This is a genomic window from Nocardia sp. NPDC051911, assembly GCF_040681035.1.
Lineage (GTDB): Bacteria > Actinomycetota > Actinomycetes > Mycobacteriales > Mycobacteriaceae > Nocardia > Nocardia sichangensis.
In genome coordinates this window covers 1-56,675 of record NZ_JBFAXY010000009.1, presented here as the reverse complement: position 1 = coordinate 56,675, position 56,675 = coordinate 1, and the positions used below count along the sequence as shown (strand labels likewise).

At 69.0% G+C, this 56,675-nt stretch carries 54 protein-coding genes (1 of these 54 running past the window's edge); 31 read left to right on the top strand and 23 right to left on the bottom strand.

The genetic code is table 11. The features are described 5' to 3' along the window. The 3 genes from AB0L97_RS13425 to AB0L97_RS13415 all read right to left on the bottom strand — a co-directional run. Window positions 1-238, bottom strand: the 5' end (the start) of a protein-coding gene (locus AB0L97_RS13425; protein ID WP_364428743.1) for a potassium channel family protein. It extends 311 nt beyond the left edge of the window; 238 of the gene's 549 nt are visible here — the first part of the coding sequence; the start codon lies at window positions 236-238; its stop codon lies beyond the left edge, outside the window. A gap of 82 nt (window positions 239-320) precedes the next feature. Continuing rightward, window positions 321-1,037 carry a nucleoside/nucleotide kinase family protein gene (locus tag AB0L97_RS13420; protein WP_364428740.1) on the bottom strand — a complete coding sequence of 239 codons (717 nt, stop codon included), beginning with the start codon at window positions 1,035-1,037 and terminating at the stop codon, window positions 321-323. A 246-nt stretch (window positions 1,038-1,283) separates the two neighbouring features. After that, entirely contained in the window at window positions 1,284-2,195 is a 912-nt protein-coding gene (locus tag AB0L97_RS13415; RefSeq protein ID WP_364428737.1) for a LysR family transcriptional regulator, read from the bottom strand. Window positions 2,196-2,266: 71 nt separating this feature from the next. On the opposite strand from AB0L97_RS13415, the gene AB0L97_RS13410 reads away from it, so the two are divergent. Next, window positions 2,267-2,668 carry a nuclear transport factor 2 family protein gene (locus tag AB0L97_RS13410; protein WP_364428734.1) on the top strand — a complete coding sequence of 134 codons (402 nt, stop codon included), beginning with the start codon at window positions 2,267-2,269 and terminating at the stop codon, window positions 2,666-2,668. Between the two features lie 10 nt (window positions 2,669-2,678). Here the strand turns inward: AB0L97_RS13410 and AB0L97_RS13405 are convergent, their stop codons facing one another. Then, complete coding sequence (locus AB0L97_RS13405) at window positions 2,679-3,272, bottom strand: TetR/AcrR family transcriptional regulator (protein ID WP_364428731.1); 594 nt, start codon at window positions 3,270-3,272, stop codon at window positions 2,679-2,681. 111 nt (window positions 3,273-3,383) lie between these two features. Between AB0L97_RS13405 and AB0L97_RS13400 the strand changes: the two genes are divergently transcribed. Continuing rightward, window positions 3,384-4,541, top strand: coding sequence for an alpha/beta fold hydrolase (locus tag AB0L97_RS13400; RefSeq protein ID WP_355074679.1), 1,158 nt, complete (start codon window positions 3,384-3,386; stop codon window positions 4,539-4,541). A 90-nt stretch (window positions 4,542-4,631) separates the two neighbouring features. Here AB0L97_RS13400 and AB0L97_RS13395 read toward each other — a convergent pair whose 3' ends face one another. Together AB0L97_RS13395 and AB0L97_RS13390 are read right to left on the bottom strand one after the other, a co-directional pair. Then, window positions 4,632-6,251 (bottom strand): acyl-CoA dehydrogenase family protein, encoded by a 1,620-nt coding sequence (locus AB0L97_RS13395; protein WP_364428727.1) that lies wholly within the window; start codon window positions 6,249-6,251, stop codon window positions 4,632-4,634. Then, a complete protein-coding gene (locus tag AB0L97_RS13390) occupies window positions 6,238-6,888 on the bottom strand; it encodes a TetR/AcrR family transcriptional regulator (protein WP_356963809.1) in 651 nt (216 codons plus the stop codon). The genes AB0L97_RS13395 and AB0L97_RS13390 overlap by 14 nt, the downstream gene beginning before the upstream one ends. 65 nt (window positions 6,889-6,953) lie before the next feature. On the opposite strand from AB0L97_RS13390, the gene AB0L97_RS13385 reads away from it, so the two are divergent. From AB0L97_RS13385 to AB0L97_RS13375, 3 genes are all read left to right on the top strand, one after another. Further along, window positions 6,954-7,715 carry a crotonase/enoyl-CoA hydratase family protein gene (locus AB0L97_RS13385; protein WP_355074685.1) on the top strand — a complete coding sequence of 254 codons (762 nt, stop codon included), beginning with the start codon at window positions 6,954-6,956 and terminating at the stop codon, window positions 7,713-7,715. Between the two features lie 5 nt (window positions 7,716-7,720). After that, window positions 7,721-8,962 carry a hypothetical protein gene (locus AB0L97_RS13380; protein WP_364428722.1) on the top strand — a complete coding sequence of 414 codons (1,242 nt, stop codon included), beginning with the start codon at window positions 7,721-7,723 and terminating at the stop codon, window positions 8,960-8,962. 377 nt (window positions 8,963-9,339) lie between these two features. Then, window positions 9,340-10,104 (top strand): MspA family porin, encoded by a 765-nt coding sequence (locus AB0L97_RS13375; RefSeq protein WP_364428719.1) that lies wholly within the window; start codon window positions 9,340-9,342, stop codon window positions 10,102-10,104. Here AB0L97_RS13375 and AB0L97_RS13370 read toward each other — a convergent pair. Continuing rightward, complete coding sequence (locus AB0L97_RS13370) at window positions 10,080-10,799, bottom strand: TetR/AcrR family transcriptional regulator (protein WP_364428716.1); 720 nt, start codon at window positions 10,797-10,799, stop codon at window positions 10,080-10,082. The two genes, AB0L97_RS13375 and AB0L97_RS13370, sit on opposite strands and share 25 nt — an antisense overlap. A 58-nt stretch (window positions 10,800-10,857) precedes the next feature. On the opposite strand from AB0L97_RS13370, the gene AB0L97_RS13365 reads away from it, so the two are divergent. Then, window positions 10,858-11,577: a DUF4386 family protein gene (locus AB0L97_RS13365; protein WP_364428713.1), complete on the top strand. Its 720-nt coding sequence runs from the start codon at window positions 10,858-10,860 to the stop codon at window positions 11,575-11,577. A 92-nt stretch (window positions 11,578-11,669) separates the two neighbouring features. On the opposite strand, the gene AB0L97_RS13360 is transcribed toward AB0L97_RS13365, so the two are convergent. Then, window positions 11,670-12,350: a pyridoxamine 5'-phosphate oxidase family protein gene (locus AB0L97_RS13360; RefSeq protein ID WP_364428710.1), complete on the bottom strand. Its 681-nt coding sequence runs from the start codon at window positions 12,348-12,350 to the stop codon at window positions 11,670-11,672. 80 nt (window positions 12,351-12,430) lie between these two features. Between AB0L97_RS13360 and AB0L97_RS13355 the strand changes: the two genes are divergently transcribed. The 4 genes from AB0L97_RS13355 (at window position 12,431) to AB0L97_RS13340 (ending at window position 17,098) form a co-directional block, all read left to right on the top strand. Further along, complete coding sequence (locus AB0L97_RS13355) at window positions 12,431-13,801, top strand: PLP-dependent aminotransferase family protein (RefSeq protein WP_364428707.1); 1,371 nt, start codon at window positions 12,431-12,433, stop codon at window positions 13,799-13,801. 84 nt (window positions 13,802-13,885) lie between these two features. Then, on the top strand, window positions 13,886-14,131 hold the full coding sequence (locus AB0L97_RS13350) for a DUF2630 family protein (protein WP_355074698.1): 246 nt from the start codon (window positions 13,886-13,888) through the stop codon (window positions 14,129-14,131). An 8-nt stretch (window positions 14,132-14,139) separates the two neighbouring features. After that, window positions 14,140-15,576 carry an NAD(P)/FAD-dependent oxidoreductase gene (locus tag AB0L97_RS13345; protein WP_364428704.1) on the top strand — a complete coding sequence of 479 codons (1,437 nt, stop codon included), beginning with the start codon at window positions 14,140-14,142 and terminating at the stop codon, window positions 15,574-15,576. A 13-nt stretch (window positions 15,577-15,589) separates the two neighbouring features. After that, window positions 15,590-17,098: a carboxylesterase/lipase family protein gene (locus AB0L97_RS13340; RefSeq protein WP_364428701.1), complete on the top strand. Its 1,509-nt coding sequence runs from the start codon at window positions 15,590-15,592 to the stop codon at window positions 17,096-17,098. 9 nt (window positions 17,099-17,107) lie between these two features. Here AB0L97_RS13340 and AB0L97_RS13335 read toward each other — a convergent pair whose 3' ends face one another. Next, the gene (locus AB0L97_RS13335) at window positions 17,108-17,977 is read right to left on the bottom strand and encodes a DNA-formamidopyrimidine glycosylase family protein (protein ID WP_364428698.1); all 870 of its coding nucleotides are present in this window, start codon (window positions 17,975-17,977) and stop codon (window positions 17,108-17,110) included. Window positions 17,978-18,039: 62 nt separating this feature from the next. Beyond that, entirely contained in the window at window positions 18,040-18,783 is a 744-nt protein-coding gene (cobF, locus tag AB0L97_RS13330; RefSeq protein ID WP_356963799.1) for a precorrin-6A synthase (deacetylating), read from the bottom strand. 108 nt (window positions 18,784-18,891) lie between these two features. Between cobF and AB0L97_RS13325 the strand changes: the two genes are divergently transcribed. From AB0L97_RS13325 to AB0L97_RS13300, 6 genes are all read left to right on the top strand, one after another. Next, window positions 18,892-19,719, top strand: coding sequence for a thymidylate synthase (locus AB0L97_RS13325; RefSeq protein WP_364428694.1), 828 nt, complete (start codon window positions 18,892-18,894; stop codon window positions 19,717-19,719). Continuing rightward, window positions 19,716-20,216: a dihydrofolate reductase gene (locus AB0L97_RS13320; protein ID WP_355074710.1), complete on the top strand. Its 501-nt coding sequence runs from the start codon at window positions 19,716-19,718 to the stop codon at window positions 20,214-20,216. The genes AB0L97_RS13325 and AB0L97_RS13320 overlap by 4 nt, the downstream gene beginning before the upstream one ends. 185 nt (window positions 20,217-20,401) lie before the next feature. Continuing rightward, a complete protein-coding gene (locus AB0L97_RS13315; RefSeq protein WP_355074712.1) occupies window positions 20,402-20,728 on the top strand; it encodes a cupin domain-containing protein in 327 nt (108 codons plus the stop codon). A 57-nt stretch (window positions 20,729-20,785) separates the two neighbouring features. Continuing rightward, complete coding sequence (locus AB0L97_RS13310; protein WP_364428689.1) at window positions 20,786-21,844, top strand: Dyp-type peroxidase; 1,059 nt, start codon at window positions 20,786-20,788, stop codon at window positions 21,842-21,844. Beyond that, window positions 21,841-22,641, top strand: a complete 801-nt coding sequence (locus tag AB0L97_RS13305; protein ID WP_364428686.1) for a family 1 encapsulin nanocompartment shell protein — start codon at window positions 21,841-21,843, stop codon at window positions 22,639-22,641. The genes AB0L97_RS13310 and AB0L97_RS13305 overlap by 4 nt, the downstream gene beginning before the upstream one ends. A gap of 89 nt (window positions 22,642-22,730) precedes the next feature. Next, window positions 22,731-23,261: a hypothetical protein gene (locus AB0L97_RS13300; RefSeq protein WP_364428683.1), complete on the top strand. Its 531-nt coding sequence runs from the start codon at window positions 22,731-22,733 to the stop codon at window positions 23,259-23,261. Window positions 23,262-23,413: 152 nt separating this feature from the next. Here AB0L97_RS13300 and AB0L97_RS13295 read toward each other — a convergent pair whose 3' ends face one another. Continuing rightward, complete coding sequence (locus tag AB0L97_RS13295; RefSeq protein WP_364428680.1) at window positions 23,414-24,907, bottom strand: peptide deformylase; 1,494 nt, start codon at window positions 24,905-24,907, stop codon at window positions 23,414-23,416. Between the two features lie 178 nt (window positions 24,908-25,085). Here AB0L97_RS13295 and AB0L97_RS13290 point away from each other — a divergent pair, with 178 nt between their 5' ends. From AB0L97_RS13290 to AB0L97_RS13280, 3 genes are read left to right on the top strand one after another with little or no spacing between them, the layout of a single operon-like run. Then, window positions 25,086-26,072, top strand: a complete 987-nt coding sequence (locus AB0L97_RS13290; RefSeq protein WP_364428677.1) for a dTDP-glucose 4,6-dehydratase — start codon at window positions 25,086-25,088, stop codon at window positions 26,070-26,072. Beyond that, entirely contained in the window at window positions 26,069-27,049 is a 981-nt protein-coding gene (locus AB0L97_RS13285; RefSeq protein ID WP_364428674.1) for an ATP-grasp domain-containing protein, read from the top strand. Before AB0L97_RS13290 ends, AB0L97_RS13285 begins: the two co-directional genes overlap by 4 nt. Beyond that, window positions 27,033-28,148 (top strand): DegT/DnrJ/EryC1/StrS family aminotransferase, encoded by a 1,116-nt coding sequence (locus AB0L97_RS13280; protein WP_364428671.1) that lies wholly within the window; start codon window positions 27,033-27,035, stop codon window positions 28,146-28,148. The genes AB0L97_RS13285 and AB0L97_RS13280 overlap by 17 nt, the downstream gene beginning before the upstream one ends. A 7-nt stretch (window positions 28,149-28,155) precedes the next feature. Here the strand turns inward: AB0L97_RS13280 and AB0L97_RS13275 are convergent, their stop codons facing one another. The 3 genes from AB0L97_RS13275 to AB0L97_RS13265 form a co-directional block, all read right to left on the bottom strand. Then, entirely contained in the window at window positions 28,156-29,316 is a 1,161-nt protein-coding gene (locus AB0L97_RS13275; RefSeq protein WP_364428668.1) for a UDP-N-acetylglucosamine--N-acetylmuramyl-(pentapeptide) pyrophosphoryl-undecaprenol N-acetylglucosamine transferase, read from the bottom strand. Between the two features lie 207 nt (window positions 29,317-29,523). Further along, window positions 29,524-29,745, bottom strand: coding sequence for a DUF397 domain-containing protein (locus AB0L97_RS13270; RefSeq protein WP_364428665.1), 222 nt, complete (start codon window positions 29,743-29,745; stop codon window positions 29,524-29,526). Beyond that, the gene (locus tag AB0L97_RS13265) at window positions 29,729-30,637 is read right to left on the bottom strand and encodes a helix-turn-helix transcriptional regulator (RefSeq protein WP_364428662.1); all 909 of its coding nucleotides are present in this window, start codon (window positions 30,635-30,637) and stop codon (window positions 29,729-29,731) included. Before AB0L97_RS13265 ends, AB0L97_RS13270 begins: the two co-directional genes overlap by 17 nt. A 796-nt stretch (window positions 30,638-31,433) precedes the next feature. On the opposite strand from AB0L97_RS13265, the gene AB0L97_RS13260 reads away from it, so the two are divergent. Continuing rightward, window positions 31,434-31,643 carry a hypothetical protein gene (locus tag AB0L97_RS13260; RefSeq protein WP_355074723.1) on the top strand — a complete coding sequence of 70 codons (210 nt, stop codon included), beginning with the start codon at window positions 31,434-31,436 and terminating at the stop codon, window positions 31,641-31,643. Between the two features lie 12 nt (window positions 31,644-31,655). Further along, a complete protein-coding gene (locus AB0L97_RS13255) occupies window positions 31,656-32,234 on the top strand; it encodes a hypothetical protein (RefSeq protein WP_364428658.1) in 579 nt (192 codons plus the stop codon). A gap of 185 nt (window positions 32,235-32,419) precedes the next feature. Here the strand turns inward: AB0L97_RS13255 and AB0L97_RS13250 are convergent, their stop codons facing one another. The 3 genes from AB0L97_RS13250 to AB0L97_RS13240 all read right to left on the bottom strand — a co-directional run bounded on the left by AB0L97_RS13250 (window position 32,420) and on the right by AB0L97_RS13240 (window position 34,001). Further along, window positions 32,420-32,770: a hypothetical protein gene (locus AB0L97_RS13250; RefSeq protein ID WP_364428655.1), complete on the bottom strand. Its 351-nt coding sequence runs from the start codon at window positions 32,768-32,770 to the stop codon at window positions 32,420-32,422. 24 nt (window positions 32,771-32,794) lie between these two features. Continuing rightward, entirely contained in the window at window positions 32,795-33,205 is a 411-nt protein-coding gene (locus AB0L97_RS13245; protein ID WP_364428652.1) for a hypothetical protein, read from the bottom strand. A 121-nt stretch (window positions 33,206-33,326) separates the two neighbouring features. Beyond that, entirely contained in the window at window positions 33,327-34,001 is a 675-nt protein-coding gene (locus tag AB0L97_RS13240) for a TetR/AcrR family transcriptional regulator (RefSeq protein ID WP_364428649.1), read from the bottom strand. A 220-nt stretch (window positions 34,002-34,221) separates the two neighbouring features. Here AB0L97_RS13240 and AB0L97_RS13235 point away from each other — a divergent pair, with 220 nt between their 5' ends. From AB0L97_RS13235 to AB0L97_RS13220, 4 genes are all read left to right on the top strand, one after another. Beyond that, window positions 34,222-35,757, top strand: coding sequence for an amino acid permease (locus AB0L97_RS13235; protein WP_364428646.1), 1,536 nt, complete (start codon window positions 34,222-34,224; stop codon window positions 35,755-35,757). 72 nt (window positions 35,758-35,829) lie between these two features. Next, window positions 35,830-36,582, top strand: a complete 753-nt coding sequence (locus AB0L97_RS13230; protein ID WP_364428643.1) for a DUF1989 domain-containing protein — start codon at window positions 35,830-35,832, stop codon at window positions 36,580-36,582. Continuing rightward, window positions 36,579-37,193, top strand: coding sequence for an urea amidolyase associated protein UAAP2 (locus AB0L97_RS13225; RefSeq protein ID WP_356963787.1), 615 nt, complete (start codon window positions 36,579-36,581; stop codon window positions 37,191-37,193). Before AB0L97_RS13230 ends, AB0L97_RS13225 begins: the two co-directional genes overlap by 4 nt. Continuing rightward, entirely contained in the window at window positions 37,190-39,244 is a 2,055-nt protein-coding gene (locus AB0L97_RS13220; RefSeq protein WP_364428639.1) for a 5-oxoprolinase/urea amidolyase family protein, read from the top strand. The genes AB0L97_RS13225 and AB0L97_RS13220 overlap by 4 nt, the downstream gene beginning before the upstream one ends. Window positions 39,245-39,363: 119 nt before the next feature. On the opposite strand, the gene AB0L97_RS13215 is transcribed toward AB0L97_RS13220, so the two are convergent. Beyond that, window positions 39,364-40,515, bottom strand: a complete 1,152-nt coding sequence (locus AB0L97_RS13215) for an epoxide hydrolase family protein (protein WP_364428636.1) — start codon at window positions 40,513-40,515, stop codon at window positions 39,364-39,366. A 62-nt stretch (window positions 40,516-40,577) separates the two neighbouring features. Between AB0L97_RS13215 and AB0L97_RS13210 the strand changes: the two genes are divergently transcribed. The 3 genes from AB0L97_RS13210 to AB0L97_RS13200 all read left to right on the top strand — a co-directional run bounded on the left by AB0L97_RS13210 (window position 40,578) and on the right by AB0L97_RS13200 (window position 42,904). Beyond that, on the top strand, window positions 40,578-41,528 hold the full coding sequence (locus AB0L97_RS13210) for a YafY family protein (protein ID WP_364428633.1): 951 nt from the start codon (window positions 40,578-40,580) through the stop codon (window positions 41,526-41,528). A gap of 131 nt (window positions 41,529-41,659) precedes the next feature. Next, the gene (locus AB0L97_RS13205; RefSeq protein ID WP_364428630.1) at window positions 41,660-42,436 is read left to right on the top strand and encodes an NAD(P)H-binding protein; all 777 of its coding nucleotides are present in this window, start codon (window positions 41,660-41,662) and stop codon (window positions 42,434-42,436) included. Between the two features lie 27 nt (window positions 42,437-42,463). After that, window positions 42,464-42,904 (top strand): TetR/AcrR family transcriptional regulator C-terminal domain-containing protein, encoded by a 441-nt coding sequence (locus AB0L97_RS13200; protein ID WP_364428627.1) that lies wholly within the window; start codon window positions 42,464-42,466, stop codon window positions 42,902-42,904. 3 nt (window positions 42,905-42,907) lie between these two features. Here AB0L97_RS13200 and AB0L97_RS13195 read toward each other — a convergent pair whose 3' ends face one another. Then, window positions 42,908-43,381, bottom strand: coding sequence for a MarR family transcriptional regulator (locus AB0L97_RS13195; RefSeq protein WP_355074748.1), 474 nt, complete (start codon window positions 43,379-43,381; stop codon window positions 42,908-42,910). A 37-nt stretch (window positions 43,382-43,418) separates the two neighbouring features. Between AB0L97_RS13195 and AB0L97_RS13190 the strand changes: the two genes are divergently transcribed. Continuing rightward, a complete protein-coding gene (locus tag AB0L97_RS13190; RefSeq protein ID WP_364428623.1) occupies window positions 43,419-44,627 on the top strand; it encodes a GDSL-type esterase/lipase family protein in 1,209 nt (402 codons plus the stop codon). A 1-nt stretch (window position 44,628) separates the two neighbouring features. On the opposite strand, the gene AB0L97_RS13185 is transcribed toward AB0L97_RS13190, so the two are convergent. After that, window positions 44,629-45,240 (bottom strand): TetR/AcrR family transcriptional regulator C-terminal domain-containing protein, encoded by a 612-nt coding sequence (locus tag AB0L97_RS13185; RefSeq protein WP_355074752.1) that lies wholly within the window; start codon window positions 45,238-45,240, stop codon window positions 44,629-44,631. A gap of 72 nt (window positions 45,241-45,312) precedes the next feature. Between AB0L97_RS13185 and AB0L97_RS13180 the strand changes: the two genes are divergently transcribed. Then, on the top strand, window positions 45,313-45,870 hold the full coding sequence (locus tag AB0L97_RS13180; RefSeq protein WP_364428619.1) for a peroxiredoxin-like family protein: 558 nt from the start codon (window positions 45,313-45,315) through the stop codon (window positions 45,868-45,870). 20 nt (window positions 45,871-45,890) lie between these two features. Next, window positions 45,891-46,340: a DUF1772 domain-containing protein gene (locus AB0L97_RS13175; protein WP_355074755.1), complete on the top strand. Its 450-nt coding sequence runs from the start codon at window positions 45,891-45,893 to the stop codon at window positions 46,338-46,340. Window positions 46,341-46,414: 74 nt separating this feature from the next. On the opposite strand, the gene AB0L97_RS13170 is transcribed toward AB0L97_RS13175, so the two are convergent. From AB0L97_RS13170 to AB0L97_RS13160, 3 genes are all read right to left on the bottom strand, one after another. Next, window positions 46,415-48,007: an MFS transporter gene (locus AB0L97_RS13170; RefSeq protein ID WP_364428615.1), complete on the bottom strand. Its 1,593-nt coding sequence runs from the start codon at window positions 48,005-48,007 to the stop codon at window positions 46,415-46,417. A 613-nt stretch (window positions 48,008-48,620) separates the two neighbouring features. Next, window positions 48,621-49,211: a Uma2 family endonuclease gene (locus tag AB0L97_RS13165; protein ID WP_364428612.1), complete on the bottom strand. Its 591-nt coding sequence runs from the start codon at window positions 49,209-49,211 to the stop codon at window positions 48,621-48,623. 147 nt (window positions 49,212-49,358) lie between these two features. Beyond that, window positions 49,359-56,648 carry an amino acid adenylation domain-containing protein gene (locus tag AB0L97_RS13160; protein ID WP_364428609.1) on the bottom strand — a complete coding sequence of 2,430 codons (7,290 nt, stop codon included), beginning with the start codon at window positions 56,646-56,648 and terminating at the stop codon, window positions 49,359-49,361. Window positions 56,649-56,675 lie beyond the last annotated feature (27 nt).

Sequence of the window (56,675 nt, the reverse complement as noted above, 5' to 3'; positions counted from 1 at the left end):
CGTTGATGCGCCCGACGGTCGCGCGCGGATCCATGATGTACCGCCGGATGCGCCACCGGGCCAGCCAGATCAAGCCCGCGACGCCGACGACGAACGCGAGCAGCGCCGACACGCCGGACAACCGGCCCAGATGCAAAGCCTTCAGCGGCAGGAAGTAGTAGAACAGCAGAGCGCACACCACGGCCAGCAGGTTGTGCAAGGCACGCGACAACCTGCCGACTGCGCGATTCTCCGTCATTCCTCCATCATCGGCCCAGGTGGAGCGCAAGAGACGCCGCACGCGCCGGACGATGCGCGTTGCGATCCCAGGGATGCGTCGGCTACGAGATGCTCGGATCGACTGCTGATGCCCGGGGCGGACCGGCCACCGCATAGCCTCCCGCATGCCAGCGCAGCAAGAGGTCGGCGCGCTCGCGGGTGGTCGCGACCAGGTCAGCGTTGCGCAAGTCGCTGTGGTGCACTTTGTCGTGTGCCGCCGCGGGGGTGCGGCCACCGCGAATGTGCCGGTCCAGCAGGCGATTCGCGATCACGTCGCGCGCGGCGTCCAGGTACCAGCACTCGTCCAGCAATGGGCGAACCGCGGACCACCGCCGCGTCCCGAAGTCATCGAGCAGTAGGTAGTTGCCCTCGGTGAGGACGATGGACTGCCGGTCGAACACCACGCCACCGGGAACCGGGGCATCAATGGACCGGTCGAATGTGGGCCACGGCACCGGCTCGCCTACCGGCGTGGTGCGCAGGCGGCGCAGCTCCGAAACGTAACCGTCGACATCGAAAGTGTCCGGCTCACCCTTGCGCGCAGAGCTTCCTGCCGCCCGCAGGACGTCGTTGGACAGGTGGAACCCGTCCATGGGCGCGATTTCGGCGACCGCTCCGCCCGCCTCGGTATTGATCGCGTCGCGCAACGCGATCGACAAGGCGGATTTGCCCGCGCCGGGCGGCCCCGTGATGCCGAGCAGATACCTTCCCCGCGCGGCCCGATCCAGCACCCGCCGGACCAACCAGCTCAACGGTCTGTCGACGAACTGCCCTGCCACCGCCGCCACCCTACCGGCGGTCCACCGTTTCGGATCGCCACTTCCGCTGACCGGCGCTCGCGCCTCGCAAAGGTATCCACACTCGTCCACAGAGTGATGCCGCGCGCGCTTGCCCGGCTCCAGCTGGGCAAGGCGCGGATCACGCTCCAGGAGGGCGGGAGCGGAAGCGTATGCGGCGCGGGCTTGTCGCCGTGTCCGTTCGTGGCGCTGCCCCCGTGGTTCCGGTCCACGAGAACAACGCGGCGATCAGCGAAGGCGCTGGCGTACCTGGGCGGACAAGTCGGCCGCTCGGTCGCGCAGCGCTTCGGCGAACGCACCGCGCGAATCGGCGGCTCCGCGGTCGGCACGATGCGCGATGACCGTGCGCCGAACCGCGGCGGGGTGGTCGATGCGCAGCAGCGCGACGGTCGGCGGCAGCACGGGGACGGCGATGCCGGGGACCACCGTGATACCGAGTCCGGCCGCGACGAGACCGAGTTTGGCGAACCAATCACGCGCGACGAACGCGATGTCCGGCTCCCAGTCCGGGTCGCGCCAAGCACCGAGGAGGGTGGCGGACGGCTCCTGGCTGCCCGCGATCCATCGCTCATCGCGCAATACCTCGGGGGTCGCGCTGGTGGCGCCCGCGAGCGGATGCGTGGGCGGGACCGCGACCAGCAACGGATCGTCCACCAGGGGTTCGATCTCCACGCCGGAGGGCAAGGGGTCCGGCGCGGTCACCACGGCGAGGTCGAGGCGTCCGCGCGAGACGGCGGTGAGCAGTCTGGGACTGAGCCCCTCGCGCAGCGAGATCCGCACCTGCCGGTCACGGGTCGCGGAGATCGCCCCGGGCACCAAGGCGGCCATCGCGGTGGAGAACGCACCGACGCGCAGGCGGCCCGCCGGGCGCGCCGTGAGATGACGGATGTCGTGCCGGGCCTGCTCCAGTTCGCCGAGGATCACGTCCGCGTGCCGCAGCACGATCCGCCCCGCCTCGGTGGGCTGCACGCCGCGGGCGTGTCGCTCGAACAGCGCGCGGCCCGCCGCCCGCTCCATGAGCGCGATCTGCCTGGACACCGCGGACTGGGTGTAACCGAGGTTCTCCGCGGCCGTCGAGAAGGACCCGCAGGCGGCGGCTTCCCGCACCACGCGGAGACCAGAGACGGTGAAATCATCCATGCGTAATTCTCATACCACATATGCAAGACAGTCGCTTGTCGCATACCTTGGGCGGCCCTAGCGTCGTGGGCATGACCGCGCTCGACAACAAGAAGCTGCTCACCGACATCTTCGAGCAGATGTCCCTCGGCAACACCCGCGCACTCAGCGACGCCATGGCCGACGACTTCCGCTGGGTCTTCCCCGGCGACTGGTCCTGGAGCGGTACGTGGCAGCCGAAATCAGCTGTGCTGGAAGGACTCCTGCGTCCGCTGATGGCTCAGTTCACCGCATACCGCTCGGCCGCGGACACGATCGTCGCAGCCGACGACCGCGTCGTCGTGCAGGCCCGCGCCGAGGCCGTGACCACGCGCGGGGAGACCTACAACCAGACCTATTGCTTCGTCTTTCGGGTCGCCGACGGGAAGCTGCGCGAGGTGGTCGAGTACTGCGACACCGCGTTGGTCGAACGCGTGCTGACCCGCCCCGCCTGAGAGGCAGGACTCAGCCTCGCCAACCCGCGATGAGCAGGTCGGTGAGCCGGCCCAAATAGTCCGGCTCGATCGGAATTCCCACGATCATCAGCCGCCAATAAAGCGGTCCGGCGAGCATGTCCAGCGCCAGATCGAGGTTCAGATCCACGGGCAGCTCGCCACGGGCGATAGCCCGCCGCAGCATATCGGCGGCCCGCTCGCGCCGCGTGTCCCGCGCACCGACCAGAAGCGACTGCGCCAGTGTCGGATTGCGCGATGCCTCCGCCAACAGATCGGGAATGACCCTGGCCGCCAACGGATGGGACAGCATGCCCGCCGCCGACTCCAGATAGGCCCGGACATCACCGCGCAGGGTGCCGGTGTCCGGAGTCTCGGCGGCCGCGACCGCCAGAGTCGAGGCGAGAGCGGTCACCATCTTCTCCTTCGATCGCCAACGCCGGTAGACCGTCGGCTTGCTGACGCCGGCCCGCCGCGCCACCGCCTCCATCGAGAGCCGGCCGTAGCCGACCTCCGCCAATTCGGCGAGCACCGCTTCGGTGATGGCCTCCGTCACCTGCGGTTGCATTACGGCGGCCCCGGCGGGACGGCGTCGTTCGGCTGTCATGCCCCCATCATGCCACGACGATACGGTTGCGTTTACACGTAGTTGTAATCTACGGTTTCAACGTCGATACGCCATCGTGTTGACGTAGTCGGATAGACGTAGGAGATTCCGGTGAAGTTCCTGTTCGATGACGAGTCCTTTGCCTTCGAGGCGCTGCGGACCGCCTGCTTCGCCGAGTTCGGCGGCGCCGATCTCGGCGAGGTGCTGGCTGTCGCACGCGCCGTTCCCGACGGTGACGAGGAGGCATGGTGCACACAGTGGACCGTCGCGGGAGACCGGGCGCGCGCGCTCGGAGGTAGACAGGCGCTGCTGCGCGCCTCGAACTACTACCGCACCGCCGAGTTCTTCCGCCGCGACGATCCGTTCGACGATCCCGTCGCGAAGGACCTGTTCGCACGGGCCCAGGACACCTTCGCCGAAGCCGCCCAACTCATGGACACGCCCGTTGAGGCAGTCGAGATCCCTTACCAGGACACCCATCTGCCCGGCCTGCTGTTCCTGGCCGACGACTCCGGCGCACCCCGGCCGACCATCATTCTCACCAGCGGCTTCGATTCCCCGGCCGAGGAGGCGTACTTCGCCCTCGCGGCCGCGGCACTGCCGCGCGGCTACAACGTCCTCGCCTACGACGGCCCCGGCCAGGGTGCCGCGTTGCGGCATCAGCGATTGTTCTTCCGCCCCGACTGGGAAGCGGTCCTCACCCCGGTCGTGGACTACGCGTTGACGCGGGCAGAAGTGGACGCCGAGCACGTCTACCTGTACGGCTACAGCCTGGGCGGCTTCCTGACCCCGCGGGCCGCCGCCTTCGAACACCGCGTCGCCGGGCTGATTCTCGACGGCGGCATCTACAGCTACTACGACGTGAACTTCGCGAGCATCCCGGCCGTCGCCGCCGAGTGGGTCATGGCAGGCCGCGATGACGTCGCGGATCCGGTCGCGCATCTGATGATGGCCAACCACACCGGCACACGGTGGGCGCTGCGCAACGGCCCGTGGTCCTTCGGCACCGCCACCATTTCCGAATACCTGCGCCGCACAAGGGAATACACCCTCGACGGCCTCGCCGATCGCATCACGGCGCCCACCCTCATCTTCGCCCCGGACAACGACCACTTCTTCGCGGGCCAGCCCGAGCGCCTACACCGCGAATTGACCTGCCCCACAACGTTGGTTCCCCTGCATAGTGTCGATGGCGCCGGGGAGCACTGCGCCTATGGCGCCCGTTCCACCCTGCTCCACCACATGTTCACCTGGCTCGACGCCCTCTGAGATCTGCGGCGCGGGGTCTCCTGGGCCGATTCGGACACCTCGCTTCCGGGGACCGCTTCACCCGAACCGGTCCCCGGTTGCTCGGCAAGCTCAGACGAATGCCCGTTCGATGATCGCGCCGGTGTCGACGCCGGTGGGCAGCGTGCCGAACGCGATGCCCCAGTCGTCGCCGAGCCGGGTCGCGCAGAACGCGTCGGCGACGGCGGGATGACCGTGCCGGACCAGCTGCGCGCCTTGCAGCACCAGCGCCATCAGCTCGACGACGCGCCTCGCGCGGTACTCGATGTCGTTGAGATCCGACAACTCCTTGCCGACCCGGGCGATCGCGTCGTCCAGGCGCGGATTCTCGCCCTTGGCGAGCGACACTTCGTTGAAGTACGCCTCGACCGTCTCCGGCTGACGCCCCATGGCACGCAGCGCGTCCAGCGCGGCGACATTGCCCGACCCCTCCCAGATCGACATCAGCGGCGCCTCCCGGTATAGCCGTGGCATACCGGATTCCTCGGCATATCCGTTGCCGCCGAAGCATTCCAGCGCCTCGGCCGCATGCGCGGGCGCCCGCTTGCACACCCAGTACTTGGTGACCGCGAGCGCGATGCGCCGCAGTGCCGCCTCGGCCGGATCGCCGCCCGCCCGGTCGGTGGCCCCGGCCAGCCGCATCATGACGGTGGTCGCGGCGTCGGACTCGATCACCAGGTCGGCCAGCACGTTGCGCATGGCGGGCTGGTCGATCAGCTCGGCGCCGAATACTTTCCGGTGCCGCGCGTGGTGCACGGCGTACACCGCGCCCGCCCGCATACCGGTCGCGGAGCCGATCACGCAGTCCAGCCTGGTCATGTTCACCATCTCGATGATGGTCTTGACGCCCGCGCCCTCCGCGCCGACCAGCCAGCCCGAGGCGTTCTCGTACTCGATCTCCGAAGAGGCATTGGACTTGTTGCCCAGCTTGTCCTTCAGTCGCTGGATGCGGATCGGGTTGCGGGTGCCGTCCGGCAACACCCGGGGCAGCAGGAAGCAGGACAGGCCGCCGGGCGCCTGCGCCAGGGTGAGGAACATGTCCGACATCGGCGCGGAGGTGAACCACTTGTGGCCGACGATCCGGTAGGAGCCGTCCGGCTGCGGCGTCGCGGTGGTCGTGTTGGCGCGCACGTCCGAGCCGCCCTGCTTCTCGGTCATCGACATGCCCGCGATCAGCCCGGCCTTGGTGGACGGCTCGCGCAACCCGAATTCGTAGACGCGGGAGCCGAGCAGCGGCTCGTATTTCGCCGCCAGTTCCCGGTTGTGCCGCAACGCGGGGACCACCGCGTAGGTCATCGAGATCGGGCACATGTGGCCCGCGTCGGCGGTGCCCCAGGTGTAGAACTTCGCCGCACGCGCCACGTGCGCGCCCGGCCGGTCGTCCAGCCACGGGGCGCCGTGCAGGCCGTGCTCGACGGCCACGCGCATCAGGTCGTGCCAGTGCGGATGGAACTCGACCTCGTCGATGCGGTGCCCGTAACGGTCGTGCGTGCGCAGCACCGGCGGGTATTCGTTGGCCAGCCTGCCCCACTCCTGCGCCTGCGCGCCGCCTGCGAGCGCGCCCAGTTCTCGCACTTCGGCTTCCGCCCAGCCCGCCCCTTCCCGGTGCAGGCCCTCGAGCAGCGCCGGATTTCGCGACACGTCGAACGGCACGATGTCGGGCACCTGGTTGAAGACTTCATGCGTCTGCATCTGACACTCCTGTTTCCAGCCGGGCGCCACCCGCGCCCGGGTCGTCGCGCACGCCGAGTGCGCGCATCGCGAAAGCGGTGAGTTCGGGGACGACCGATTCGCCGTGCGGCGCGTCGGCGAGCGGCCCGACCAGCACCTCGCCGATCGCGCCGACCAACGCGGCCGCGCTGATCCTCGGGTCCTGCGGCGGGATCTCGCCCCGCGCGATGCCCTCGGCCACCGCCGATTCGAAGGTCTCGGCGAACGCCCGCCGGAAGTGCAGGCGTTCACTGTCCACGGCCGCGTCGACCGGCTCGGCGAGCAGCACGTAGGCCAGGTTCGGGTTCTTCAGCGCGCGGCCCGCGAAGGTCTCCACGGCCGCGGTGACCCGCTCGACGGCCGTTCCGAGCGCGCCCGCCGCGGCCACGGCGGCGACCTCGCGGGCGACCACCTTCCGGAACACCGCCCGCACCAACGCGGACTTGCCGTCGAAGTTCTTGTAGACGGTGCCGGTGGCCAAGCCCGCCTCGGTCGCGACCGCCGCCATGGACAGCGCGGCGTAGCCGCCGCGCGAAAGCACCTTCGTCGCGGCCTGCACGATCAGCCCCGCCTGAGCGTCCAGGCGGGCCTGCACAGCGGGAGTTCTGCGGTAGGCCACCCAAGAAGTGAAGCACGAATTCATTTCTTCACACAAGGGTGCTTTTACGGCGTATGGTCGAGCGCGTGACGGTACTCATCGAACGCAACGGCCCCGTGACGACCGTGATCCTGCACCGGCCCGAAGCACGCAACGCCGTGGACGGGCCGACCGCCGCGGCGCTGGCCGACGCCTTCCGCGAGTTCGACGCCGACCCCGATGCGGCGGTCGCGGTGCTATGGGGCGACGGCGGCACCTTCTGCGCGGGAGCCGACCTGAAGGCACTCGGTACCGAGCGCTCCAACCGGGCCGCCGAGGACGGTGACGGCCCGATGGGACCGACCAGGATGCGGCTGTCCAAGCCGGTGATCGCCGCGGTCTCCGGCTACGCGGTGGCGGGCGGGCTCGAGCTCGCGTTGTGGTGCGATCTGCGGGTCGCCGAACAGGACAGCACGTTCGGCGTCTTCTGCCGCCGCTGGGGCGTCCCGCTGATCGACGGCGGCACTGTCCGGCTGCCGCAGATCATCGGCGCGGGCCGCGCCATGGACCTGGTGCTCACCGGCCGCGCGGTCGCCGCCGAGGAGGCGCTGCGAATCGGGCTGGTGAATCGCGTGGTGCCCACCGGCGAAGCCCGCCGCGCGGCGGAGGCGCTTGCCGCCGAACTGGCCGCGCTGCCGCAGACCTGCCTGCGCTCGGACCGGATGTCGATGCTGGAGCAGGAGGGGATGACCGAGGAGTCCGCGCTGCGCAACGAGTTCCGCCACGGGCTGACGGCGCTGGCCGACGGCGCGCTGGACGGCGCGCAGCGCTTCGCGGCCGGCGCGGGCCGGCACGGCGCTCGCGCCTGAGCCTCATGGGCCGGCTGAGCGTCGTCGACGAGATCTTCCTGCGTGGCCACCGGGGGCTCGGCACGCCGATCGCCTTGCAGGGGCTGTGGCGGACAGCCGACCGGGTGGACCCCGCACTGCTGGTGCGGGTGCACGAGGCGTTGCGGTCGGGCCCGTTGGGACGCAGAGTGGTTCGCCCGCGCGTGCCGGGAGCTCGCCGGGCCTGGCGGCCGAATGTCCGGGCGTATCCGATACGCCGCGCCGAGGGCGTCCTCCCGGTCACGAACCTGCTCGACTGGGCCGACGCGCAGGGCGCCGGGCTCGATCCGGAATACGGCCCGGGGTGGCGGCTTTCGACCGCGGCGCTGGATGACGGTGGTTCGGTCGTCTCCCTCACGTGCTCGCACGTGCTGGCCGACGGGCGCGCGCTGGTGCTCGCGGTGGACGACGCCCTGGGCGGCGCTCGGGTACGTCCGGCGGATCTCTCCGCACGGGAATCGGACTGGGCCGACGCCCGCCGCCAGTGGTCGATCGTCCTGCGCGGTACCGCGGCGGCGCTACGGCACGGAGTTCCGCGGCAACCCGCCGCGCCGAGCCGGGACGAGCGGACGCGCAGGGCCGACAACGCGACGCACAGCGCGATCCTGCAATGCCCGGCCGCGGAGTGGGATCGCGTGGCGGCGCGCGGCGGCGGCACGGCCAACAGCCTGTTCATCCACCTCGTCGCGAGCGTGCTCTGGGACAGCGGGTTTCCCGGCGACACGATCGAGACCAGTCTGCCCGTCGACACCCGCGACGAACCCCGCGTCGACAACGATCTCGCCATGACGCGCATCGCGATCACCCGCGCCGACACCCCGGCGACAATCCGCGCGCTGGCCCGTTCCGCCTATGAGCACCGCATGTCCGCGCCGAACGACATGCCCGAAGAACTCCTCCAGGTGATTCCGGACCGCTGGGCCTACGCACTGTCCAAAGGTGCGGGCGAACGGGACGTTCTGTGCTCCAATATCGGCACGCTCCCGGCCTCGTTGCTCGAACTCGGCCCACACCGCTGCACCGGCGTCGCCGCTCGCGCCATCCATCCCGGCCTCACCAGTTCGCGACTGCCCCGCACCCGACTCTCGGGCTACCTCTGCCGTATCGGCGACGATTACGTGCTGAGCTTGGTCTCGCTCGACCCGGAGCGGATCGAGTCCGCCGGTGTGCTGCGCGAACTGGCGGTGCGCGCGGCGAAATCCGCGGGCTTGCACGCATCCGCGTGGTGAATCCCGCGAACTGACGCGCCGAGCCACGGGCGCGCCCGCCGAGGGCGGGCATATCCACGGGCGCGCAGCCGACTCACGGATTTTCGCGCGGTGAGTTCAAACGACACGCGCAAAATTTCGGCGAACAGCGGTGAGTTTTGTCGACCTGGTATGAAATCCGATAGTTTCGCTCGCCGGTCACGGCGATTCGCGCGAATGCCGACGACCGCGATCGGTCGGGTCGGCCGACTCGCCGTGTCGGCAGGATCACCGTCGTCGGCGGCACTGCCCGATAAAGTCTGCGGCGTATGCCGAGCGAGGGCCGCGACGACCCATTTGCCGTGCAAGTCCGTTTCGCGCAAGAAGTTCCGATTCCATCGATACTCGACTGGAGCATGATGAACCGAAGGCATTCGCGTACTCTCGCCGCGATCATCGCGGTGGTGGTGACCGCTACCGGCGCTTTCGCTGTTTCCGATTCCGCAGCGGGCGCCGCGCCAGGAGAGATCAACGCCGGTGGACTGCATCTGATCGCGTCGGCGAACGCCAACAACTTCGCGGCCGCCGGTGACATCGCGCCGGGAATTCCGTTCGTGCACTCGGTGCGGGTGTCCGGAGACTTCTCGGTGTCTCTCGACGGCCCCACGGCGCTGCGCGGCGGAGAGATCGCCGTCGGATATCTGGTCGGCTGCGCGGTCGACATCTCCAACGGCATCTCGATCGGTATCTCACCCAGCGTCGGAATCAACGCCGGGATCGCGCCCTCCTTCGGCCTGGAGGGGTCCCTTACCTGGGAGGCGCCCTCCTTGCAGATGAACATGCCCGATCAGCACATGATGATGCCCTCCCTGCAACTGATGGCGCCGCCGAGCGTCAGCGTCGGCGCCGCCGTCGCCATCCAGCCCAGTATCGGCGTCGAGGCGGGCGTCGCCGGCGAACTCGCGGTGAATCTGGCCCCCGGTTCGGTCACGGCGGCGGTGGTCGGCGCGGCGGAAATCGACGGGGAATCCGAATTCCCTTACACTTTCGCGCACACGAATACCCCGTTGAATGTCAGCGGTTGCCTTTCACCGGCCTCGGCCATGCCTTTTGTCACCGTACGGGCCGATTCGAAAAGGGCAACCGCGCAAACGACCGGCTATGGTGCCCCGTTCTGGTTCTGACCGTCGCGCCGCACCAATCCGTCCAGCAGCGTGCGCAGCCCCCAGTCGAACTGCGCGTCCGAGATCCACTGCGCCAGCACGGCGGCACTCGCCCGGGTGCGCGGCCAACGATCACCGTCGACGGTGTCGAACGCGGCCGCGCGCCCGGCGATCCGCTCGGATTCCGGCGCCAGCGGTGGTCTTCCGTCGGTTTCCGCGACTTCCATGGCGAGCGAGCCGATGACCTGGACCATCAGGGCGTAGGCCGCGCGGGCGCAGTTCTCCTCGGAGAGGCCGGTTCTGGCCAGACAGTTCAGCAACGCCTCCCCTACGTCTCGTGCGGCGTCGCCGTCCATGGGCGCGCTCATCATCAATCCCGCCACCGCGGGATGTCTCCGCACCTCGGTTCGTAGTCCACGGGCGAATTCCAGGACGGCCGCGCGGGGTTCGACGCCCGGGTCGGCGAGCACGGCGACCGGCACCGCTGCGAGCACCCGTTCGACCACCGCGCGCTCCAGGTCGGCCCGGCTCGCGACGTAGGTGTAGACCGCGTTCGGATTCACGCCCAGCCGAGTCGCGACCGATCGGATCGACACCGCGGCGACACCGCCCTCGTCCATGAGTTCCATGGCGGCATCGACGATCTGCGTGTCGCTGAACGCCCGTCGCTCGGGCCTGGTCCTGCGTTCTCCTGGTGTTGACTTCGCCGTTGCCACGCGGTTGACTGTACCCCGTACAGCTACCTGTACCCCGTACAGCCAGAATTGAGACGCCATGCCCGCACGCCCCTGGCCCGCCATCGCCCTGCTGGTGGCCGCGCCGATCACCCTGAACGTCGCCTTCGCCGGACTCGGCTCGGCCTTCGACTATCCGCACGTGTTACGCGAACCCGCGGCCGAAGTGCTCACCCTGTTCCGGCACAACCAAAGCGCCGTCGTCGCCTGGTTCGTCGTGCTGGCCGTCGCAGCCGCCGCACTGGCGCCGCTGGCGGTTCTGATCGGCAAGCTGGACCGCACACCGGCCATGCGCGCCGCCGTCGCGGCGGGCGTCGCGGCCGCCGCCGTGCAGGCGATCGGCTTGCTGCGCTGGCCCGTCGCGGTTCCGGCGCTGGCGGCGCGGGCCGCCGAGGAAGGCCCCGGCTCCTCGGCCGTGCGCACTTTCGAGGTGCTGGGCGCGGCGCTCGGCACCGGCCTCGGCGAGACGGCCGGATACACCCTCACCGCCGCGTGGACGGCCCTGGTCGCCATCGCGTTGCGGCACAGAATGCCCGCGGCGTGGAGCGTGCTCGGTTACGTCTGCGCCGTCCTGGTGCTCAGCGGAGTACTCGTCCCGCTGGACATCCCGCTCATGGCGCAGACCAACTTCGTGGGCTATGTGCTGTGGAGCATCTGGCTGCTGGCCTTCGCGGCGCTGCTCGCCTGCCGCCCAGCCGCCTCGGCGGCCCGCGACGAGTCCACGCCCGCGCAGCCGATCGACGCGCCGCACCCGCTGTGACGCGCACGAAAACGCGAGCGGCCGTTCACGCTCAGCGGTCGATCTCGCCGCCACCTCCGGACTCGTGCTCGTCGTCCACACCCCACAAGTGGTCAGCGGACGGAGGCCGCGCGCTCCAGGACGTCCGCGGGGACCGGGACGCCGGAGTCCAGGTCCGTGGAGTCGATCGGGGCGCCCCACATCTGGCGCAGCGGGAGGACACCGGCCCACACGCCGCCGTTGTCGATGTCCGACGGGTCGTCCTTCGGGCCGCCCGCACGGACCTTCACCGATGCCTCGGTGAGGTCGAGAGCGAGCACCTTCGTGGCGGCGAGTTCCTTCTTGCTCGGGGGCCGCACGCGCGACCATGCGCCCGGTGCGGCGTGCTCGACGATCACGCGCAGCCCGTGCAGGCGTTCGTCGTGCTCGGTCACCTCCCGCGCCCGGCCGAGCACGACCGCGGAGCGGTAGTTCATCGAGAAATGCATGGCCGAACGCGCGTAGACCACGCCGTCGACCAAGGTCACCGCCACCGAGATGTCGGCGGCGAGCGCCGCGCGCAGGTTTCCCGCGCCGGTGGAGCCGTGCAGGTAGAGCGTGTCGCCGTCGCGGCCGTAGGCGGTCGGCAACACGACCGGCGTGCCGCCGAGCAGCACACCGAAGTGGCAGATCAGCCCGGCGTCGAGCACCGCGTCCAAGTCGGCGCGATCGGTGCGGGCACGGTCGGTCAGCCGGGTCGGCGTGCTGCGCGGCGTCGGCGAGAGGGGAGCCCGTGGGCTGACTGTTTCGGTCATGAACCCAGCATCGATCCGCTAATGGCATTATCAAAGTGCCAATTCAAATGATTCTCAGCAGTCCACTTCGAGGAGGAGCCGTGCTGGACGACCTTCCCCTCGACCTCGATCGCGACCTGGCGCGACCGCTGTCGGTGCAGATCGCCGACCAACTGCGCCGCGCGGCGACCAGCGGGCCGCTGCGCGGCGGCGACCGGTTGCCGTCCACTCGCGCGCTGGCCGGGCGGCTCGGCGTGAGCCGCACAGTGGTCGCCGCCGCCTACGACCAATTGCACGCGGAGGGCTGGCTCGACGGCAGACGCGGCTCCGGAACCTACTTGACGACCGCACCGGCCGCCGCGCCCGCGCGCACCGACGCCGTGGACGACACCGACGCCGCGCCGCAGCTGTTCGACCTCGGCCCCGGTGCGCCGTGCGTCGACGCCATCGATCCCGCCGCATGGCGCCGCGCCTGGCGCGCCGCGGCGGACCACTCCCCGCTCGTGCGCAAGGACCGCGCGGGCGAACCGGAGTTCCGCACGGCGGTCACCGAGCATCTGCTGCGCCACCGCGGGATCGGCGCGGGCAGCGACACCGTGCTGCTCGCGACGGCGGGAACCAGTTCCGCCGTAGGCGAATTGGCCGTGGCGCTGCTGCGGCCGGGCGATGCCGTCGCCATGGAGGATCCCGGCTATCAGCGCGCCGCAGGGGCATTCGCGGCGGCCGGTCTCGAGGTCGTCCCGGTTCCCGTCGACGCGCACGGACTGCGCGTCGACGCGCTGCCGTCCCGGATCAAAGCGGTGTACTGCACTCCGGCGCATCAATTCCCACTCGGCGCGCGGATGCCCGCGGCGCGACGGGTCGAGCTGGTGGAGCATGCGCGCCGCTCCGGGATCTTGGTCATCGAGGACGACTACGACGGCGAATTGCGCTACGACACCGCGCCGCTGCCGCTGCTGGCCACCATGGCTCCGGACGTCGTCGTCCACCTGGGCACGACTAGCAAGATCCTGTCCCCCAGTCTCGGTGTCGGCTGGTTGCTCGCCGCTCCGGAGATAGCCGGGGCGGTGCTCGCCCACCGCGAGCGCACCGGCACCGGCCCGAGCACGGCGGGCCAGCGCGTGCTCGCCGCTTTCGCCGCACACGGTGATCTGGCCAGGCACCTGCGCAGGCTGCGCCGCATGCTGCCGCCGCGCCGGGCGCTGGCGGTGACCGAACTGCGCCGCCGCGGACTCGGCGTGCTCGGCGACGACGCGGGTTCGCACGTCGTCGTGCCGGTGGAGTCGGCCGAGGACGAGCTGCGCGTGGTCGCGGAAGGCCTGGCGCACGGTGTCGCGCTGGACGGGTTGGCCAGACATCACCTCGGATCGCGCCGGGACCACTTCGGCGTCGCGCTCGGCTACACGGCGCTGTCCTGGCCGGAACTCGCCGCGGCCGTCCCGAAGGCCGCCGCGTGCCTCGCCCGGCCGTAGCATGGTCGGGGTCAGCGAACAGGCCCGGAGGCGGCAGCGCAGCGTGATCACGCGGAGCCCCGCACCTGCCGGAAAGGACGGACCATGAGCGAACAGGACATCTTGGCGCGGATCAAGGAACTGGTCGACCAGGAGCACCAGCTGCGCTCGCAGGCGACTCGCGGCGAATTGGACCCGAGGACCGAACGCCAGCGCCTGGCCGAACTGGAAGTGATGCTGGATCAGGCCTGGGACCTGCTCCGTCACCGCCGGGCGCGGATCGATCAGGGCCAATCCCCGGACGCGGTCCAAGCCAATACGGTCTCGCAGGTCGAGGGCTACCTGCAGTAGGCGCGGCGATGTCGAGCACACCAGCCGACTACGACGTCATCGTGATCGGTGGCGGACCGGCGGGCGAGAACGCCGCCGCCTACGCCGTCGCGGGCAGCGACCGCACGGCCGCCATCGTGGAGCGTGAACTCATCGGTGGCGAATGTTCCTATTGGGCCTGCATCCCGAGCAAAGCGCTGTTGCGACCGGGCCACGTCCTGGCGGCCGCGCGGGCGATGCCGGGCGTTTCGGCCACCGGCCTCGACGTCGAGGCGGTGCTGCGGCGGCGCGACGCCTTCGTGCACGACCATGACGATTCCGCCCAGGTCGACTGGGCGCGCGGCAACCACATCGACGTCGTTCGCGGCACCGGCCGCCTGACCGGCACGCGCTCGGTCGAGGTCGACGGGCGGCAGTTGCGCGCCCGGCATGCCGTGGTGCTCGCCACCGGCACCACCGCGAACGTGCCCGATGTGCCCGGCCTGCGCGCCGCGCTGCCGTGGACCTCCCGCGACGCCACCAATCTGCACGAGGTCCCGCGCCGGGTCGCCGTGGTCGGCGGCGGCGTGGTGGCCAGTGAGGCGGCGACCTGGCTGGCCGCGCTCGGGGCCGAGGTCACCCTGCTGGTGCGCGGCTCGGCGCTGCTGGCCGCCAACGAGCCGTTCGCGGGCGAACGGGTGGCGGCGGCGCTGACCGACGCGGGCGTGCGAGTGCGTTTCCGCACCGAGCCCACCTCCGTCGAGCGCCCGGTCGCGAAGGACACCGGTGAAGGCCGGATCCACGGCGGTTCCGTCACGGTCCGGTTGCGGGGTCCCGAAGGCGAGTCGGCGCTGGAGGTGGACGAGATCGTGGTGGCGGCCGGGCGCGCACCGGCCACGAAAGGGCTGGGCTTGGACGCGGTCGGGCTGTCCGACGGTTACATCGCGGTCGACGACCACCTCACCGCGCGCGATGTCGAGGGCGAGTGGCTGTATGTGGTCGGCGACCTCAACCACCGCGCCGCGCTCACCCACATGGGCAAGTACCAGGGCCGGGTGTGCGGCGACGTGATCGCCGCGCGGGCCGAGGGCAAGCCGCTGGAGGATCCGCGGTTCGTGGCGAGTTCCGATCACGGCAAGGTGCCGCAAGTGGTGTTCACCGCGCCGGAGGTCGCGGCGGTCGGCCTGACCGAGGCGGCGGCCAGGGACGCGGGGCACTCGGTGGAGACCGTCGAACTCGACATCGAGGTGGCCGGGTCGGCGTTGTCCCGGGACGACTACGCGGGCCACGCGAAACTGGTGATCGACCGCGCCACCGACACGCTGCTCGGCGCCACCTTCGTGGGCCCCGACGTGGGCGAGCAATTGCACGCGGCGACGATCGCCGTGGTCGGCGGGGTGCCGCTGCCCACCCTCTGGCACGCCGTGCCAGCTTTCCCGGCGGTCAGCGAGTTCTGGCTGCGCCTGTTGGAGGCGCGGCGCGCGTAGCTACCATTTGAAAATGGTGGCAACAATGGATATCGCGACCGCCGACGGAGTCGTCCGCGGTCGCAGGGGCCGCCGCGTCCTGCGCTGGCGGTCCATTCCCTACGCGGCTCCTCCCATCGGAGACCTGCGGTTTCGCGCTCCGCAGCCGGTCGAACCCTGGTCCGGCGTTCGGGCGGCGACGGACTTCACCTCCGCGGCGATGCAGCATCGCTCCGGGGCGCGGATCGGGCCGCGCGCCTATCAGCCGACCAGCGAGGACGCGTTGACACTCAATGTCACCGTGCCCGCGACACCGGCGGCGAGCCCGCGCCCGGTGCTGGTGTTCATCCACGGCGGCGGCTATCTCATCGGAACCTCCGCGCTCGGGCTGTACTCCGGCGCGCGACTGGCGCTGCGTGGCGATGTGGTGGTGGTCTCGCTGAACTACCGGCTGGGTGCGTTCGGCTACGTCGACTTCAGCGAATTCGGCACCGCGCAGGAACCGTTCGACTCCAACCTCGGCTTGCGTGACCAGCTCGCCGCATTGGAGTGGGTGCGCACCAATATCGCGGCCTTCGGCGGCGATCCGGGCAACGTGACGATCTTCGGCGAGTCGGCCGGGGCGCATGCCGTACTCGGTCTCCTGGCCACACCGAAAGCCAAAGGGCTTTTCCATCAGGCCATTTCCCAGAGCCCACCCGCGGACTGGGCAGTGACGGCCGAGGAAGCCCGCGGCTTCGCGCGCCGCTGCGTCGCCGCGCTTGGCGCGACGCCGGACACCGCGCACACCGCCCTGCGCACCGCAGGCGCCAACGACATCCGCCGCGCGGTCGACCGCACCATCGGCCAGGTGGTGCGGGAACAGCCCGGCGCCTTTCCGGTGTGCCCGGTGGTGGACGGCGAGTTCCTGCCGGTTTCCCCGGTCGACGCGATCACCGACGGCTCCGCGCACCGGGTGCCGCTGATCATCGGCACCAACCGCGACGAGGGCACGCTGTTCGCCAGGTTCGCCGACGAACTGCCCACCACCCCGGACCGGCTGCGCTCGGCGCTCGGTAACTCCACCGAGGCGGAGTCCAGGATCAAGGCGGCGTATTCCGGCTATCCGCAGCCGAAGGCCGCGGTGCGGGCGGGTGGCGACTACACCTTCTGGCGTCCTTCGGTGACGGTCATGGAAGGTCACAGCAGGCACGCGCCTACCTACGCCTACCGTTACGACTTCGCCCCGCGCGCCCTGCAACTCGCCGGGATCGGCGCCACGCACGCGACCGATCTCATTCCGGTCTTCGGCGTGACGGATACGCCGATCGGCCGGGCCTTCACCGCCGCGGGCGGCAAACGCGGATTGCGGGCGGTCACCGAACAGTTCCAGGACAACTGGCTGGCTTTCGCGCGCACCGGAACTCCGCTGCCGTCCTGGCCCGCTTACACGGAGGCCCGCAGGTCCACCCTGATCATCGACTACCCCACGCGCGTGGAACACGACCCCGACCGGGAGAAACGACTCGCCTGGCAGGGCGTGCGGGTCCCGACGCTGACCTGAGCCGGGCCGCTACTTCAGCAAGCGCGACATCCGCCGGTCCGCGAGGATCTTGCCGCCGGTCTGACAGGTCGGGCAGTACTGGAAGGACCGTTCGGCGTAGGAGACTTCGCGGACCGTGTCGCCGCAGACCGGGCAGGGTTGCCCGGTCCGCGCGTGCACCCGCATACCGGAGCGCTTCTCGCCTTTGAGGCGGGCGGCGTCCTGTCCGACCGAGCGCCGCACCGCGTCGGTGAGCACGGTGCGCATGGCGGTGTACAGCTCGGCCGCCTTGTCCGCCGGAAGGGTCTTGGTGTTCGCGAACGGCGAGATCCGCGCCGTATGCAGGATCTCGTCGGAGTAGGCGTTGCCGACGCCCGCCAGCAGCGCCTGGTCCACGAGCGCGGTCTTGATCCGCTGGGACGTGCCGTGCAGGATCTCGGCGAACTGCGCCTCGGTCACCTCCAGCGCGTCGGGGCCCAGGCGCGCGATACCGGGCACCGCCTTCGGGTCCGCCACCACGTACACCGCGAGCCGCTTCTTCGTGCCGGCCTCGGTGAGGTCGAACGCTGGTGTCGCCCCTTCGGGCGTGAAGAAGTGCACCCGCAGCGCCAGCGGGCTCTTGCCGCCCGGCTTGGGCGGCGTCGGGCTCGGCTCATCGATCCAGCGCAGCCATCCACCCCGCGACAGGTGCGTGACCAGCCACAGCCCGTCGCATTCCATGCCGAGGAATTTGCCCCAGCGCCCCGCGCCGGTGACGTCTCGACCGGACAGTGCGGTGACCGGGGGCTCGAACGTCTTGACGGCGCTCAACGCGGCCACGTCGACGCGGCCGACCACGGCGCCGACCGCATGCTCCCGGAGGAACTGAGCCAACGCCTCCACTTCCGGTAGCTCAGGCACGGGGTTCAGACTACCCAGCCCTACCGACAACCTGCCCCGGTTCGCACACGGCAGCGGGCGGCTCACTCCCCGCGGCGCAGCAGATAGATGTCCATGATCCAGCCCTTCCGGTCGCGCAGCTCGGCGCGGCGGCGCACGATCTCCTCGCTCACCTCCGACAGCGGCCCCTCGATCAACGTCTCGTCCGGCATGCCGAGGTAGGCGCCCCACCAGATGTGCGCGTCGGGGGCCGAAATCGTGGTGAACGAGCAGTCGCCGTCCAGCATCACCAAGGCGTTCTCCGCGCCGAGTCCCTCGTCGCGCAGGCGACGGCCGGTGGTGATGCGTACCGGCTCACCGATGCCGTGCAGCACGATCCGATGCCGGGCGGCCAGGGCCTGCGCGCTGGTGATGCCGGGAATCACCTCGTAGTCGAAACGCACCACGCCGCGGGCGAGCACCCGCTCGATCATCCGCAGCGTGCTGTCGTAGAGCGCGGGATCACCCCAGACCAGGATGCCGCCGACGCCGTCGGCCGCGGCGAACGCCGATTCCAGCAGTGCCGAGCGGCGATCGTGCCAGTCGTCGACCACGTCCACGTAGTCGGCGGGCGTACGGTCCCGCGGCGGATCGGCGATCGGCACGATCCGGTACGGCCGATCCATGTGTTCGGCCAAGATCGCCGTCCGCACGTCGACCAGTTCCCGCTTGGCCTCCCCCTTGCCGATGACGAAGAACGTCTCGACCTGCCGCATCGCCTTGACCGCCTGCACGGTGACCTGGTCGGGGTCGCCTGCACCGATGCCGATCACGTAGAGCTTGCGCATGGGCTCGAGCTTGCCAGGGCCGCGGCGGGCCACCGTCGTCAGGCGTGGCCAGGGACGCGCCCGATCGGCTCGCCGAGTGTGCGAGCACGAAGACTAGAGTTGCCAGACGTGGCTCATGACGCGCTCGATCCGGCATCGGCTCCCGACACCCAGTACGAGGACCTGTTGCGACTGGTGCTGACGTCCGGCACGAAGAAAGCCGACCGCACCGGCACCGGAACGCGCAGCGTCTTCGGCCACCAGTTGCGCTACGACCTCGCGGCGGGCTTCCCGCTGATCACCACGAAGAAGGTCCACCTCAAGTCGATCGTCTACGAGTTGCTGTGGTTCCTGCGCGGCGACTCCAACATCGGCTGGCTGCGCGAGCACGGCGTCTCCATCTGGGACGAATGGGCCGACGCCCACGGCGAACTCGGCCCGGTCTACGGCGTGCAATGGCGATCGTGGCCCGCGCCGGACGGAACGCACATCGACCAGATCTCCCAGGTGCTGCACACGCTGCGCACCAACCCCGACTCCCGGCGCATCATCGTCTCGGCGTGGAACGTCGCCGACCTGGACAAGATGGCGCTGGCGCCCTGCCACGCGTTCTTCCAGTTCCACGTGGCCGACGGGAAGCTGTCCTGCCAGCTCTACCAGCGCAGCGCCGACCTGTTCCTCGGCGTGCCGTTCAACATCGCCAGCTACGCCCTGCTCACCCACATGGTCGCCCAGCAGACCGAGCTGGCGCCCGGTGACTTCATCTGGACCGGCGGGGACTGCCACATCTACGACAACCACCTGGACCAGGTCGCCGAGCAACTCGCCCGCGACCCCTACCCGTTCCCCACGCTGCGGCTGCATCCCGCGCCGACGCTGTTCGACTACCGCTACGAGGACGTCGAGGTGATCGACTACCGGCACCATCCGGCCATCAAGGCCCCGGTGGCGGTGTGAGCGAGCGGACGGTCGGGCTGATCTGGGCGCAGACCCTGGACGGGGTGATCGGGTCCGGCAACACCATCCCCTGGCGGCTGCCGGAGGACATGGCGCACTTCAAGGACGTCACCTGGGGACATCCCGTGGTGATGGGCCGACGGACCTGGGATTCGCTGCCGCCGCGGTTCCGGCCGCTGGCCGGGCGGCGCAATATCGTGGTGACCAGACAGCCGGACTGGTCGGCCGAAGGCGCCGAGCGGGCGTCATCGGTGCCGGAGGCGCTGGCCAAGTGCGCCCCGGACGCGGTCTGGGTGGCCGGTGGCGGCGAGATCTACCGCGCCGCACTCGAGTTCGCGACCGACCTGCGCGTCACCGAGATCGATACCGCGGTCGAGGGCGACGCCTTCGCGCCGTCGATCGGACCGCAGTGGCGGCCCGACGACCCGGAGCCGTGGCGCACCTCGGCCACCGGCCTGCGCTACCGCATCCGGCACTACACCCGGCGGCCCGCCTAGCGCGCCACGCCAAGAGGCTCCGCGAACGCCGCCCCCACGGGCGGGGACGGTCGAACCCGGCCCGCGCCGCGACGGACTCGGGCATACTCCTCGATATGCGGGCGGCCGGACCCGCGTCCGGTCGCCCGCCTCGAGCCGTTGCCACCAGCCCGGCACCGGCTGTGGTGCTCTGCGAAAGGCGGTCCATGGAAAAGAAATCGCTGACTGCGGTAGCGCGCCAGCAACTGAAGCTGGCCGCCCTCGCCACGAGCGGGCGCAGTTCACAGACAATCTATGGCGGCCACACGCATACGCTGCGGCAAACGGTGGTCGGCCTGACGGCCGGGCACAGCCTGGCCGAACACGACAACACCGGCGAAGCCACGTTGCAGGTGCTCAGCGGCACCCTGGTGCTGCTCAGCGGCGCCAACGAATGGAAAGGCTCCGAGGGCGACCTGATCGTGATACCCAAGGCGCGCCACAGCGTCAAGGCGATCGACGACGTCGCGTTCCTGCTGACGGTGGCGATGTAGCCACCACGATGCGGGTCCGTAGCCCGGCCGGACCGGTCGGGCATTAGGGTGTCGATCATGGGTGAGCCGCAGCCGATCCTCGAACCGCTCACACCGTCCGCGATCTTCTTGGTCGCCACGATCGACGAGGGTGGCGAAGCGACGGTCCGCGACCTGCTCGCCGATATCACCGGCCTGCGCCGCTCGGTGGGCTTCCGCCTGCCGGGCGCGAACCTCACCTGCGTCACCTCGATCGGCTCCGACGCATGGGACCGCCTGTTCGCCGGCCCGAAACCGGCTGAGCTGCATCCGTTCCCCGGTTACGTCGGCGCACGCCACACCGCGCCCGCGACGCCGGGCGACCTGCTGTTCCACATCAAGTCCGAGGTGCAGGACGCCTGTTTCGAGCTGGCCATGGCGATCGGCGATCGGCTGGCCGGTGCGGGAACGATCGTGGACGAGACGGTCGGCTTCCGTTACTTCGAGCAGCGCGATCTGCTCGGTTTCGTGGACGGCACGGAGAATCCGGAGGGTCGCGCGGCCTACGCGGCGGCGCTGGTGGGCGAGGAGGACCCGGACTTCACCGGCGGCAGCTACGTGATCGTGCAGAAGTACACGCACCCGCTGGCGGACTGGCGCGCGCTGTCGGTGGAAGAGCAAGAGCGCGTCATCGGCCGCACCAAACTGGACGACTTCGAACTCCCCGACGAGATCAAGCCGGCCGACTCGCACGTCGAGGTCAACACGCTGATCGATCCGGACGGCACCGAACGCCAAATCCTGCGCGGCAACATGCCCTTCGGCAGCGTGCGCGAGGGCGTGTTCGGCACCTACTACATCGCCTACGCGGCCACGCCGAGCGTCACCGAACGCATGCTCACCCGGATGTTCCTCGGCACCGACGAGGCCGCTTACGACCGCATCCTGGATTTCTCCGTCGCCCACACCGGCACCTCGTTCTTCGCACCCACCGTCGATTTCCTCGACGATCTGCCGCCTGCGCCGTGGGAGGCGGCGGAATCCGCGGTGTCCGTGGACACCGACGGCGCTGGTCCCGCAGATCCGCCCGGCATCGCCGCGCCCGCGGGCGACGGCGCCCTCGGTATCGGCTCGTTGAAAAGGAGCATCCGGTCATGAACAACCTCCATCGCGAACTAGCGCCGATCACCTCCGAGGCGTGGGCGGCCATCGAGGAGGAGGCGACGCGCACGTTCAAGCGGCACATCGCGGGCCGGCGCGTCGTCGACCTGTCCGGCCCGCACGGCGTCGACTACTCGGCGGTGGGCACCGGGCACACCTCGGCGATCGATTCGCCGGACGCCGGGGTGTTCGCCCGTCAGCGGGTGGTCGCGCCGCTGGTCGAACTGCGGGTGCCGTTCACGCTCTCCCGCGAGGAACTCGATAACGTGGAGCGCGGCGCGCAGGACGCCGACCTGGACCCGGTGAAGGACGCCGCGAAGAAGATGGCGTTCGCCGAGGACCGGGCGATCTTCGAGGGCTATACGGCCGCGCACATCACCGGCATCCGCGCCAGCTCGTCCAACGATCCGATCACGCTGCCCAGCGACACCCGTCTGGTCCCCGAGTCGATCGCGCAGGCGTTGACCGCGCTGCGGCTTGCCGGTGTCGACGGACCGTACTCGGTGCTGCTCAGCGCCGATCTGTACACCGCGGTCAGCGAGACCTCCGACCACGGCCACATGATCCGCACGCATATCGAGCGCCTCATCCCGGAAGGGGAGATCATCTGGGCGCCCGCCATCGACGGCGCGATCGTGCTCACCACGCGCGGCGGCGACTTCGATCTGCGCATCGGCCAGGACCTGTCCATCGGCTACCTGACGCACGACAGCACGTCGGTGCAGCTGTACTTCCAGCAGAGCCTGACGTTCCTGGTGTACACGGCCGAGGCCGCGGTCCCGCTGACCCTCTGAGCGCCGGTCACATCTGGGAACGGCCAGGTGCGCGGCCGGAGCGCGAGACGGTACGGTGGCCGGATATGCGCCATGAACAGGTAGGTGAGATGACAACGGTGCGGGCGGGTGTCGTTCCGACGCAGCGCGCCGTGTTCTACAGCGTGCTCGGCATCCTTGCCACCGTCACGATCTGCGGTTCGTTCGTCGCCGCGTTCGGGGTGAACCGGGTGTTCACCGGCCTGCTGGCCGGAGCGGTCGTCGGTATCGCGGTGCTGGTCGCCCTGTTCACCCGGGACGCCGTCGTGCTCACCGATCACGCCATCTACCGGCGCAAGCCGTGGACGATCTCCCGCATCTCGTGGGACCGCGTGGTGGCCGGGCGCTTCACCCTGGACGAGCGCGCCCGATGGTCGCTGGCGCTGGACCTCATCGGCGGCGACGAACCCCACGGCGAACTGGTGCTGTTGTCCATTCCCCCGGTGGTCCGCCCGGTCGCGGGAGCGTACGACCTGCGCAAACGCGACCAGGTGACGGAGATCCGGGCGATACTGCGCCACAAGCGGATTCCGGTGACGGTGCTGCCGCAGATCGCGGGGGCGTTGCAGGAGCATTGGCAGATCGCGCCGCCGACGCACTGAGGTTGGCGACCGGTCGATAGATCTGGGACGTCCAATATCCTCGGCGGCACCGACCCTTCACGCCCCCACCAGGAGCCGAATACGTTCCCGCCGCCCCCGGGGTCACAGGGACGGTGAAGACCAGGTTCAGTTCGTGGTGGGAGGCGTCGGCATCAGTAGGTCCAGTTCGTGCCGGTGCCTCGGTACTTCTCAACGGAGATGGGCTCGGAACCCGGCTTCATGTGGTCGAGGTAGAGCCGTCCGTACAAGTGGTCGACCTCGTGAGCGACCAGGCGCGCAACGCCGCGATCGAACACGGTGATCCGGGTGTCGCCGTCGATATTGGTGTGCTCCACGTGGATGGTCAACGGGCGCGGTACCCGCCCGCGCAGGTCGAAGAAACTCAAGCATCCTTCGTATTGCTCGTCTTCCCCGCTGGTTTCGACGATGCGTGGATTGAACAGGGTGATGACGTCTCCCATGGGGGTTCGCACGATCGCTGCGGCACGGCTGATGCCGATCTGGGGCGCGGCGATGCCCATTCCCTTGCCGAATACGTGAGCCTGGGCTACACGTTCGGCGGCTGAATTAAGTTCGGCCACGACGCGGCGCGCGTCTTCGGCTTCGGCCGGCAGATCGAACGGGCGCGCGACCTGGCGCAGAATCTCGTCACCTTCCTGCGCGATGCCCAGGCCAGCCATGACCTTGCTCGGTGGGGTGCGTTCGTCGTCGCTGCGTCCGCGGAAGTCCCATTCGAGGCGGTAGCGCGCATGCAGCGGCGGATCATCGGTGGACCAGGCATAGATGTGGCGTTCCTGGTCCACTTGATGGGAAATGGGTGTGCGGAACGGCTGACCTTCGGCCGCCATCGAGGTCTGGAGCCCCCAGACCGAGGGCTCGAGCGCGGCGGGGAAGTCCAACCGCACCGACAGGCGATTGGTAGGTAGGCGGACCGCGCGCTGAAACCAGTTGCCCCAGTGAGCCTCTGAGACGGTGTACTCGTACTCGATCCAGCAGGCATGGCCGGGGTAGAGCGGAAAGTGGCGGCCACCATCGAGTTCGCTGAACATCAGCCAAACTTCCTTGAACGCATCGCGGTCATGGTGCGCGGTCCAGGCCATGGGCTCGGCGCGGTGTTCGCCGTGCCAGGCATGCAAGTCGATCTCGTCCCAGGTCAGTGGGTGTTCCTGATAGAGCTGGTTGGATCGCTCGGGGTCGCCGGGGTGGCGGTCGACCGAGATCCGGATCAGATAGCGGGTGATCGGTTCGGAGCCGCCGTTGATCAGGCGCCGCCGTTGGCGCAGCCGGTAGGTGTGCCCGTCGAAGGACAAGCTCGCATCGTCGTGATCAACCACCAGTGACCCGGCAGCGTCGCTGAGATCGACAGCGGCCGGACGGGTGACGGCGGAGCGGTAGGCGCGGAACTCCTCGAACGCGGCGCGCAGTGCCCCACCGGCTTGAAGGGCCGACTCGGCGCAGGCGGCGAACTCTCGGGATGGCTTCTCGGTGCCGGATTCGATCTTGGACACATACGGGCGGCTGTAGCCGAGTTTGGCGGCCAGCGCCCGGCGTGACAGGCCACGGACATCGCGCCAGCGGCGCAACTCGAGCGCGAAGGCATTGACCTGCGTCACGGCATTGTCGGGCGAGGTTTCGGCCGGGGTCACTGTCGTGCTCCTGTTCGCGCGGGGTGTGCATGTGCGTGAGTACCCCGTGAGTATGCGCCCACTCTGACGAAACACCCTGCATCCATGGGGAAATTGCACACCCAGCGACCCGCCTCCGGCTTGACCCGTTGATTGCCCTGGGGTGGTTCGCGGCCAATACGATTCGGGGAGGCACAACATGAGCAGAGTCCTGGTGACCGGGGGCGCGGGTTTCATCGGCTCGCACTACGTCCGGCATCTACTCGGCCACGATGACGTCGAGCAGGTCACTGTGCTCGACGCACTCACTTACGCCGGGCACGCGGAGAACCTCGGCGCCGCGATGCTCTCGCCGCGGCTGCGTCTGGTTACCGGCGATATCGGTGACTCCGCCCTCGTGGACGAGTTGGCGGCTTCACACGACGAAATCGTCCACCTGGCCGCGGAGTCGCACGTCGATCACTCCTTCGCTCAGGCCGCGCGGTTCATCGCCACGAATGTGGCAGGCACGCAGACGGTTATCGATGCCGCCCTCCGACATCGGATCACCAAGGTGGTGCATGTGTCCACCGATGAGGTGTACGGGCCCGCACTTGAAGGTGCCGCGAGCGAGGATGCCCCGCTGGCGCCGACCGTGCCGTACGCGGCGAGCAAGGCCGCTGCGGACCTGATCGCGTTGTCCTACTACCGGACTCACGGCGTGCCGGTGTGTGTGACTCGCTCGTCGAACAACTACGGCCCGCATCAGCACCCGGAAAAGATCATCCCTGCCCACATCACCTCGTTGTTGCACGGAACCAAGATCGTGCTGCACGGCGACGGACAGCATGTGCGGAACTGGCTGCATGTCGCCGACAACTGCGCGGGCCTGGAGCTCGTGCGCCGCCACGGCACTCCGGGGCAGGTCTACAACCTGGGTGGTGGAACCGATTTGACCAACGAAGCCCTCACCGGGCTGATCTTGGCCGCGATGGGCGCGGACTGGGATCGCGTCATCCGGGTACCCGATCGCCGCTGCAACGACCGCCGCTACGCGATGACCTGGGACAAGATCGCGCGGCTGGGATACCGGCCCCGGCTCAGCATCGAAGACGGGCTAGCCGAGACCATCGCTTGGTATCGCGCCAATGCCGACCTGTGGGCGCCGATGCTGGCCGCCCGCACCGGCGCCGGTGTCCAGCGGTGAGCGAGGCACGGGTCCTGGTCACCGGTGTCGGCGGCCAGCCCGGTTTCGACGTGGCGCGGCGCCTGCGTCAGCTCGGCGCGACGGTCATCGGCGTCGACGCTGACCCGCTGGCCAACGGGTTCCTACTGGACGGGATCGAACCGCGGCTGGGCCCGCATGTCGAGGACCCCCACTACGGGCCGGCATTGATGAAGCTGTGCGACACCGAGGCCGTCGACGCGGTTGCCCCCACCGTCGAAGCTGAGCTGCCTGCGCTTATCGAGATGACCGCCGGAATGTACGCGCTGGGCACGCGGACCTGGCTGCCACCGAGTTCGGCAGTCACCGCCTGCCGGGACAAAGCCACCTTCGCCGAGGCACTCGCGGCGGTCGGCGTCGCACACCCGGCAACGTGGCTGCCCGAACAGCTCGAAGACGCGCCCTCCGGTGGGGAGTTCGTCGTCAAACCCCGTCGGGGCCAGGGATCACGTGGCGTCCTGGCTTGTCGGGGCCGTGACCGAGCGCGCGCGGCCTGCCTGCTGATCGAGGACCCGATCGTGCAAACCCGGATCATCGGCACCGAATTCACCGCGGACTGTCTCGTCGGCGACGACGGCCGAGCTGGTGTCATCCTGCGGTGGCGGCTGCTGACCAAAGGCGGGCTGTCGATCGTGACCAGCACCTTCACCGACCCCGACATCAATGCCCTCGTGCGCGCCACCCTAGTCGCGGTCGGAATCCGCGGGTGGTGTTGCGTGCAGGGTTTCGCTACCGATACCGGCCCGCAGATCACCGAGGTCAACGCACGGCCCGCCGGTGCGTTTCTGGCCTCCGAAGCCGCCGGCGCCGACCTGACGGGCCAATACCTTGCTGCCCTGCTCGGTGGGCCGATCGACTACGACCGACTCACCTACCGCCCCGGGGTGAGGCTCACCAAATACGTCGACACCCTCGCCGTTGTCACCACCACAGGAGACCGTGATGCTCACGCCGACTGACTCTCCGGCCGTCGCCCGCAACGCCGCCCCGTACCTGCACGGCCCGGAAACTGCTGCCCTCGCCGCCGCGCTGGAGGCCGGCCAGTACGGGCACAACACCGAAACCGAACTCTTCGAGCAGGAACTGGCCGCGTTCCTCGGCGTCGCCGACGTCGTCACGACCCATCGCGGCACCGCAGCCCTGCACATGGCGTTGATGGCAGTTGGGATATGGCGCGGCGACGAAGTCGTGGTCCCCTCCCAAACGTTCTGCGCCACCATTCACGCCATCCGCGCCGCCGGCGGAGTGCCGCGCTTCGCCGACATCGACCCCGCCACCCAATGCGTCACCCCCGAAACCGTCGAGGCCGCGATCACCGTCAACACCCGCGCGGTGCTCCCGGTGTTCTACGGCGGCCGCGCTGTCGACCTGACCGAACTCCGGCTGGCCGAACGGGGAATAGCCGTGGTCGAAGACGCTGCCCACGCCTTCGGCTCCCGACACCATGATGGGCGCCGGGTCGGTGCGACCGGCCAGCTCACCTGCTTCTCGTTCGGCCCGATCAAGAACATCACCTCGATCGAGGGCGGCGCGGTGGTGGCCCGCGACCGCCGCGAAGCCGAACGGCTGCGTACCATGCGGACACTCGGCATCCGCGCCACACAGCTGACCCGCATTCGCACCACCGACTACCGCGTCAACGGATTCGGTCTGCCGTATCACCTGTCCGCCGTGCACGCCGCGGTCGGCCGAGTTCAACTGGCTCACTTCGACCACGTCATCGATCGGCGAATGGCCCTATGGCGCAGCTACGCTCGCGCGCTCGCCGACCTCGAGGAGGTGCGTCTCGTCGACGTCGATATAGACCACACGGTGCCCTTCAACCTGGTCGTGCGAGTGCGTGACCGTGACCAGGTGTTCGCGCGGATGAAGGCGGCCGGCATCGGGGTCGGTGTGCACTACCCGCCCAACCACACCCAGCCTGCCTTCGAGCGCTGGCACCGCCGTCTGCCTGCCACCGAGCACTCCGCGGCGGAGTTGCTGTCGTTGCCGTTTCACCTCGCCATGACCGACACCGACGTCACCACCGTCGTGACGGCACTGGCTGGCGCGCCGTAACCCGCAGCTACCTGACCGGCTCGCCGATGGCGACGGCGCGCACCAACCCAGCTAGGCGCTGTCCCGCATCCGGGCGCCCCAACTCCCGCGCGGCCTTGCCCAGCCGGGCGCGGGCGTCCGGATCAGTCAGCAGCCCGACGACGGCCGCGCCGACACGCTCCCCGGTAACCGCGCCCGACACCGTGATCGCGGCCCCGGCCTCGGCGAGTAGCCGCGCCGCCCGCACCTGCTCGCCACCGGCCGACGACGCCAGTGGGATCAGCACCGCGGGTTTACCCAACGCGGTCAACTCGGCGATCGTGCCTGCGCCAGCACGGCACACCACCACCTCAGCCAACGCCAACGCATCCGCCATCCCCGCACCGTCGATGAAGTCGGTGACGTAGTACCGACCGGCCAGCTCGCCAGGCAACGCGGCCGCCGTCTGCCGCAACGCTGCAAGGTCCGCAGCGCCGGCCTGGTGAATCACGTTGGTCTGACCCAACAGCGACTTCAGCACCCCGACGACAGCGGTATTGACTTGGTGGGCGCCCTGCGCACCGCCGGTGACCAGCACGGTCGGCAGCCCCCGGTCGAACCCGCGCCCGAACCGGTCCAACGCCGCAGGACCACTGCCAGCGAGTACCGCCTCACGGACCGGGTTGCCGGTGACCACCGCGCGTACGGCCACCCGCGGCGGCAACACCGCGACAGTCGCTTCGGAGGTCACCGCCACCGCGGTCGCGGCCCGCGCCAACACCCGGTTCGCCAGGCCCAGCCCAACCGTCTGCTCATGCACTACCAACGGAACCCGCAGAACGCCAGCAGCCATACCGACCGGCACGGCCACATAGCCGCCCGTGGTCAGTACGACATCCGGAGCGAACGCGCGCAACCGGCGCACCGCCTGCGCCACACCGACCGGTACCCGCGCCATGTCGACGGCATTGGCGCGGGTCAACATCCGTAGCGGGTTGCGGTCCCGGCGCAGCTTTCCCACTGCCACCCCGGTGAAATCGATATCGTCGGCAGCCGCGGTCCGCTGTTCGAGCGAGTCCGCCTGCCCGAACCACCGCACCTGCACCTGATCTGCACCGGCGCGCAGTTCTCGCGCAACAGAGAGCGCAGGGAAAACGTGCCCTCCGGTACCACCACCCGCTATCGCTACCCGCACGACGCCGCCTTCCATGATCGGGCTCTCACAACGCGCTCGAGTCTGCCACCAGGTAGGCCGTTCAATCGGAGCTGGCCCGGCCCCTCACAAGCGCGTATATGTCCGGGCGGCGTAGCTTTGCTCCAGACACGAGTCTTCTGGGCAGGCCGCCATTGCAGTAGTTGCGGCAGATAGTCATTCGACGGGCTGCGTCTCAGCGAAGGGGCGGGGCTTCCGTTTCGTCTATGAGCGCTCGAACTCGCCATCGACAACGACGGCGGTAAACGTGTCCCACTCGCCTGGGGTGAAGATCAGCGCCGGGCCGGTCGGATTTTTGGAGTCACGAACGCCAACCATGCCTCCGTCAAGGTGTGCGACCTCCACACATTCGCCGCTGTCCCCCGAACTGTGGCGTGATTTGAACCACTTCGCCCCCGTCAGGTCGACTTCAGCGTTCACTGTCATAACTCCTAGCCATCTCTCGCAATAGTGTGCGGCTCGAACGAGCATCCATCGTCGCCCCGATCAGCGCGCGAAACGTGTGCCGACAGCGTTGCACGTCCTCGCGCTTCTCGAGATACGTATCCCCCGTGTAGCTCTCGGCGTAGATGACCGAAGGTTCTACCGGCTTTCCTTGTGAGTCCTTCGGGAAGGTCATCGCGATGAATGGGGTAACCAGCCTGCCAATCGGCAAGCCAGCTTGTTGCCTGAGTATGCGCAGCTCGATGTTGTCGAGCGTACTCATGTCCGCAGCGTGCCTGCACTGATCAGCCATCACCTGCCCGTCGCCAATGATTGTCCGCAGTGCGTTCTCATGGATCACGGCGGTGAGCTTGCATGGGTTCCGGGGCCGCGTGAGCAGATGCTGACGTCGCGCCAGAACTGCCGCCAGCCGTTCCAATCCCTCGTCCGGAACTCGCGGCTGTTTGGCTCGGTTCATGGCCTGCGCGTAGTCGTGGGTCTGGAGAAGACCGGGAAAGATCAGCGGCTGAAACATATCCAATTCACTTGCCGCGGATTCTAATTCGACATACGTGTTGAACTTCGGGTCCAGCAAGTCACTGTACGTTCGCAGCCAGGACCGGACCGGAGCCTGTCCTGCAAGTTCCTTCCACGCCACAAGGTCTTCCTCGTCGACCCCGTACAGTCCGCCCAGGGCGTCAAGGTCGGTCACCCTGACCTTCTTGTTGCGGCCGTTCTCCAGTCTGCTGATGGTTGCGTTACCCCAGCCGAGTGTCCGCGCTGCCACTTCCAGACTCAGACCCGCCGCCGTCCGCGCCTCTCGAAGCAAACGGCCCAACTGTCGACGCGGCAGACTGGTTTCGGCGTCCTCTGGCCCGTCGTCTTCTTCGTTCACCCCTTGCGACCCCCTTCCGCTCTGCGATGCAGCTTCATTTCGCAACGGAAGGAGGATAACTCGATCAGCGGAAGACTTGGTGCGCTTTCGCGCGGGTTTCGTGAACCGAACAAGTCGCGTACCGAACGTCGACCCTTCACAACATCCTGTTCGCATGGCGAATAATGCGCTCCCACATCGAAACCCCTTCCTCTCGCGGCCTGCCACGCCGTTGGCCGATGTCCCTGCCGATGTTCTCGAGCGGTTTCTGAGCGCCCTACATGAGTGGCAATCCGAGCAGATCCACACCGCCCAGCCTGTCCAAAAGATCTGAAACGGATGGAAACCATACCTTTCGGGGACACACCCCGGTCTCGCTGCCACTTTTACCGGCGCATGTGTGATTTGCCCGCTGTAATCGACCCACCCGAGCTGGGGCGCATCATCATGCGCGCGTCGTACGTTGGAGCGTTGACCATGCCCGCTCCGTTAGGGCGAGCCGTCAGGCAAGTCATGCAGCGCCGCCGGGATGCCATGGGGCCGATTGTGGCGCATCCTCGCTCGAACAGGTGGACCTACATTGTGCGGCCCGATTTTCCAGACGACACCGAGCTTTTCGCGGAGATGTTCCGGCTCGACGTGTCGATTGTCCGGGAGGGCGGCACTGTGGCACTGCCGTCACCCACAGTTGAGTCCGGCGCTGTCAGGCATTGGATAGAGACACCCCGGGACAGGTACCGTCCGTCCGGAATGGTTGTGGTCGAGTCCATTCGGGCGTGTGTCGGTCCGGGTAGGCGATGACCGGAAGCGAGACGCGATGACTTCTCCGCTGCCGAACGATCCTGATGTGCATCTGTCCGTCTTCCTGCACGGCGTCCGGCTCGACTTCACGGCCTGCCTTACTGCCGCGTTGACGTTCATCGAAGACCACCGGAAACGCCACTACGTCGACGCGGCGCACATACTCCCTGATAGCGCCGAGGGCTGGCCTAGGTTACCGAACGAGAAGTTGTACTTGGAGCGATGAGGTTCTTGTCCCGTGACCGGTGTACGCGCGACACTGACCTGTTCGGGCCATGACGAGAAGGAGCTGGGCGTGGGGAATGACGAGCAGTTGACCATGGATCTCGGCGTACCCGTCGAGCAGACCGAATGGGGTAAATGGGTCGACCCGGACCGCCGCGCGGCGCAGGTCCAGAAGTTCATGGACTATGCAGGAATCCGTGAGATTCCTTCGGAGCCGTGGCCGGAAGACTCGGCGGAGGTTGAGCGGCTCGATTCGGTGATTGCCGAGCTGTTCCCGGATTTGGTTACCGCGATGGCTCCGGAGAACGCCGACATTGCTGACGCCTTCATATGTTTCCTGGGCGAACTTTTCATCAGGTTCGCAGGCGCACACTGGGAGGACTACCAATGGTTCGGTCGCGATAAGGCATTCTACGATCACATCAATCCACTGCTCGAATACGGATTCGACACCGACGGTGACACCGCGTACGGCTTGATGAAACTCATGATCGAGGACTACGACCCGGCCGATGGCGGGATGTTCTCCGGTATGGCGGAGATGTTGCGGGAATTCGCAGAAGAATACTCGTCGTCACACAACGGCAAGTAGCCGAGAACTCCTTACTCGAGTATTTCCAGAATTCGGGGGTGGATGCTGTCATGCCTGATGAGTACGACAGAATCCGAGAACAATTCGACAATCCAGCTCGCGGGCGGATTTTCGAGAACGGCATAGAACACCTTTTCAATGACCGTCAGAACGGTTATGTGCAGCAGCCGGACCGGTAAAATACATCACTGGGTCCACGGCATTACGACAAAGCCAGAGCCGACGAGCAAGGCCGGATTCACGCCATCGAGGACAAATCGGGCCAGACAGGCAGTAAGAACGATCTCCGGGAGCTGCAGAAGGACCGGGAGCTGCTCGCGAAACGCGAGATCGAATCTCTCCTGATTCGGACCGTCGCGGGTGAGCAGATGTCGCCGAAGTACCAGAAGTTGCTGGCCGCGCTGAAGCAAGAATTCGGCAACAGGGTGATTCACCAACAGTTGACGCGGGAACAGGCTCTTGCGGCATTCGCCAAAGGATTGGGCCGCGAAAAGGATGCTCGTCAGCTCGAATTGAAGACAAGATACGAGCTGCACCGCGCCAACCGCGCCCGCCAACGGCTACCGAAGATACGTGCAATCATGCGGGCGCGAGACCGAGCCGAAGGTTTTCGGAAAGTGCAGCAGTTCCGAGAAGCTGCCGAGCGTGGCCGGGCGGAAGCTCCCCAGCGAGCCGAACACGCCAGGCAGGTCCAGGAGCAAGCCGAACGAGCCAGGCAAGTACCCCATGCGCCGGAAACCGAGCGTGCACGGGTTGCACGTGAGGCCGCCGAGCGGCTCGCGCGGGAATTCCCAGCGCCCGACCAGCACCAGGAGCGATCGGCCGCCGTCACTGGGGAACGGGCGGCCGAGGCACGCGCGGCAGCCGACAAGCAACGCGCGGCAGCCGAGAAGGAACGCGCGGAACATCTGGCGCGGCTGCAAGCGCGCGGAATACCACCGGAGGTGGTGAAGATTCTGGGGCTCGGTCAAGCGGAACCGCCGTCGGCGGCGGTGCGGGAGTCGCCGGGTCATGCTCCGTCGGTCGTGCGGGGTTATTTGCACAGCCAGGATCGGAGCCGGGGGATCGAGCGCAATCGGTAGCCGTACCGTGTCATGGGTTGGGCATCGCCAGGTGGTCCAGCAGCACGATCGCCTCGGCCCGGATCGGGTCGAGATCTCCGGGCCAGCCGAGCGTGCGCAGTACCGCCCCGGGGATCGTGCGCTCGGCGTACCTGGGCGCGGCTCCTTCGTCGGAGCGAATGCTGATCACCGTCTCCACCAACCGGAACGGCAGCAACTGCGTACCCGGCACGCTCACCGCGCCGACCTCGGCCAGCACCTGCGCGGCCAAAGTCTCGTAATGTCCGCGCAATTCGTCGCGGCGCAGGCGGAAGGCGGCGAAGCGCTCGGTGCGCAGTTCCGGGAGCAGGTACAGCGCACCGAGATTCCAGCGGGACGCACATAGTTGCCGCACGTCGAACAGTGCCAGCGCGTACAACCGGACCGGCACTGGTTCGGACGCCGCGCGCAGGCGCTCGGCCAGTTCGATCGGGGCGGCGACGGTTTCGGCGAGCAGCGCGTCGAGGATGTCGTCCTTGGCGGCGAAGTGGTGGTAGAGCGAGGCCTGCCGGATGCCGACGGCGTCGGCGATCGCGCGGGTGGAGGTGTTGGCGTACCCGTTGGTGGTGAACAGTTCGCCTGCGGCGTCGAGGATCTCGGCGCGCGGCGTCGATCCGCGCCTGCGTCGCTGTTCGAGACGCGGCCGTCCGGGCCCGAGGTTTGCCACGGGTTCATTCTGGCAGGTCGGCGTGGGGATGGTCCGGCGCGGTGGTCGAGCGCTCAGTTGGCCGACGGCACGCCGTGCGTTTTCTGTCACTTGATAGAAATAGCCGCAACACAGAAGTTACCCAAGGTCTCGAAAGCGATACACGCAGGTCACCGAAAGCGCGATCGCGGCGGCAAAACTGTCGTCTGATAGTTATTGGCCGCACGCCGAAGGACCGCCCATGGCCACCACGCTCGCCCAGACCCCGCCGCCCGACCTGACCGGCGACAGCGCCGACCTCGCCAGGTTCGGCTATCAGCCCGTCCTGCACCGCAAGCTCGGCCGCTACGCCTCCTTCGCGGCAGGCTTCTCGTTCGTCTCCATCCTGACCACGATCTTCCAGTTCTTCGGCTTCGGCTATTCGTTCGGCGGAGCCGCCTTCTTCTGGACCTGGCCGATCGTGTTCGCCGGACAGTTCCTCGTCGCGCTCAACTTCGCCGAACTTGCCGCGCGCTACCCGATCTCGGGCTGCATCTACCAGTGGTCCCGGCGGCTCGGCGGCGAACTCGTCGGCTGGTTCGCGGGCTGGATGATGATCATCGCGCAGATCGTCACGGCCGCCGCGGCGGCGATCGCCCTGCAAGTGGTGCTGCCGTCGATCTGGAGCGGATTCCAGCTCGTCGGCACCGACACCGCGCTCACCTCGTCGTCCGGCGCGACCAACGCAGCGCTGCTGGGCAGCATCCTGTTGGTGGTCACCACGCTGATCAATGTCATCGGCATCGACCTGATGGCGCGGATCAACTCGATCGGCGTCACGGTCGAGATCGTCGGCGTGCTGGCGATCGTCGCGCTGTTCTTCACCCACACCGAGCGCGGGCCCGGCGTGGTACTGGAGACCGACCAAGCCGCGCCGGGTCCCTACTGGGCCGCGTTCCTGGTGTCGGGATTGATGGCGGCTTACGTCATGGTCGGATTCGACTCCGCGGGTGAGCTTTCCGAGGAGACCAAGAACCCGCGCCGGGTCGCGCCGCGCACCATTCTCACCGCGCTGTCGGTCTCGGCGCTGGGCGGCGGGCTGATGCTGCTCGGCGCGCTGATGGCCGCGCCGAGCCTGTCCGATGGCGCGCTGGCCTCCGACGGCCTGGCCTACGTGCTCACCGCGAAGCTGGACAGCCCGGCGGGCAAGGTGCTGCTGGGGTGCGTGGCGGTCGCGATCACCGTGTGCACCTTGGCTATCCAGACCGCGGGCTCGCGGCTGATGTTCTCCATGGCGCGGGACGGGAAGCTGCCGTTCGCCCGCAGGCTCGCCGCGGTGCACCCGCGTTATGGCACGCCGGTGCTGCCCGCGATCGTGATCGGCGCGCTCGGCATCGGCCTGCTGGTGCTGAATCTCGGCAACGCCGCCATCTTCGCGACGCTGGCCAGCGTCTGCATCGTCACGCTGTACCTGGCCTACCTGCTGGTGACGGTGCCGCTGCTGATCCGCCGGTTCACCGGCCTGCCGGACGCGGGCACCGACGCGCGGCTGTTCGGCCTGGGCCGGTTCGGCATTCCGGTCAACGCGCTCGCCGTGGCCTGGGGCGTCGCGATGGTGGTGAACCTGGCCTGGCCACGGGCGGAGGTATACGCCCCGGCCGGCGGCGGCTGGTGGATGCTCTGGGCCGCACCGCTTTTCGTGCTGCTGGTGCTCGCCGTCGGCGTCGTGGTGCACCGCTTCGTGGTCGGCTGGTCGCGCGGCGTCACCGCGGGTGAGCCCGCACCGCAACCGGCCTGAGCGCCTTCGATGCGGCGGTGCGCTGCCAGGCACCGCCGCATTCCCCACATTCGGCATCCGAAAGGAATCATCGTGACAAGCACTGCGGACACCTCCGGCGCGCGAGCGCACGCACGGGCGCAGGCCGCGGCGGCGACGATCGCGAATCCCGCGCTCCCCGCCGACATCCCCGCCTCGAAGATCACCTTCGCCCAGCGGATTCCGGCGGGCGGTTACGCGAACATCGCGCTCGGACGCGGCACCCGCGTCCGCCTCTCCGACCCGCACGGCGCGGCCTGCGCGCACCTGCTGCTGGTGCGCGCCGAAGCGCCGTGGGAGCGCCTGAACGTCGCCGACACGGTCAAGGTGCCGTGGCAGGCGTACCTGGGCGGCGGTCACCCGCTGCTGTCGGACCAGGGCCGTGTGCTGGCGACCGTACTCGCCGACACCTCCGGCCACCACGACACGCTCTGCGGACCCACCGACCAGGCCCGGCACTCGCTGCGCCTCGCGGGCGCCAAACACGGCCTGGAACCACGGGACATCGGGCCGACGGTCTCGTTCTTCCGCGGCGTGCGTGTCGCGCGGGATGGCGCGCTCGTCTCGACCGGCAGCGCCGCCCCCGGCTCCTCCGTGGATCTGCTGGTGCACCTGCCGGTCACCGTGCTGGTCGCCAACTCCGCGCATCCGCTGGACGACCGGCCCGCGACCGACCTCGACCTCGTCGCGTGGGCCGCACCGGAAGACCTCGCCGCACCCGGCAACGAGGACCCGGAATACCGACGGGCACTGGAGAACACCGAACAAGCCTGGACCGCCGCGCTGACCTTGGAGGCAACCGCATGACCACGGCACGCGCCATCGTGCTCGACGAGACCGTCCCCGCCCGCTCGCCCTGGTCGGCGGTGGTCCGGGCGGGCGAATACCTGGAGATCATCGATCTGCACGGCAACCAGGCGGTGGACTGCCTGCTGTACTCGGCGGCCGATCACTCCGAACGCTACAGCGCGCAGGCCACGATCACCGCCCAGCGCAACATCTTCCTCACCACCGGCAGCGTGCTGCGCACCGACACGGGCACGGCACTGATGACGGTGGTGGCCGACGAGGTCGGCAACCACGACACCATCGCGGGCGCGTGCTCGCAGGAATCCAACACTCTGCGCTACGGCCACCACACCCGCCACCAGCACGCCTGCGTGGAGAACTTCCTCACCGAGGCCTTGCGCTGGGGCCTGGGCAAACGCGACCTGGTGTCGAATATCAACTGGTTCATGAACGTTCCGGTCGAGGCGGACGGCACGCTGGGCATCGTGGACGGATTGTCCGCGCCGGGCAAACGGGTCACGTTGCGCGCCGAGATCGACACGCTGGTGCTGGTGTCGAACTGCCCGCAGATCAACAACCCCTGCAACGGCTTCGACCCGACCCCGGTGCGCATGGTGGTGTCGCGATGACCGTCGCCGAGCTACCGGTGGCCCGGGTCGCGCAGGACGAGTCCGCGCGACCCGGCCGGATCGAGGTCGTTCGCCCCGGCATGCTCACCACCGTGCAGGACTGGCCGGGCCGGGTCGGGTATTGGCACATCGGCGTCCCGCCGTCGGGGCCGATGGACGATCTGTCCTTCCGTCTGGGTAATCGCGCGCTCGGCAATGCCGAGGGCGCCGCCGGACTGGAATGCACCCTCGGCGGCCCCGCGCTGCGGTTCACCGCACCGGGCTGGGTCTGCGTCACCGGCGCTCCGGCGGAGGTGACCGTGGACGGCGTCGCCGTGCCGCAGTGGCGGACCGTACGGGTGCCCGCGGGCGGTGTGCTGGACGTGGGCGCGGTGCGCGGACCGGGGATGCGCTGTTACGTGCTGATCGCCGGCGGTATCGACGTGCCCGAATACCTCGGCAGCGCAGCCACCTTCACGCTCGGCCGCTTCGGCGGCGGCACCGGCGCCGCGTTGCGCGCCGGAGAGTCGCTCGCGCTCGGCACCCACCACGGCCGCGTCACGGCGGCCGTGCCGATGGACGAGCAACCCGTGCTGACCCGGCGCTGGGAACTCGCCGTCACCGAGGGCCCGCACGGTGCGCCCGAGTTCTTCACCCGCGCCGACTTCGAGACCGTCGTCGGCACCGACTACGAGGTGCACTTCAACTCCGACCGCACCGGTGTCCGGTTGATCGGGCCGAAACCGGAATGGGCCCGCACCGACGGCGGCGAGGCGGGACTGCACCCGTCCAATATCCACGACACCCCGTATTCCGTCGGCGCGCTGGACTTCACCGGTGACACGCCCATTCTGCTCGGTCCGGACGGACCCAGCCTCGGCGGTTTCGTCTGCCCGGTCACCGTCGTGGCGGCCGACCGCTGGAAGCTCGGGCAGCTCTCGCCGGGCGACCGCGTGCGATTCGTGCCGGTCCGCGGTGACCGGGCGGCCTCGATCCGGGAACTCGGGCTCGCGCGCCGGGCCGGGTGGCCGACGGTGCTCTCGTCGGGCGGCGACGGCGACGACGGCGTGTTGCGCCGTTGCGAAGCCGACGACGAGACCGCGGTGACCTACCGTCGCGCCGGCGACGACGGCGTACTCGTCGAATACGGCTCCATGACCTTGGATCTGGGCCTGCGCGCCCGCGTGCACGCGCTGCACCAGCACCTGCTCGCCGCCGGGGTGCGCGGCGTGACCGAGCTGACCCCCGGCATCCGTTCGTTGCAGATCCGGGTCGACCCGCACGTGCTGTCCGTGACCGCGCTGCTCGACCTGCTCGCCGAGACGGAGGCGCAGTTGCCCGCCTCCGCTCAGCTGGTGGTGCCCAGCCGGGTCGTTCATCTGCCGCTGTCCTGGGACGATCCGTCCACGCGCGAGGCGATCACCCGCTACATGCACGGCGTGCGCGCCGATGCGCCGTGGTGCCCGTGGAACATCGAGTTCATCCGCCGCATGAACGGCTTGGCTTCCGTCGCGGACGTCTACGACACCGTGTTCGGAGCCGAGTACCTGGTTCTCGGCCTCGGCGACGTCTACCTCGGCGCGCCGGTCGCCACACCCACCGATCCACGGCACCGGCTGGTCACCACCAAGTACAACCCCGCCCGCACCTGGACACCGGAGAACGCGGTCGGCATCGGCGGCGCCTATCTGTGCATCTACGGCATGGAAGGGCCGGGCGGATATCAGTTCGTCGGACGCACCACGCAGGTGTGGAATCACCGAGCCGGTGCGGGCCCGGTTCCTCCCGGCGCCGACCGGGCCGCAGCGGGCGTCGAAACACCCTGGCTACTGCGGTATTTCGACCGGATCCGCTGGTATCCCGTCGAAGCGGAGGAACTGCTCGACCTGCGCGCCGACTTCGCCGCGGGCGACGTGCGGGTGCGAGCCGAGGACGGCGAATTCCGCCTGGCGGAGTATCGGGCGTTCCTCGCCGAGAACGCCCGATCCATCGACGCTTTCCGCGCGAAGCAGGCGGAAGCGTTCACCGCGGAACGCAATTCCTGGCGCTCGGCTGGTGAGCTCACGGGTTGAGTTATGGCGCAGGGGTCGCGAACCATGTGTGCTATCTGCGCAGGAGCTCACCGATTGAGTTATGAGCGCAGGTTACGAACTGCGTGTGATTTCTGCGCAGGAGCTCACCGGTTGACTCGTCAGCGCAGGTCGCGGAAGAACTCGCGGATGTCGGCGGTGAGCAGCGCGGGTTCCTCCATGGCGGCGAAGTGTCCGCCGCGATCGACGTCGTTCCAGCGCGTGATGGTGTTGGCTTCCTCGGCGTAGCGACGAATGCCGACGTCGTGGGCGAAGACCAGCACGGCCGTCGGCACGCCGGAGTTGCGCTTCGGCTCGCCCCACGGGGCGTCCTGGGCGTAGCCGACATAGGCCGAGGAGCCCGCGGTGCCGGTGAGCCAGTAGATCATCACGTTGGTCAGCAGCCGATCCCGGTCGAGGATCTTGTCCGGCTCGACGGCCCGTGGATGGGTCCACTCCCGGAACTTGTCGATGATCCAGGCCAGTTGCCCCACCGGAGAATCGGTCAGTCCGTAGGCCAAGGCCTGCGGGCGGGTGGACTGGATGGCGACGTAGCCGTACTCCTCCCGCATGAACGCCTGCATCCGCCGGACGCGATCGCGCTCCAGTTCGGTCAGGCTCGCCAGCTCCGCCTCCGCGCGCGGCAGCGGCGGAAGACCCGGCGCGCCGTTGACGTGCACGCCAACGACCCGATCGGGCACCGTTCGGCCCACCTCCGGGCTCACCGCCGCTCCTATGTCGCCGCCTTGCACGCCGTATCGCTCATACCCCAGCCTGCGCATGAGCTCGGCCCACGCCGCGGCGATCCGCGTGATGCTCCAGCCCGTCTCGGCGACCGGGCCGGAGAACCCGAATCCCGGCAGCGACGGGATGACGAGGTGGAACGCGTCGGCCGGGTCGCCACCGTGCGACCTCGGATCGCTCAAAGGCACGATGACGTCGAGGAATTCGGCCACCGAGCCGGGCCATCCGTGGGTCAGCAGCAGCGGCAGCGCGCCGGACTCGGGCGAGCGCACGTGCAGGAAGTGGATGGTCTGCCCGTCGATCTCCGTCGTGTACTGCGGATAGGAGTTGAGTTGCGCTTCGGCCGCGCGCCAGTCGTATCCGGTACGCCAGTGGTCGACCAGCTCGCGCAGCCACGCGGTCGGCACACCGGTGTCCCAGTCGTCCCCGGGCAGGGGGGCAGGCCAGCGGGTCGCGTCCAGACGGGTACGCAGGTCGTCGAGTTGCCGCTGCGGGATTTCGATGCGGAACGGAGTGATTTCGTCGGTCATGTCATCGACGGTATGGCCTGCCTAGGACAGCTTCCGCCCTAGCTTTCGGGCAGACTTTTCCCATGTTGGAAACCTCGGCGCGCCTGCTTCGTCTGCTGTCGCTGTTGCAGACCCCGCGCGATTGGACCGGCGCCGCACTCGCTGAACGACTCGGTGTCGACGTGCGCACCGTCCGCCGGGACATCGACAAGCTGCGCGCGCTGGGCTACCCGGTGCACGCGACACCGGGCGTGGCGGGTTACCGGCTCGGTGCGGGAGCGAAGCTGCCGCCACTGCTCCTCGACGATGACGAGGCGGTGGCGGTGGCACTCGGCCTGCGCACCGCGGCGGGCGGCACCATCGCGGGCATCGAGGACAGTTCGCTACGCGCGCTGGCCAAGCTCGAGCAGGTGCTCCCCGCGCGCCTGCGCCACCGCGTCGGGATGCTCCAGGCGGCCACGGTCACGGTGCCCGCGGGCGGCCCGACCGTCGACCCGGACGTGCTGACCGCTGTCGCGGCGGCCATCCGCGACCACCACCGCCTGCGCTTCGACTATCGCGCCCACGACGGCGCCACCTCGCTGCGCGTCACCGAACCGCATCGCCTCGCCCACACGGGCAGGCGGTGGTACCTGATCGGCTGGGACGTCGACCGCGCGGACTGGCGCACCTACCGCGTCGACCGCCTGCGGCTGCGCATCCCCACCGGTCCCCGCTTCACCCCGCGCGAAGCGCCCGATGCCGACCTGCCCGGGTACGTCTCCCGTGGCGTCACCACCGCGCCGTACCGCTACGCGGCGCGCATCACTCTGGGCGTCGCCGCGGAAGTGGCCGCCGAGCGAATCGCCCCGACCGTCGGCGTGATCGAGGCGGTGGACGCGAAAAATTGTTTGCTGCGAACGGGTTCCGACTCGCTGGACGAATTGGCGATCTACGTCGCCGGCTTCGGCTTTCCCTTCCGGGTGCACGAACCGCCGGAACTCGTCACGCACTTACGCGAACTCGCCGCGCGCCTCGGCGCGGCGGCCGGCTGACCCGGCTCAGACGGTCGCTATCGCGGCCAGGAGTGGTGCCCGGCACAGGTGTCACAGTCCGCGCCCGCACGTCGTCGTCTCGGTGAAGCGATGGGAAAGTCCCATCGGCACCGACGAGATCGGAGACAGCCATGACCGCGAAGATCCTGGTCACCGGTGGCACGGGCACCCTCGGCCGCGAAGTGCTCCCGCTGCTGCGCGCGACCGGGGCCGCCGTGCGCGTGTTGAGCCGCACCGAACGTCCGTCGGACGGCGGAGTCGAGTTCGTCGCGGGAGACCTGCTGCGCGGCACCGGCATAGATGCCGCGGTGGCGGGTGTCGGCACCATCTTGCATCTGGCGGGCGACGCGAAGGGCGACGACGTGGCCACCGCGAATCTGTTGCGGGCCGCCACCGCCGCGGGCGTAGGGCACATCGTCTACATCTCGGTCACCGCCGCCGAACTGCTCCCGATGACGTACTTCCGCGCGAAGTTCGCCGCCGAGCAGGCCATCGCGGAGTCGGGTATCCCGTGGACCACACTGCGTGCCGCGCAATTCCATGATTTCGCGCCGAAGCTGGTGGACACGATGCTGAAATCGCCGGTGCTCCCGGTGCTCGGTGGGGTGCGCCTCCAGCCGGTGCACGTGCGCGAGGTGGCGGCCCGGATGGCGGAGCTGACGCTCGGCGCGCCCGCCGGACGGGTCCCGGATCTGGTCGGGCCCGAGGTGATCGGCATGCGCGAGCTGATCCGCGACTACTTGGCGCTGCTGGGCAAGCGGCGGGCGTTGCTGACCGTCCGGGTGCCGGGCAAGGCGGGCCGGGTCTATCGCGCGGGCGGAAATCTGGTGACCGACGGCGCCGACGTCGGCGAGCTGACCTGGGCGGATTACCTGGCGGAACACCGGGGCGCGGTCCTGGCCGGATGACCCGTCACGGCCGCCGACCCGGCTCGGGTGGCGGTGGCGACCACGCCTCGGCCACCGCCGGGCATCGCCGATCTGGTGGTGGCCGAGATGGCGCTACCGGCCATCGGCGGCGATTGGAAGGCCGCGCTGCGTGCCCGGTCGGCGTCCGCCCACGAAGTCTTGTTGCGCCATCCGTGGGCCACCGGCCTGACCGGCACCCGGATCAACGTCGGCCCCGCCATGCTGCGGTACATCGACGCCACCGTGGGCTGCCTGCGCGCGGCGGGTTTCTCCCTGCCGCAAGCCGATCGCGCCTGGAACGCGCTGGACGGCCACCGCTACGGTTTCACATTGCAGGAGTTGAATTTTCCACGGAACCGGCCGCATACGTCGCTGCGGCACAACAGTTCCTGCCGCGCATCCCATTTCGATTTCGGCCTCGACTTGATCCTGGACGGCCTGGAACGGTTGCTCGCCGCGAGCGCCTGACGCTCAGTCCATGCGGAACGTGGCCTCCGGGTTCGCGGTGTCCCGCACGATCCGCAACGCCTCGGACAACGCCGCGAGCTGTTCGGGCGTCAGCAAACCGACGAACCAGCGGTCGACGGCGGCGAGATAGTCCGGCAGCACCTGCGCGAGCCGCGCCGCGCCCGCCTCGGTGAGCACCGCGTACGCGCTGCGCCGATCCCCCGGGTCCAGCTCGCGTTCCACCAGCCCGGCGCGCGCCAGCCGATCGACGAGCCGGGTGACGCCGCTGGTGGACAGCGCGGTCTGCACGGCGAGCTCCGTCATCCGCAGCCGCCGCCCCGGCGAACGGCTCAGCCGCATCAGGGCGTTCAGATCCAGTCCGGACAGACCGTGCGCATTCCAGACCTGCTCCAGCTTGGCGACCACACCGCCGTAGGCCTCGAACAGCAGGCCCATCGTGGTCAGGCGCGGGTCGTCGAACAACTCCGTCACGTCCATACGGGCAACCTACCGGAATGTTTCCCCGCGCGGATAGTTGACACGAGGAATAGGTCGTTGTAGAAATATGCATACGCAATATTCCTCGCGTCAACTAGTGGAGGTTCCCATGTCGCCGACCGCCTGGATCGCCGGATTCCGCTCCGCGGTGATCCGCCCGGACGAACAGATCAAGCTCGCGGAGTCGCGCGCGTTCACCGACCAGACCGTCCGCCAAGTGCTGCATCTCGCGGGCGGCGGCGCGCGGGTGCGGGTCGGGCTGACCAATCGCTATGGGAAAACACCGCTGGCGATCGGCGCCGCCCGGGTCGCCCTGCGCAAGACCGGCAGCGAGATCGTCGCCGAGACCGATGCCGCGTTGCGGTTCGACGGCGCCGAACAGGTGGTCGTCCCGGTAGGCGGCGAAGTACTCAGCGACCCCGTCGATCTGGCCGTCTCAGCGGGCGCGGATCTGGCATTGAGTCTCTATCTGCCCGGCCCGACCGGGCTGGCCACCTTCTCCCACCTGCCCGGCGAAATCGCTTACACAGCGGACGGAAATGTCGCCGACGAAGCCGCGCTCACCACCGTCGACGAGGTGCCCGCGCGGTTCTTCGTCGCCGGTGTCGACGTTCTCGCGCCCGTGGCGACGCCGGTGGCCGTCGCGTTCGGCGATTCGTGGTTCGAAGGCTTCGGCACCACGATCGGCGCCAACCGCAGGTCGGTGGACTTCCTCAACGCGCGACTGGAGCGGGGCTGGGTGGTCAACCAGGGCATCTCGGGAAATCGGCTGCTCACCGACGAAATCGGCGAGCCGGGCCTGGCTCGTTTCGACCGCGACGTGCTTGCCGTGCCGGGCGTGACGAGCGTGCTGATCAACTTCGGCATCAACGACCTCATCCTGGGTGGGATGGCGGGGCAGCCGCCCGCGACCGCCGAGGAACTGATCACGGGCTTCACCACGCTCGCGCGGCGCGCGCACGCGGCGGGGCTCACGATCCACGCCGCGACCATCGGGCCGTACGGAGGCTGCGTCTACGAGGGCCCGACGGTCGTCGAGACATTGCCGATCCGTCGGCGCATGAACGAATGGCTGCGCGGCACCGATGTTTTCGATTCGGTGTTCGATGTGGCGCGAGCGGTCGAGGACCCGGAGCGGCCCGACTTCATCCGGCCCGAATTCGACAGCGGCGACGGCATGCACCTCAATGACGCCGGCGCTCGCGCCATGGCGGAAAGTGTCGACGTCACCGTTCTTTTCGGCTAGGTCACGGCTCGAGACCACGCAGCACGATCTCGATGCCACCGCGGAATTCGTCGTCGGCCGACATGCCCTTGGCCTGGCCCGCGGTCTGCGCCAGGTGCGGGTATTTCTCCGGGGGCAGTTCGGCCAGCACGATCGTCCCGTGCCCCCGCAGCGGCGCATAGTGCTTGTTCTGGAGGTAGCCGATCAGGAAGGCGATCAGGGTGCGCTGGGCGATGACGCGGGCGCGCCCGGTGAACCCACCCTCGGTGAGCACGGCGAGCAGTGTCTCCATCACGCGCAACGACTCGACCGCCGACTGCCTGCGCCGCAGCACGATCGGCACGGCGGCCGGATGGGCCGAGAACCCGTCACGGATGTTCTCGAGCAGTATCGTCACGCGCTCCCGCCAGTCGGTTCCGGCAGGGAGCGACGTGTCGATCGCGGCGAAGACCTGGTCGGCCACCAGCACCTCTAGTTCGTCGCGGTCGCGCACGTAGCGGTACAGGGCCATGGTGGCCATGCCCAGTTCCTTGGCCACCGCACGCATGGTCAGCGCCGACGAACCCTCGCGGTCGAGCACGGCGAGGGCCGCCGTGGCGAGATCGGCGGTGGTCAGCGAGCGGGGGCGGGGCACGGATTGACAGCGTACAAGCTACGCGCATACTTGTCGTAGGCGTACAAAGTACACCTATGAGAGGAGCCCCTGATGCCGCTGCCGACCGCTGTCCCGGACCGAAGGCTGGTCACCGTCTCCGGTGCGCACGTCTTGGTGCCGGACCCGGATCGCCTGATCCACCTGCAATTCCGGCGCTTCGCCGGATGCCCGGTGTGCAACCTGCACCTGCGTTCGATCGTCGCGCGCCACGCGGAGATCGCCGCCGCAGGCGTCCGGGAAGTGATCGTCTTCCATTCCAGCGCGGCGGAATTGCGCAAGTACACCGCGGAACTGCCGCTGGACGTCATCGCCGATCCGGACCGGAAGCTCTACCGCGAATTCGGCGTCGAGACCTCGCCTCGCGCGCTGCTCGACCCGCGCGGCTGGCCCGCCATCCTGCGCGGTGTCGCCCACGACGCTTACGCGACCTTGCGCCGAAGGCAGTCCGCCCCACCCGGCAAGCCCGAGGGCGGCAGTCTCGGACTGCCCGCCGATTTCCTGATCGCACCCGACGGACGGGTGCTCGCCGCGAAGCACGGCGCGCACGTCTACGACCAGTGGTCGGTCGACGAACTCCTCGCGCTCGTCCCAGCGGAGCGGCGCGCATGAGAATTGCCGAAAGTCCCCTGGTGGCACGTGTGTTCGCGCTGGTTCCCGCCGGGCTGCTCGCCGGAGCGTTCGGTTACGGCGCGGTGAATGTCCTCTACGCGTTCCGCAGAGTCCCTTTGGATGTGCGCTTCACCTTCCACACCGCGCTGATGAGCGTGAACGGCGTGGTCATGCAAACACTGATGGGTCTGACCATTCTGAGCGCATTGGTGCTGACCGCCCGCTCCACCGGGCGGTCACGCCTGCTCGCCGGGAGCGCGAGTCTGCTCGCCGTCGCCGCGTTCGTGATCACCCGCCTGGGCAACGTCCCGATCAACCAGAAGATCAAGATATGGGCGATCAGCGGCCCACCCGCCGACTACGCCGAAATCCTCACCCGCTGGGAAACCTTCCACGTCGCCCGCACCGCCTGCGCCGTCCTGGCCTTCCTCCTCATCGCCTCTACGACTCTCCTCCCCGCGAAATCATGACCACGAGTGGCACATGGTGGCGAGGTCTTCTCGCGATTCGCCGCACCATGTGCCACTCGCGGTGGTGTTTCCGGCTAGTCCGAACGGGTGCGTCTGCTGCGCAGGTGGTTCACGCCGAAAGCGAGCATGGAGGTGAGTACCGCGACGCATCCGATCACCGCGGCCAGGGCGATCATGGAGTTGAGTCCATCGATCGACGCGGAGGCCGCGATGTGCGACAGGTCCGACGCGATCGGCTGGAACCGCGTGGGCAGCTCGTCGGCCACCGAGCGGCCGGCGCCGGAGCCCGCCGCTTCCAGGAACTGCTCACGCAACACCGGCGGGACGGCCCCGGGCAGCGCGTCGAGCCCGTCGGCAGCGGAACCGCGCGCGGAGTGATTGAACATGGCGCCGAGCCCGGCCACGCCCACCGCGAGGCCGACCTGCCGAAGGGTGCCGAACGTCGCGCTGGCCATGCCCGCGTTCTCGTCGGAGGCGAAGGTGAGTGAGGCCGCCTGGTTGACGGCCGTGATCGCGCCGAGCCCGAGGCCGCCGATCACCATTCCGGGCAGGAAATGCGTCCAAGAGTCGTCGGAACCGAAGTCGCCCATCAGCCATGTGCCCAACGCGACCATGCCCATCGTGACCGGCAGCGAGACCGCGAACGGGACCCGCTTGGCGAAGACCATCGCCAGCGGCGCGCTGATCAGCGCGGCCACGCTCACGGGCAGCAAGCGCAGGCCCATCTGCAACGGCGTGTACCCGAGTGTGTTGATCAGGAACACCGCCAGGTAGTTGCTCGCGGCCATCAGCGTCGCCATGTGTCCGATCGAGACGACGGCCGTGCCGGTGAATCCGCGCTTGCGAATCATGGACACGTCGAGCAGGGGGTGCTCGGCCTTGAACTGCCATGCCGCGAACCCGGCCAGGAGCACCGTGGCGGCGGCGGCGAGCCCGAGCACCGTGGCCGAGGTCCAGCCGAGCGAGTTGCCGCGGGTCAGCGCGAACACACCCGTCACCAGGCCACCGGTGAGCATCAGCGACCCCGGCCAGTCGGCCTTGCGCCCTTCCATGCGCGCCGACTCCGGCATCCGCAGCACGGCGAGCACCCCGATGAAGATGCCGATCGGGACATTGATGATGAAGATCGACCGCCAGCCGAACTGGGTGACCAGCGCGCCGCCGAGTACCGGACCCGCGACGGTCGCGCTCGCCATGACGGCGCCGTAGACGCCGATGGCCTTCGCGCGCTTGCCCGCGTCGGGGTAGGCCACCGCGAGCAGAGGCAACGCCGTCGCGAAGATCATCGCCGAGCCGACGCTCTGGACCGCGCGCAGGACGTTCAACTGCAAGATGCTGCCGGCCAGCGCCAATGCCAGCGATGACGCGGTGAACACCACCATGCCCGCGATGAAAAGGCGCTTCCGGCCGAACCGGTCGCCGAGCGTGGCGAAGGTCAGCAGCAACCCCGCCATCGGGATGGCGTAAGCGTCGATGACCCACTGCAGTCCGTCGATGGACGTGTCGAAGTCGGCGCGGATATCGGCGAGCGCGGCGGAGACCACGGTCAGGTCGAGCATCATCATGAAGATGGCCCCGCTGACCATGACCAGCACCAGCCCGGCGCGTAGCGGACTTGCGGAAGAGTCGTCCGGCTTGCTGCCGGACGAGGTTGCGATCGTGGACATGTCTTCCTTATGAAGTTCGCGCACCGTCCGCGAATCGCGTGCGGGCGAGTCCATTACGGACCGAAAGGACGGGAAACGCGCGACCGAAGCCGCGCCACCGACACTATCTACGCCCACAACCCCCGTAAATGACGTATCAAGACAAACAATCTCGCGCAGCGACGAGTGGCACATGGTGGAGAGGTCTCTCGCGCTTTGCCGCAGCCATGTGCCACTCGCGGCTGTTGCGGGCTAGGGCTGTTCCAGTACGTCGAAGGGAATAGTTGCCTCGACCGGGTCGTCCAGCAGCAGTACGCGTCGGTGGACTGTGTGGGCCAGGTAGCGGCGGCCGGACCAATCGGGCCAGCCGCCGGACCACACGGCTGTGCACGGGGCTCTGTGCCATCATTCGCACTACGCGCCCGTCGACGATCTCGATGTCACCGAGCCCGGCAGTGGCCCCGTCGGCGAACTGCTCGGCCGTGACACGGAGTACCTGGTGCTCGTCGGGAGCGCTCATAGCGACATCATTGCAGTTCGAACCGAACCGAACCGGACCACGGACTCGGCTGACGATCACCTCCGGCGGCGAGAGGAACCATCACCACGGCGGAAGACTTCCGCTACGGCGAGGTCAGGGCAGGAGGGTGGCGGGGTCGATCGTGAATTCGAAGGGGCTGCGCAAGGTGACGGTGTCGCCGGCGGACACCCGGTGGGTCAGCTGGTAGGTACCGTCGGCACCGAGTTCGTGTGCGAACAGAACGGGAAGCGACTCGCCCGGTAATTGGCCCTTGAAGGTGTTGGGCTCGAAACGCCAGTAGTTGGTGATGCCGGCTTCGGCATAGACCACGGGTTTGACCATGCGGTCCTGCATCGTAGTGGATTTGGACACCACTTCTACCACCAGTTCCACCTGGTGAGCAGGAACCCCTCTTGCGTCGACATCGATCGAGTCGGCCACCACCATGAGATCGGGAATCGGCTCGTCGTCGCCGATCAGCACGCCGACGCCTTCGAGCACCAAGCGGCCAGGAGGCAACACAGCGTCGAGGGCACGTCCCAGCCACCTGATCAGCAGTTGATGGCGCGGCTTGCGTGCGGCATTCACGACGAGCTGACCATTCAACACCTCGTAACGCAATCCGTCTTCGGGCATGCGATCGAGATCGGCAGCCGTCCAGCCGTCGCCATGAGGAACTGGCATCGCCGTGAAACCAACCTCCAACCTCGTAGGACGGTGACGATCGCCGCCGCCGATCGACTCGAGTGTAATCGCGTGGATCGAATTGATTCGAGTCGATCGAGCGGAGCAACGCCACTGGTGCAGGGCACAGGTCGACCGTGCCCTACACCAGCAAGTTCCGTCGTTCTCCTATTCCGCGATCACGATCGTGATCTCCTCGCCCGCCGCGTCGGTCGATTCACCCGGCGAGGCGAACCAGTGGGTGACCTCGCCCTCGGTGAGGTCGGTCGCGAGGTCGCCGGTCGGGAGCACGGACAGGGCTCCGGCGGTGGCGGAGACCAGGAACTCCAGGACGGCGGGGCGGCCGGAGAGCGCGGTGGTGTACGTGGTCGACTCGTAGTCGATCTCGTGCTCATCGCGCACGCGTTCGGCCTCGTCCAGTGCCTCGGACTGGGTGATCGCGACGACTCCGTTCGCCGTGGTGACGACGAACGCCGGGTGTTCCTCGCCGAGCGGGCGGACCCGGTCGGCGTAGGAGACCGGGTGCGCGGCCGCCGCGGCGATGTCCTGCTGGACCTGGGCGTCGTCGAGCGCCAACCAACGAATGTCGCTGTCGGCCACCGGTTCTGCGGAGATCCCGAACGCGGTACCCGCCGCGGTCAGCTCGTCGGCGGTGAGATCGCCCGCGAACAGGCATGCCGCACCGGCCTTCTGCACCGCCCAGGCCGCGACCACCGCGTCCACCGAACGCGGCAGCGTCACCGCGACCACGTCGCCGGGTCCGGCGCCGCGGTCGATGAGCACCCGGGCCAGCTGCGAGGAACGCCGATCCAGCGTGTGGAAGGCGACCTCGTCCTCGCCTGCCAGCAGCGCGGGCGCGTCCGGGTCCTCTTCGACGACCTCGGCGAGCACCTTGGACACCGTGCGAGCGCCGACCCGGCCCACCGGCTCCGGCGTGGAAGCCGCGGCCGTGACGCCGGATTCGACCAGCAGCCGGGCCCGTTCGCCCTCGTCGAGGATGTCGATGTCCCCGACCAGCGCGTCCGGATCGCCCAGCAGCGCGTCGAGCACCCGCACCAGCCGTTCGGCGAGGGTCTCGACCTCTTCGGCGGTGAACCGGCTGCCCAGGTACTTCAGGGTCAGCTCGATCGTGGCCTCCGACATCACCAGCAGGGTCATCGGGTAGTGCGTGGCGTCGTTGACGCCGACACCGGTCACCGACATGCCGTCGATCGAGCTGGCGGCCGAGATCGCTTCCTTGTCCATCGGATACGACTCGAACACCAGCAGCGTGTCGAACAGTGCTCCGGTGCCCGCCACCCGCTGGATGTCGGTGAGCCCCACATAGTGGTGCTCGAGCAGACCCGCCTGGTCGCCCTGCAAGCGCCCGAGCAGCTCGCCGATGCTCTGGCGGTCATCGATGCGCAGCCGCACCGGCAGCGTGTTGATGAACAGACCCACCATCGACTCGACACCGGGCAGCTCGGCCGGACGGCCGGACACCGTCGCGCCGAACACCACGTCGCCGCGGCCGGTGAGACGTCCGAGCAGGATGCCCCACGCGGCCTGCACCAGCGTGTTCACCGTGACGCCGAGTTCGGCGGCGTGCTTGGTGATCCGGCGGGTGCGGTCGGCGTCGAGTTCGGTGACGACCTTGCCGATCTCGTAGTTCTCGGCGCCGCGCGGCTGCGGCGCGAGCTGGGTGGGTTCGTTGACCCCTTCCAGCGCCGTCGCCCAAGCGCGCAGCGAGGCGTCCCGGTCGCGCCCGGCCAGCCAGCCGAGGAAGTTGCGGTAGGAGGCCACCCGCGGCAAGGCGGTCTGGTCGCCGCGCACCGCGTACAGCACCAGCAGATCCCGCATGAGCAGCGGCATCGACCAACCGTCCAGCAGGATGTGGTGGGTGGTGATGGCCAGGTGCCATTGCGCGGCGTCGCTGCGGAACAGCGTGAACCGCATCAGCGGCGGCGTGGCCATGTCGAAGTGCGTCGCCTGATCGGCCGCGACCTGCCTGCGCAGTTCCGCGGTCCGCTCGTCGGCGGGCAGCCCGGTGAGATCCACCTCGCGCCACGGCGCCTCGACCCGATCCAACACCACCTGCACGGCCTGGCCGTCGGCGTCGGTGACGAACGCGGTGCGCAGGTTCGGGTACCGGTCGACGATGCCCTGAGCCGCCGCACGCAGCCGCGCCACGTCCAGCGTGCCGCCCAGGTCCACCACGGCCTGCATGGTGTAGACGTCCACGGTGGACTGGGTCATCATCGCGTGGAACAGCAGACCCGACTGCAGCGGCGACAGCGGCCACACCTCGGCCAGCGCCGGGTAGCTGCGCTCCCACTGCTCGAGGTCGGGCTGCCGCACCCGCACCAGCGGCATGTCCGACGGCGTGAAGCCGCCCGCGTCCGGCCGCCGCGCGTGGGTGGCCAGCGCGGTGAGCGCCTCGACCCACAGGTCGGCGAACTCCTGGACCCGCTCCCTGCTCAGCAGACCGGTCGGGAAGGCGAACGACGCGCCCAGGCGCGGCCCCTCGTCGGAGTCGGTGACGATGGCGTTGATGTCGATCGTCGCGTTGGCGGGCATGTCGAGGTCCATGTCGACATCCAGCTGACCCAGGTCGGCCACCGGCACCCAGCCGATCTCGGCGAGCTGCTCGGGGATCTCCCCGGCCGACATCCGGCCCAAGTAGTTGAAGCTGATCTGCCCGGACGAACCCAGGGTGGGCGCGGTCTCCGGATTCAGCTGCCGCAGCAGGCCGTAGCCGAGGCCCTTGTCGGGCACCGCGAGCAGCTGCTCCTTGATCGACTTCACGATCTCGCCGAGCGCGGCGCCACCGGCGAACGCGTCGGTGAGATCCGCACCGGCCAGGTCCAGCCGGACGGGGTAGGCCGAAGTGAACCAGCCGACCGTGCGCGACAGATCCGCGCCCGGCACGACGTCCTCTTCACGACCGTGGCCTTCCAGCTTCACCAGCGCCGCGTCCGAACCGTGGCCGCGCCAACGGGCGATCGTCATGGCCAGCGCCGAGAGCAGACCGTCGTTCACACCGCCCCGGTACAGGCCCGGGATCGCGGTGAGCACCGCGTCGGTGACCTCGGCGGGCACGGTGACCTCGACCCGCTCGACGGTGGCGAACGTGTCCACCGCCGGATCGAACGCACGCTCGCCGAGCAACGGATCCGGTGTGGCCGAAACCTGCTGCCAGAACGGCAGTTCCGCGACCCGATCCGGCGCGCTCGCCGCCTGGACCAGGCTGTGCGCCCAGCGCCGCATGGAGGTGCCGTTGGCAGGCAGCGCCACCGGCTGACCGGCGACCAGCTGCGACCAGGCCACCGCCAGATCCGGGATCAGGATGCGCCAGGACACGCCGTCGACCACGAAGTGGTGCGCGACGATCAACAGCACGTCCCGCCGCTCGCCTTCGAAGGCGAACCAGACGAACTGCGCCATGGCGGCCTCGGCCGGATCCAACCTGCCCAACGCACCGTCGAGCGCTTCGGTGGCCACGCGCGCCAGCTCCGCCTCGTCGGCGTCGGCGGCCAGGTCCACGCGGCGCACCAGCGCGTCGACGTCCACCGCGCCGTGCGGCAGGGCCTCGAACGTCCAGTCCCCGCCCGTGCGGCGCAGCCGCGACCGCAGCACGTCGTGGTGGTCGAAGACCGCGGCGATGGTGGCGACCAGTGTCTCCCGGTCGATGCCTTCGGGCAGCCGCAGCGCCATGGTCTGCGAGAACCGCTGATACGACGAGCCGCTCGCGAGGATCTGCCGCATGATCGGGGTCAGCGGGATCTCGCCGACACCGCCGCCGGGCAGTTCCTCCAGCCGCACCTGCTCCGTGCCCGCGCCCAGCGCGGCGATCTCGGCCAGCGAGGCCACGCTGCGCCGCTCGAACACGTCACGCGGAGTGAACAGCACGCCACGCGCCTTGGCCCGCGAGACCAGCTGGATCGACAGGATGGAGTCGCCGCCGAGCGCGAAGAACGAGTCGTCCAAACCGATCTGGTCGACGCCGAGCACCTCGGCGAACACCTCGGCGATGACGGCCTCGACCTCGCTGGCAGGCGCGCGGAACTCGCGCGGCGCCAGCTCGGGCTCGGGCAGCGCCTTGCGATCCAGCTTGCCGACCGGCGTCAGCGGGATCTCGTCGATCACCACGATCGCCGTCGGCACCATATGCGGCGGCAGCGTGCGCGAGGCGTACTCGGTCAGCCGTGCGGTGTCGATCTCCCGGCCCGGCGCGGCCAGCACGTAGGACACCAGGATCGTCGCGCCCGCCTCGGTCTTGCGGCCGATGGTGATCGCGTACTCGACGTCCTCGTGGCTCGCCAGCACGGTGTCGATCTCGCCCAGTTCGATGCGGAAGCCGCGGATCTTCACCTGGAAGTCCGAGCGGCCCACGTAATCGAGGTGCCACGGCACCGACGCCAGCGCGGCGTTGCCGGCCCGCTCGCCGGGTTCGGCGAACCAGCGCACCACGTCACCGGTGCGGTACATGCGCGCGCCCTCGTCGCTCCACGGGTTGGCGACGAACCGTTCCGCGGTGAGGTCGGGGCGGTTGTGGTAGCCGCGCGCCAGCGCGCCACCGGCCAGGTACAGCTCGCCCGCGACGCCCGGCGGCACCGGGTTGAGGCGGTTGTCCAGCACCAGCGCGGACATGCCGCGCACCGGGCGGCCGATGGTGATGTGCCTGCCCGGGGTGAGCTGGGCGTAGGACGAGATGATCGTCGTCTCGGTCGGGCCGTAGGCGTTGAAGTACTTGCGGCCCGGCCACCACTTGGCCAGCAGCTCCGGCGTGGTGACGTCACCGCCGACGGAGGCCACCTCGAGCGCCTCCATGCCTTCCGGATCGACCGTGCCGAGCACCGCGGGGGTGATGATCGTGTGGCTCACCCGCTCGGTGCGCAGCAGCTCCGCCAGGTCCGGGCCGCCGATGATGGTCGAGGGCACGACCACCAGCGTGGCGCCGGTGTAGGCGGCGCACAGCCATTCCAGCACCGACGGGTCGAAGCTCGGCGAGCAGATGTGCAGGAACCGATGGTGCGATTCCAGCTGGTAGAGATCCGCCGCGACGCCGACCAGGCCGCCCATGCCCGCATGGGTCACGGTGACGCCCTTGGGCATACCGGTCGAGCCGGAGGTGTAGATGACGTACGCCGGATGACGCATCGCCAGCACGGCGTTCCGATCGGTGTCGGTCACCTGCTCGGCGGACTGGCTCTCGATCAGCTCGCCCAGCGCCGGGTCGTCGATCCGCAGCCACTCCACGTCGCGCGGCAGCCGGTCGACGTACTCGCTCGCGGTGATGCCGATGACCGCGCCGGAGTCGTTGACCATGTGCCGCATGCGATCTTCGGGGTAGGTCGGGTCGACCGGCACGTGCGCGCCGCCCGCCTTCGCCACCGCCCAGAACGCCGCGACCATCTCGTAGGAGCGCGGGAACGACAGCGCCACGATGCGCTCCGGTCCCACACCGCGCGCGATGAGCACCCGCGCCAGGCGCGAGGAGTACTCGTCCAATTCACGGTAGGTGATCGAGCGGCCCTGGTAGCGCACCGCGATCTGGTCCGGGTCCAGCCGCGCGCCGTGCTGCAGCAGGTCCGGCAGCAGGCCGGTGGCCATGACGTCCTCGCCCGCCACGTGCGTGAGCAGGTGGTACTCGGCCACGTCCAGCAGCGGCAGGTCGCCGATCGGGGTTTCCCGGTCGGTGGCGATCGCGGTGAGCAGCCTGGTGAACCGCTCGGCGAACACCCGCACCGTCTCGTCGTCGAACAGGTCGCGCGCGAAGGAGAACTCCGCGTACATGCCCGCGTCGTCGGGGTTCTCCCCTGCCTCGCGGATGGTCAGCGACAGGTCGAACTTGGCGGTGTCGACGTCGAAATCGACCGCGCCCACGTGCAGTCCGGGCAGCTCGAAGCTGCTCTCGGGCAGGTTCTCGAACGACAGCGCCACCTGGAACAGCGGGTGCCGCGCGGTGGAGCGCTCCGGGTTGAGCAGTTCCACCAGCCGCTCGAACGGCAGGTCCGCGTGCGCGAACGCCTGCAGATCGGCGTCCTTGGTGCGGGCCAGGAACTGGTCGAAGGTGAGGTCGCCGTCCACGTGCGAACGCAGCACCAGGGTATTGACGAACATGCCGATCACGTCGTCGAGTTCGGCCTCGCCGCGGCCCGCGATGGGCGTGCCGACGGCGATGTCGTCGGTGCCGGACATACGCGCCAGGAACAGCGCCAGCGCGGCGTGCACCACCATGAACAGCGTCGCGTTCTGCTGCCTGGCGATGTCGGTGAGCCTGCCGTGCAGCTCGCCGGAGATCGGGAACACCACTCGCCCACCCGCGAACGACTGCGTCGTCGGACGCGGCCGGTCGGCGGGCAGGTTCAGCTCGTCGGGCAGCCCGGCCAGCGCGGCACGCCAGTATTCGGCCTGCTGGGAGATCAGGCTCTGCGGGTCGTCCTCGGAGCCGAGCACGTCACGCTGCCAGAGGCTGAAGTCGGCGTACTGCACCGGCAGCGGCGCCCAACCCGGTTCCACACCGGCCGAACGGGCCGCGTAGGCCAGCATCACGTCGCGGGTCAGCGGGCCCATCGACCAGCCGTCGGCGCTGATGTGATGCGCGACGAACACGAGCACGTACGCTGTGCCGGCTCCCGCCCCGCCGCTCGCATCCGTGACGCGGAACAGCTTGGCCCGCAACGGAACCTCGGTGGTCACGTCGAACCCGGCGGAGATCACCTCGATGATCCGGTGCCGGATGTCCTCGGGCGCGACCGCTTCCGGCCGCAGGTCCGGCAGTGCCCGCTCGACGGGCACGATGACCTGGTGCGCCGCGCCGTCCTGTTCGGGGTAGACGGTGCGCAGGGTCTCGTGCCTGGCGATGACGTCCCCGACCGCCGCTTGCAGCGCTTCGACATCCAGCTCGCCGGTGAGCCGCACGGCCACCGGGATGTTGTTCACCGCCGAGGCGGTGTCGAACTGGTTGAGGAACCACATGCGCTGCTGCGCCAGCGACAACGGGATGTGCTCCGGACGCGGACCGGCCACCAGCTCGCGGCGGCCACCGGCCCCCGCGTGCTGCTCGACCTTCGCGGCCAGTCCGGCGACGGTGGAGGCTTCGAACAGCACACGCACCGGCACACGGGCATCCAGTGCCGCGCCGATACGCGCCGCGACCTGCGTCGCCAACAGCGAATTACCACCCAAAGCGAAGAAATCGTCATCCGCACCGACACGCTCCACCCCGAGCACCTCGGCGAACACCGACGCCACGATCTCCTCGATCGGAGTCGACGGCGCACGGAACGCCTGGACCTCGAACTCCGGCTCCGGCAACGCCTTACGGTCGAGCTTGCCGTTGACGTTCAACGGCAACGCATCCAACACCACGAACGCCGACGGCACCATGTACGACGGCAACCCAGCGGTGAGTTCGGACTTCACCCGCGCCACATCCACACCGGCCTCGGCATCGGCAGCCACCAGGTAGGCCACCAACCGGTCACCCGTCTTCGGATCCGA

Excerpts from the sequence above, each read along its gene's own strand:
- AB0L97_RS13220 (WP_364428639.1), top strand. The coding sequence starts at position 37,190 with ATGACCGTCGCCGAGCTACCGGTGGCCCGGGTCGCGCAGGACGAGTCC.
- AB0L97_RS13275 (WP_364428668.1), bottom strand. The coding sequence starts at position 29,316 with ATGGAAGGCGGCGTCGTGCGGGTAGCGATAGCGGGTGGTGGTACCGGA.
- AB0L97_RS13360 (WP_364428710.1), bottom strand. The coding sequence starts at position 12,350 with ATGACCGAAACAGTCAGCCCACGGGCTCCCCTCTCGCCGACGCCGCGC.
- AB0L97_RS13205 (WP_364428630.1), top strand. The coding sequence starts at position 41,660 with ATGACCGCGAAGATCCTGGTCACCGGTGGCACGGGCACCCTCGGCCGC.
- AB0L97_RS13215 (WP_364428636.1), bottom strand. The coding sequence starts at position 40,515 with ATGACCGACGAAATCACTCCGTTCCGCATCGAAATCCCGCAGCGGCAA.
- AB0L97_RS13290 (WP_364428677.1), top strand. The coding sequence starts at position 25,086 with ATGAGCAGAGTCCTGGTGACCGGGGGCGCGGGTTTCATCGGCTCGCAC.
- AB0L97_RS13225 (WP_356963787.1), top strand. The coding sequence starts at position 36,579 with ATGACCACGGCACGCGCCATCGTGCTCGACGAGACCGTCCCCGCCCGC.
- AB0L97_RS13415 (WP_364428737.1), bottom strand. The coding sequence starts at position 2,195 with ATGGATGATTTCACCGTCTCTGGTCTCCGCGTGGTGCGGGAAGCCGCC.
- AB0L97_RS13315 (WP_355074712.1), top strand. The coding sequence starts at position 20,402 with ATGGAAAAGAAATCGCTGACTGCGGTAGCGCGCCAGCAACTGAAGCTG.
- AB0L97_RS13300 (WP_364428683.1), top strand. The coding sequence starts at position 22,731 with ATGACAACGGTGCGGGCGGGTGTCGTTCCGACGCAGCGCGCCGTGTTC.
- AB0L97_RS13180 (WP_364428619.1), top strand. The coding sequence starts at position 45,313 with ATGCCGCTGCCGACCGCTGTCCCGGACCGAAGGCTGGTCACCGTCTCC.
- AB0L97_RS13260 (WP_355074723.1), top strand. The coding sequence starts at position 31,434 with ATGACTTCTCCGCTGCCGAACGATCCTGATGTGCATCTGTCCGTCTTC.
- AB0L97_RS13380 (WP_364428722.1), top strand. The coding sequence starts at position 7,721 with ATGGGCCGGCTGAGCGTCGTCGACGAGATCTTCCTGCGTGGCCACCGG.
- AB0L97_RS13405 (WP_364428731.1), bottom strand. The coding sequence starts at position 3,272 with ATGACAGCCGAACGACGCCGTCCCGCCGGGGCCGCCGTAATGCAACCG.
- AB0L97_RS13270 (WP_364428665.1), bottom strand. The coding sequence starts at position 29,745 with ATGACAGTGAACGCTGAAGTCGACCTGACGGGGGCGAAGTGGTTCAAA.
- AB0L97_RS13170 (WP_364428615.1), bottom strand. The coding sequence starts at position 48,007 with ATGTCCACGATCGCAACCTCGTCCGGCAGCAAGCCGGACGACTCTTCC.
- AB0L97_RS13235 (WP_364428646.1), top strand. The coding sequence starts at position 34,222 with ATGGCCACCACGCTCGCCCAGACCCCGCCGCCCGACCTGACCGGCGAC.
- AB0L97_RS13310 (WP_364428689.1), top strand. The coding sequence starts at position 20,786 with ATGGGTGAGCCGCAGCCGATCCTCGAACCGCTCACACCGTCCGCGATC.
- AB0L97_RS13305 (WP_364428686.1), top strand. The coding sequence starts at position 21,841 with ATGAACAACCTCCATCGCGAACTAGCGCCGATCACCTCCGAGGCGTGG.
- AB0L97_RS13340 (WP_364428701.1), top strand. The coding sequence starts at position 15,590 with ATGGTGGCAACAATGGATATCGCGACCGCCGACGGAGTCGTCCGCGGT.
- AB0L97_RS13395 (WP_364428727.1), bottom strand. The coding sequence starts at position 6,251 with ATGCAGACGCATGAAGTCTTCAACCAGGTGCCCGACATCGTGCCGTTC.
- AB0L97_RS13280 (WP_364428671.1), top strand. The coding sequence starts at position 27,033 with ATGCTCACGCCGACTGACTCTCCGGCCGTCGCCCGCAACGCCGCCCCG.
- AB0L97_RS13365 (WP_364428713.1), top strand. The coding sequence starts at position 10,858 with ATGCCCGCACGCCCCTGGCCCGCCATCGCCCTGCTGGTGGCCGCGCCG.
- cobF (WP_356963799.1), bottom strand. The coding sequence starts at position 18,783 with ATGCGCAAGCTCTACGTGATCGGCATCGGTGCAGGCGACCCCGACCAG.
- AB0L97_RS13375 (WP_364428719.1), top strand. The coding sequence starts at position 9,340 with ATGAACCGAAGGCATTCGCGTACTCTCGCCGCGATCATCGCGGTGGTG.
- AB0L97_RS13410 (WP_364428734.1), top strand. The coding sequence starts at position 2,267 with ATGACCGCGCTCGACAACAAGAAGCTGCTCACCGACATCTTCGAGCAG.
- AB0L97_RS13345 (WP_364428704.1), top strand. The coding sequence starts at position 14,140 with ATGTCGAGCACACCAGCCGACTACGACGTCATCGTGATCGGTGGCGGA.
- AB0L97_RS13195 (WP_355074748.1), bottom strand. The coding sequence starts at position 43,381 with ATGGACGTGACGGAGTTGTTCGACGACCCGCGCCTGACCACGATGGGC.
- AB0L97_RS13210 (WP_364428633.1), top strand. The coding sequence starts at position 40,578 with ATGTTGGAAACCTCGGCGCGCCTGCTTCGTCTGCTGTCGCTGTTGCAG.
- AB0L97_RS13350 (WP_355074698.1), top strand. The coding sequence starts at position 13,886 with ATGAGCGAACAGGACATCTTGGCGCGGATCAAGGAACTGGTCGACCAG.